Source organism: Roseovarius gaetbuli, assembly GCF_900172365.1.
Classification (GTDB): domain Bacteria; phylum Pseudomonadota; class Alphaproteobacteria; order Rhodobacterales; family Rhodobacteraceae; genus Roseovarius; species Roseovarius gaetbuli.
Genome location: NZ_FWFJ01000031.1, coordinates 1 through 42690, shown reverse-complemented (window position 1 = coordinate 42690; position 42690 = coordinate 1). Strand labels below are relative to the sequence as shown.

46 protein-coding genes and 1 pseudogene are annotated in these 42690 nt (G+C 61.2%); 36 read left to right on the top strand and 11 right to left on the bottom strand.

Annotated features, from left to right (window positions below; genetic code table 11):
* The first annotated feature begins 112 nt into the window (after window positions 1-112).
* Entirely contained in the window at window positions 113-577 is a 465-nt protein-coding gene (locus ROG8370_RS14185) for a hypothetical protein (RefSeq protein WP_085827839.1), read from the top strand.
* Between the two features lie 25 nt (window positions 578-602).
* Here the strand turns inward: ROG8370_RS14185 and ROG8370_RS14180 are convergent, their stop codons facing one another.
* Window positions 603-1883: a tyrosine-type recombinase/integrase gene (locus tag ROG8370_RS14180; protein WP_085827842.1), complete on the bottom strand. Its 1281-nt coding sequence runs from the start codon at window positions 1881-1883 to the stop codon at window positions 603-605.
* A gap of 608 nt (window positions 1884-2491) precedes the next feature.
* Between ROG8370_RS14180 and ROG8370_RS14175 the strand changes: the two genes are divergently transcribed.
* From ROG8370_RS14175 to ROG8370_RS14140, 9 genes are all read left to right on the top strand, one after another.
* Window positions 2492-2695: a helix-turn-helix domain-containing protein gene (locus ROG8370_RS14175; RefSeq protein ID WP_370738344.1), complete on the top strand. Its 204-nt coding sequence runs from the start codon at window positions 2492-2494 to the stop codon at window positions 2693-2695.
* On the top strand, window positions 2692-2958 hold the full coding sequence (locus tag ROG8370_RS14170) for a hypothetical protein (RefSeq protein WP_085827837.1): 267 nt from the start codon (window positions 2692-2694) through the stop codon (window positions 2956-2958). Before ROG8370_RS14175 ends, ROG8370_RS14170 begins: the two co-directional genes overlap by 4 nt.
* Window positions 2955-3350, top strand: a complete 396-nt coding sequence (locus tag ROG8370_RS14165) for a VRR-NUC domain-containing protein (protein WP_085827836.1) — start codon at window positions 2955-2957, stop codon at window positions 3348-3350. Before ROG8370_RS14170 ends, ROG8370_RS14165 begins: the two co-directional genes overlap by 4 nt.
* Window positions 3347-4390, top strand: coding sequence for a helix-turn-helix domain-containing protein (locus ROG8370_RS14160; RefSeq protein WP_085827835.1), 1044 nt, complete (start codon window positions 3347-3349; stop codon window positions 4388-4390). Before ROG8370_RS14165 ends, ROG8370_RS14160 begins: the two co-directional genes overlap by 4 nt.
* Complete coding sequence (locus ROG8370_RS14155; RefSeq protein WP_085827834.1) at window positions 4387-5040, top strand: hypothetical protein; 654 nt, start codon at window positions 4387-4389, stop codon at window positions 5038-5040. Before ROG8370_RS14160 ends, ROG8370_RS14155 begins: the two co-directional genes overlap by 4 nt.
* 305 nt (window positions 5041-5345) lie before the next feature.
* The gene (locus tag ROG8370_RS14150) at window positions 5346-6377 is read left to right on the top strand and encodes a DNA adenine methylase (RefSeq protein WP_085827833.1); all 1032 of its coding nucleotides are present in this window, start codon (window positions 5346-5348) and stop codon (window positions 6375-6377) included.
* A gap of 3 nt (window positions 6378-6380) precedes the next feature.
* Complete coding sequence (locus ROG8370_RS20240; protein ID WP_139838165.1) at window positions 6381-6935, top strand: hypothetical protein; 555 nt, start codon at window positions 6381-6383, stop codon at window positions 6933-6935.
* Window positions 6932-8128, top strand: a complete 1197-nt coding sequence (locus tag ROG8370_RS14145; protein ID WP_085827832.1) for an AAA family ATPase — start codon at window positions 6932-6934, stop codon at window positions 8126-8128. Before ROG8370_RS20240 ends, ROG8370_RS14145 begins: the two co-directional genes overlap by 4 nt.
* A gap of 2 nt (window positions 8129-8130) precedes the next feature.
* A complete protein-coding gene (locus tag ROG8370_RS14140) occupies window positions 8131-9417 on the top strand; it encodes a 5-methylcytosine restriction system specificity protein McrC (protein ID WP_085827831.1) in 1287 nt (428 codons plus the stop codon).
* Here the strand turns inward: ROG8370_RS14140 and ROG8370_RS14135 are convergent.
* The 3 genes and pseudogenes from ROG8370_RS14135 to ROG8370_RS21435 form a co-directional block, all read right to left on the bottom strand.
* A complete protein-coding gene (locus tag ROG8370_RS14135; protein ID WP_170925252.1) occupies window positions 9380-10504 on the bottom strand; it encodes a site-specific DNA-methyltransferase in 1125 nt (374 codons plus the stop codon). The two genes, ROG8370_RS14140 and ROG8370_RS14135, sit on opposite strands and share 38 nt — an antisense overlap.
* Window positions 10505-10851: 347 nt before the next feature.
* Window positions 10852-11061: pseudogene (locus ROG8370_RS21010) on the bottom strand (hypothetical protein); the annotation flags it as partial.
* A gap of 1064 nt (window positions 11062-12125) precedes the next feature.
* Entirely contained in the window at window positions 12126-12611 is a 486-nt protein-coding gene (locus ROG8370_RS21435; RefSeq protein WP_370738343.1) for a nucleoside deaminase, read from the bottom strand.
* 359 nt (window positions 12612-12970) lie between these two features.
* Between ROG8370_RS21435 and ROG8370_RS14120 the strand changes: the two genes are divergently transcribed.
* Together ROG8370_RS14120 and ROG8370_RS14115 are read left to right on the top strand one after the other, a co-directional pair.
* A complete protein-coding gene (locus tag ROG8370_RS14120; RefSeq protein WP_085827827.1) occupies window positions 12971-14230 on the top strand; it encodes a site-specific DNA-methyltransferase in 1260 nt (419 codons plus the stop codon).
* Between the two features lie 133 nt (window positions 14231-14363).
* Complete coding sequence (locus ROG8370_RS14115; RefSeq protein WP_139838164.1) at window positions 14364-15158, top strand: hypothetical protein; 795 nt, start codon at window positions 14364-14366, stop codon at window positions 15156-15158.
* On the opposite strand, the gene ROG8370_RS14110 is transcribed toward ROG8370_RS14115, so the two are convergent.
* Window positions 15142-15684, bottom strand: coding sequence for a DUF3489 domain-containing protein (locus tag ROG8370_RS14110; RefSeq protein ID WP_085827825.1), 543 nt, complete (start codon window positions 15682-15684; stop codon window positions 15142-15144). The two genes, ROG8370_RS14115 and ROG8370_RS14110, sit on opposite strands and share 17 nt — an antisense overlap.
* A gap of 98 nt (window positions 15685-15782) precedes the next feature.
* Complete coding sequence (locus ROG8370_RS14105) at window positions 15783-16052, bottom strand: hypothetical protein (protein WP_085827824.1); 270 nt, start codon at window positions 16050-16052, stop codon at window positions 15783-15785.
* Between the two features lie 117 nt (window positions 16053-16169).
* Here ROG8370_RS14105 and ROG8370_RS14100 point away from each other — a divergent pair, with 117 nt between their 5' ends.
* From ROG8370_RS14100 to ROG8370_RS14045, 12 genes are all read left to right on the top strand, one after another.
* Window positions 16170-16706: a hypothetical protein gene (locus ROG8370_RS14100; protein WP_085827823.1), complete on the top strand. Its 537-nt coding sequence runs from the start codon at window positions 16170-16172 to the stop codon at window positions 16704-16706.
* 78 nt (window positions 16707-16784) lie between these two features.
* A complete protein-coding gene (locus ROG8370_RS14095; protein ID WP_245827392.1) occupies window positions 16785-18698 on the top strand; it encodes a phage terminase large subunit family protein in 1914 nt (637 codons plus the stop codon).
* Between the two features lies 1 nt (window position 18699).
* Window positions 18700-18915, top strand: a complete 216-nt coding sequence (locus ROG8370_RS14090; RefSeq protein ID WP_085827821.1) for a phage head-tail joining protein — start codon at window positions 18700-18702, stop codon at window positions 18913-18915.
* Window positions 18916-18918: 3 nt separating this feature from the next.
* A complete protein-coding gene (locus ROG8370_RS14085) occupies window positions 18919-20418 on the top strand; it encodes a phage portal protein (protein ID WP_085827820.1) in 1500 nt (499 codons plus the stop codon).
* The gene (locus ROG8370_RS14080) at window positions 20418-21749 is read left to right on the top strand and encodes a S49 family peptidase (protein ID WP_170925253.1); all 1332 of its coding nucleotides are present in this window, start codon (window positions 20418-20420) and stop codon (window positions 21747-21749) included. The genes ROG8370_RS14085 and ROG8370_RS14080 overlap by 1 nt, the downstream gene beginning before the upstream one ends.
* A 37-nt stretch (window positions 21750-21786) precedes the next feature.
* Entirely contained in the window at window positions 21787-22167 is a 381-nt protein-coding gene (locus ROG8370_RS14075) for a head decoration protein (RefSeq protein WP_085827818.1), read from the top strand.
* Window positions 22168-22212: 45 nt separating this feature from the next.
* Complete coding sequence (locus tag ROG8370_RS14070) at window positions 22213-23235, top strand: major capsid protein (RefSeq protein WP_085827817.1); 1023 nt, start codon at window positions 22213-22215, stop codon at window positions 23233-23235.
* 8 nt (window positions 23236-23243) lie between these two features.
* A complete protein-coding gene (locus tag ROG8370_RS14065; RefSeq protein ID WP_085827841.1) occupies window positions 23244-23558 on the top strand; it encodes a head-tail joining protein in 315 nt (104 codons plus the stop codon).
* On the top strand, window positions 23555-24199 hold the full coding sequence (locus ROG8370_RS14060; RefSeq protein WP_085827816.1) for a DUF6441 family protein: 645 nt from the start codon (window positions 23555-23557) through the stop codon (window positions 24197-24199). The genes ROG8370_RS14065 and ROG8370_RS14060 overlap by 4 nt, the downstream gene beginning before the upstream one ends.
* Window positions 24200-24289: 90 nt before the next feature.
* Window positions 24290-24997: a MerR family transcriptional regulator gene (locus ROG8370_RS14055; RefSeq protein ID WP_085827815.1), complete on the top strand. Its 708-nt coding sequence runs from the start codon at window positions 24290-24292 to the stop codon at window positions 24995-24997.
* A gap of 5 nt (window positions 24998-25002) precedes the next feature.
* A complete protein-coding gene (locus tag ROG8370_RS14050) occupies window positions 25003-25386 on the top strand; it encodes a PIN-like domain-containing protein (protein ID WP_245827396.1) in 384 nt (127 codons plus the stop codon).
* Window positions 25387-25487: 101 nt separating this feature from the next.
* The gene (locus ROG8370_RS14045; RefSeq protein ID WP_085827813.1) at window positions 25488-25910 is read left to right on the top strand and encodes an acyl-CoA transferase; all 423 of its coding nucleotides are present in this window, start codon (window positions 25488-25490) and stop codon (window positions 25908-25910) included.
* On the opposite strand, the gene ROG8370_RS14040 is transcribed toward ROG8370_RS14045, so the two are convergent.
* On the bottom strand, window positions 25883-26275 hold the full coding sequence (locus ROG8370_RS14040; protein ID WP_170925251.1) for a bactofilin family protein: 393 nt from the start codon (window positions 26273-26275) through the stop codon (window positions 25883-25885). The genes ROG8370_RS14045 and ROG8370_RS14040 overlap by 28 nt on opposite strands.
* Window positions 26276-26348: 73 nt before the next feature.
* On the opposite strand from ROG8370_RS14040, the gene ROG8370_RS14035 reads away from it, so the two are divergent.
* From ROG8370_RS14035 to ROG8370_RS13980, 12 genes are all read left to right on the top strand, one after another.
* The gene (locus tag ROG8370_RS14035) at window positions 26349-27290 is read left to right on the top strand and encodes a phage tail tube protein (RefSeq protein WP_085827811.1); all 942 of its coding nucleotides are present in this window, start codon (window positions 26349-26351) and stop codon (window positions 27288-27290) included.
* Window positions 27290-27727 carry a hypothetical protein gene (locus ROG8370_RS14030; protein WP_085827810.1) on the top strand — a complete coding sequence of 146 codons (438 nt, stop codon included), beginning with the start codon at window positions 27290-27292 and terminating at the stop codon, window positions 27725-27727. The genes ROG8370_RS14035 and ROG8370_RS14030 overlap by 1 nt, the downstream gene beginning before the upstream one ends.
* Window positions 27728-27795: 68 nt before the next feature.
* A complete protein-coding gene (locus ROG8370_RS20615) occupies window positions 27796-27957 on the top strand; it encodes a DUF7697 family protein (RefSeq protein ID WP_170925250.1) in 162 nt (53 codons plus the stop codon).
* Complete coding sequence (locus ROG8370_RS14025; protein ID WP_085827809.1) at window positions 27950-30358, top strand: phage tail tape measure C-terminal domain-containing protein; 2409 nt, start codon at window positions 27950-27952, stop codon at window positions 30356-30358. Before ROG8370_RS20615 ends, ROG8370_RS14025 begins: the two co-directional genes overlap by 8 nt.
* The gene (locus ROG8370_RS14020) at window positions 30358-30984 is read left to right on the top strand and encodes a DUF2460 domain-containing protein (protein WP_085827808.1); all 627 of its coding nucleotides are present in this window, start codon (window positions 30358-30360) and stop codon (window positions 30982-30984) included. Before ROG8370_RS14025 ends, ROG8370_RS14020 begins: the two co-directional genes overlap by 1 nt.
* 336 nt (window positions 30985-31320) lie before the next feature.
* On the top strand, window positions 31321-32205 hold the full coding sequence (locus ROG8370_RS14010) for a phage/gene transfer agent baseplate hub protein (protein ID WP_085827806.1): 885 nt from the start codon (window positions 31321-31323) through the stop codon (window positions 32203-32205).
* Window positions 32202-32651, top strand: coding sequence for an NlpC/P60 family protein (locus tag ROG8370_RS14005; RefSeq protein ID WP_085827805.1), 450 nt, complete (start codon window positions 32202-32204; stop codon window positions 32649-32651). Before ROG8370_RS14010 ends, ROG8370_RS14005 begins: the two co-directional genes overlap by 4 nt.
* Entirely contained in the window at window positions 32651-36658 is a 4008-nt protein-coding gene (locus ROG8370_RS14000) for a baseplate multidomain protein megatron (protein WP_085827804.1), read from the top strand. Before ROG8370_RS14005 ends, ROG8370_RS14000 begins: the two co-directional genes overlap by 1 nt.
* A 10-nt stretch (window positions 36659-36668) precedes the next feature.
* On the top strand, window positions 36669-37745 hold the full coding sequence (locus ROG8370_RS13995) for a DUF2793 domain-containing protein (protein ID WP_085827803.1): 1077 nt from the start codon (window positions 36669-36671) through the stop codon (window positions 37743-37745).
* A gap of 19 nt (window positions 37746-37764) precedes the next feature.
* A complete protein-coding gene (locus tag ROG8370_RS13990; RefSeq protein ID WP_085827802.1) occupies window positions 37765-38052 on the top strand; it encodes a DUF6127 family protein in 288 nt (95 codons plus the stop codon).
* A gap of 127 nt (window positions 38053-38179) precedes the next feature.
* On the top strand, window positions 38180-38854 hold the full coding sequence (locus ROG8370_RS13985) for a YcbK family protein (RefSeq protein WP_085827801.1): 675 nt from the start codon (window positions 38180-38182) through the stop codon (window positions 38852-38854).
* A complete protein-coding gene (locus ROG8370_RS13980) occupies window positions 38851-39105 on the top strand; it encodes a hypothetical protein (RefSeq protein WP_370738342.1) in 255 nt (84 codons plus the stop codon). Before ROG8370_RS13985 ends, ROG8370_RS13980 begins: the two co-directional genes overlap by 4 nt.
* Before the next feature lie 291 nt (window positions 39106-39396).
* Here ROG8370_RS13980 and ROG8370_RS13970 read toward each other — a convergent pair whose 3' ends face one another.
* From ROG8370_RS13970 to ROG8370_RS21670, 4 genes are all read right to left on the bottom strand, one after another.
* Complete coding sequence (locus ROG8370_RS13970; RefSeq protein ID WP_085827799.1) at window positions 39397-41184, bottom strand: DUF2326 domain-containing protein; 1788 nt, start codon at window positions 41182-41184, stop codon at window positions 39397-39399.
* Complete coding sequence (locus ROG8370_RS13965) at window positions 41181-41420, bottom strand: ABC-three component system middle component 8 (RefSeq protein WP_085827798.1); 240 nt, start codon at window positions 41418-41420, stop codon at window positions 41181-41183. The genes ROG8370_RS13970 and ROG8370_RS13965 overlap by 4 nt, the downstream gene beginning before the upstream one ends.
* A complete protein-coding gene (locus ROG8370_RS13960; RefSeq protein WP_085827797.1) occupies window positions 41404-42429 on the bottom strand; it encodes an ABC-three component system protein in 1026 nt (341 codons plus the stop codon). Before ROG8370_RS13960 ends, ROG8370_RS13965 begins: the two co-directional genes overlap by 17 nt.
* Window positions 42430-42529: 100 nt before the next feature.
* A complete protein-coding gene (locus ROG8370_RS21670; protein ID WP_503128344.1) occupies window positions 42530-42679 on the bottom strand; it encodes a hypothetical protein in 150 nt (49 codons plus the stop codon).
* Window positions 42680-42690: the final 11 nt, after the last annotated feature.

Genomic DNA, 42690 nt, shown 5'->3' with positions numbered 1-42690 from the left:
TCCGCCTGCTTCAGGATCGTCATGATCTGAGCGTCGCTAAATCGTCCGTTCTTCATCGTAAATCTCCTCAGATATCTTGCCGAGAAAATTCTACTTTTGAACACCACTAATTTTGGGGGGGATTACCGCGGGCCCGGTGACCCTCTCGCCGATGGACCTGCTGCCCCTGTTTCGCCGCAGCGGCCCCGGCCCGACCGAAGGTGTCATGCAACGCATCCTGCCACCCGATGCCTCGAACTGGCTGATCATCACGGACCCGCCGGACGGCGTGCCGGTGACGGTTGCGGACATGCTGATCCGCGCTGAGGAGGTGTTCGGGTTCGAGGACGAGCACGACCTGGTCCGCAAGGCCGCCGGGGGTGCGAATGGCGGGCAGCCGTATGATTGGGCGGGCATGAACATCGCCCTGATCCGGCGCATCCACGATCAGGGCCTGCCCGCCACACAGGCCGAACTCATCGCGGAGATGCAGGACTGGTTTGCCGATCAGACAGGCGGCGCGAGGATCCCCGACAGCCGCAGCATCCGCAGGCGGATCACGCCGATCTGGCATGAGCTGCGCCGCGAAGGGACCTGACGGGCCCCGAACAACGCGGCGCGGGTCAAGCGGACTTTTGATCGTCGGATAACGCCTTGGGCGCGGCATCGGCATCATGCACGATCTTCGGGCGGGGCCGGAGCATGCTGGCCACGGCATCGACACCGGCGCGCAGGGGCGAATCCATCAGGTGCGCATAACGCTGGGTCGTCTGCATCTGGCTGTGGCCCAGCAGCTTGCCGATCATCTCCAGTGAGGCTCCGCCGCTGACCAGCAAGGAGGCGAAGGTGTGGCGCAGGTCGTGGATGCGCACCTCGGGAAGCCTGGCCTCTTTCTGCATGTGGATCCAGAAACGGCGGATTTCCTTGACCGGCTGCCCCGGCACATCACCGGGAAAAAGCCACGGATTGCCCTTTGGCACCACCAGCTGGCGCTGGCGCACAATGGCGGCCACCTCGGCCGAGATCGGGATACGATGAATCTTGCGCTGCTTGGTGGTGGTGGCGGGCTTTGACCAGCTGCCCAGCTCAAGATTGAACTGTTCAAACCGCGCCTGCCGCACCTCGCCCACGCGGCTGCCGGTCAGCAGGCACATCCGGATGATCCCCGCCGCGCGTTGATCCTCGGCCGCGTCCAGCGCCTCGGCCAGCCGCGCGATCTCGTCCTGCGAAAGGAACCGCTCGCGGGCGTTCTCAACCCTTTTCCTGAAGCCCGACGCCGGATTATCCGTGCGCCAGCCCCAGCTGATGGCAAGCGTGAACATCTTGCGCAGCACCTCACCCGTCCGGTTGGCGCGGATCGGGGTCGGTTTTGACCCTTGCAGCTTGCGCGCCCGGTTGTTGGGTTTGTCCTTGCAGGGCCGCGCCCGGCCCTTGGCGATGATATTCAGCAGTTTCGCGACATCATGCGGCGTGATCTCACTCACCAGCTTGTTGCCCCAATGGGGTGCCACGAGTTTCGTCAGCATGGATCGCTGGTCGGATGCGTTCGTTTTGGCCAGATGCGGCACATGCTCGGCCAGATAGCGATCGATCATGTCGTTGATCCTTGGGGCCTCGCGCAATTCACCCCGCGCGCCAAGCGGATCGTGGCCCGCGTCGATCTCGCGGCGCAATTCCTTTGCGCGCTCACGCGCGGCTGTCACCGTCCATTCGGGCCAGCGCCCGATGGCCATGCGGCGCTGGGCCCCGGCATAGCGATAATCGAGTGCAAACGACCGGTTGCCCGACCGCAGGACGCGGATCGAGAACCCCCGCACCTCGGTGTCGAAGATCTGATAGTCACGTCCTTTGGCGGGGATCGCCTCCCGCACCGATTTATCGTTCAATCGTAATCTGTTGACCAACTCGAGCTCCCTTTCACATGTGACACAGGCGTAGATTCGCCCCACAATCAAGCCAATCACAGGCATCGGGGTGGCGGGGAGGCGCAGGGTGGCACCGGATCGCCGCATCCGTGCCACCCGTTGTTTTGTTGGGTTTTGCGAAAATTCTGGCAAGCGCGGCCCACGCGGTAGTGGCGTGCAACAGGTCGCGCAGCGCGCATTGCCAGCAGATTCACCCGAGAATTTTGTAAATTTCCAATGAAATCAGTGGGTGGCGCGGTTTCGGCAGAGCGATGCCACCCTGCCACCCAACTGAAACCCCGCCTGTGCTGCCGAACGTCGCCCAATGCGTTCTCATGCGGTGCGAACAGGCACAACCGCCCCCGGCGCGGCGCTGGCGGGCACACCTGCCCGTCCTGCGCGTGACCTGTCCGACATGACTCCAGACGCGCAAACCCCAATAAAACAAGGGGTGGCGCGCAATGCCAATTCCAGTGCCACCCCGCGCCTTCCCGCCATCCCTTTGCGTCTGCGTCTTTTGGGTCCGGAAATCAGCCCGCTTCGGGCGATCAACGGGAGACAAGAGCATGCGAGATACCGGAACCTCAGAGCGATCCGCGCCAGGTGGCGTGTTGACCGGCTGGATCAGCCGCCTCGACCTGGCGCTTGAGCTGGATCTGACGGTGGACACGCTGCGCCGCTGGGAGGCGCGACGCTTCGGCCCGCCCTGCGTGCGCGCGGGCCGCAAGGTCTATTACCGCCGTGACGCGGTGCAGGACTGGCTGCAACAGCAGGAACTGCCGAGCCCCCGGCGCGCGGGAGGTCGGCGATGAAGCCGCACCTTTCCATTTCCAAGAACCATGCGCGGGACGCAGCGCGCGCAGACTGGATCGACGAGCGGCGGCGCGAGGCCCGCGCCGTTGTGGCCGATGTGGTCCACCATTCCGATCATCTGATCCGGCTGGCCTGCAATGTGCTCGTTCAACATGGCGAGACCGAACAGGAGCGCGAGGACGCCCGCATCCTGCTGGTGGTGGTCGATGCAAGGCATCCCGGGCGGGGCAACCACCGGCCGGATCCGGGGGTGGGGTCATGAAGCGGCGCGGGACCCCTGAGGCGGATCTGCAGCGTGCAGTGGTGCAGGCATTGCGCGTTGCCCTGCCGCGCACGGCCATTATCCATCACTGCGCCAACGAGGTGACCGAGGCTGGCCCCCGCGGCGCAAAGCGCCAGGCGATTCTCGTCGGCATGGGCGTGCATGCAGGTTTTGCCGACCTGATGGTCCTCTGCGACGGGCGCGTCCTGTTTCTTGAGCTGAAGGCCCCCAAAGGCCGACTGCGCCCAACGCAGGAGGCCTTCCGCGATGCGGTGCTTGCGCAGGGCTTCGGCTGGGCGCTGGTGCGCTCTCTGGACGACGCGCTGGGCGCACTGGCGGATCACGGGTTCACCACGCGCATTGCCAGCCCGGTTCGGAGGCCCACGCCATGAGCCATGACGCCACCAATTGGGCGATCAAGCAGCGCGGGTTGAAGCCCACCACCAAGATCGTGCTCTGGCATCTCAGCGATCGGTTCAACCCGGACTACGGCTGCTTCCCCTCACAGGCGCGGCTGGCACATGATTGTGAAGTCAGTCGGGCAACGCTGAACCGCCACCTCGACGGGCTGGAAGCACGCGGACTCATTCGTCGGATCAGAGTCATAGATCCCAAGACCGGGCAGCAGCGCCCCACCCGCTATCTGCTGGGCTGCGAGCCAGGGTTCACGCCGCGCGGGCCGGGCCAAATCGAGGGTGAGTCAACCAATCCCTTCGAGGCAGGAGAGGCTGAAACCCCGTGTCCGGATTTGAGACACGGGTCGATTGCCGAAAAGGCGCACACCTGCAAGGGCTTGTCGTCCGGAACAGGCCCAAAGCCGTGTCTCATTTCCGGACACGGGCCCGTGTCTCAATTTGACGCAAACCCGTGTCTCAAAAATGATCAATCCCGTGTCTCAAATTGCGACACTAACCTTGTAAGGGAACCTTTAAGTAAACCAGTAAAGGAGGAGGAGGACGCGGCTGCGCGAGATTCCGATTTTGATCGGTTCTTTGACAAGCTGCTCTCGGCGCTGGGCTTTGATGCCAACGCCAGCCTGCCCGCCTGGTGGCAGGGCTGGCCAGCGCGGCAGCACGTTCGCCGCTGGATTGATGATCTTGGTCTTTCCACGGATCGGATCATCAAGGTTGCGTCTGAGAGTCGGGGCGATCATCCCAACCCACCCGATGGGCCAAAGGCTCTCGACCGGTTCATGGAACGGGCAGCCCAGCGCGATGCGCAGGGCGCTGCCAATTCCGTGAAAGCCAAGCGCAGCCGCAAGGCCCAAGGCAAGCCCCGGCCCAGCCCGGATGAGCTGGCGGCCTTCTACGCGGCCAAGGTCAACTCCGACGAATACCTGCCCCCCAGCATGATCAGCGCCGCCATGTGCGGGTTGATGCTGGAACGCGGGCTGGTGACACCCGAACGCCTCCGATCGCGGGGGGTGCTATGACCCTGCCAAGACCGATCATCAATCGCAGCGGACGCACAAAACGTGCGCTGGGCGTGCAGACGGCGCTGGAATGGGCATTCCGAATCGAGAAGGCCGAACTTGAACTGCCGCCTCCCAAGGACGTGCCAGAAGAAGGCTTTGGGTTCGGCCTGGAATATGTCCTGCTGCAACGCGCGGCACTAGGCTGCAAGGTCGACGGCGGCCAGCACAAGATGGGCAGCTACACCCATCCAGATGCCGAGGTTGTCGCCGCCACCGTCGCCGGACTGCCAGACAGCCTCGGCGGCATCCGCATGGCGATCCGCGTGGCTGAACTGGCGCGCGCTGGGCTCACCCCCGACTGGATGCCCGGCGTCGTCCCGCGCTGCGTGCCGGTCGAGACCAAGCGCAATCAGCATGGCGAGCGGGCGACCACGGTGGTGGTCGGCACCGAACGCGTGCTGACCCGCGGCAAATGGCGCACAGTCGAGGTGCTGGCCTGTCCGGTCACCTGGCGGCCACATCCGGAACAGATCACATCCGCTCGTCGCGGATATGACGATTGGTGGCAGGCGCTGGACTGGGTGCGGGATGGCCTGGTGGAAGGAGAGATGTTGCGGGACGTCGAAGTGACCGGTGCGATGCCAAAGATGCAGCCGTGGCGGCGATAAGTATGGACAGGAACATCGTGCGTGACCTTTTGCTACAGGTGCGGGAAATTAGACCAGAGTACGGCCAGTCAATAGTGCGGTCCCAAACTTGGCTTGAGGGTCTCCCGCCGCTATACGTGCCGTAGAGCACAAGGACGACGTAACATCGGAAGTGGCAACTTTCGGCTTTAGTAAGCAGGAACATTGGGGTCACACGGCGTGAAACTCTGGTTCGGATAAGCATTCAAGCATGCTGGGCGAACATAGCCGAAGATTTTTAGTTTTGGGCTAGTGCAGAAGTCTGGGAAATATGGTTACTACCAGTTATGTCGTATAGATATCTTGGAAATAAAACTAAGCTGACTAGCTGGATTTGCGCCACTGTGGCGGAAAAATCAACAGCAGTAGCGCGCATTGCTGATCCAATGTGTGGCACGGGTGCCGTCGCTGAAGCGTTTGCAAGAAGTGGATATACAGTCGTTGCTTCTGATGTTTTAAAATTCCCAACATTGCATGCAAAAGCTAGGCTTCAATTTGATAGACTATACGACTTTACCATTGTTGGGCATCCTGGATATCGGAGTGCAATTAATGAGCTTAATGGACTAAGCCCAATAGAAGGTTTCTTTTGGCGGGAATATAGTGCCGATGGCGTTCCAGAAAATGGCGTCGACCCTCGCAGGTATTTTACAGGCGATAATGCGGGTAAGATTGATGCGATGCGTCAGAAAATTGCAGACTGGCGCGCAAAAGGGTTGAGTGAAGGCGCTGCTGATCTACTGCTCCATGACTTGATTTTGGCCACAAACCGCGTTGCAAACATAACTGGAACCTATGGCTATTTTAGATCGACCTGGAATCGAGAGTGCCTGCAGCCAATCCAACTAGTCCAGTCAAGTATGATACCCTGCAAAGCAGATCATGCAATCTTTAACGGACGAGCAGAAGATCTGATTGACGAAATCAACACGTGTGATGCGTGTTACCTTGATCCACCATACACTAAGCGCCAGTACGGAGGAAATTATCATATTCTCGAAACAATTGCACAAGAAGATATGCCCGTCCCTGCTGGTCAAGGTGGCTTAAGAGATTGGAAGAAGAAAGCGTCTGATTTTTGTTATCGAAGAAAAGCACCTGCTGCGTTTCAGAGCTTACTGAAGTTGATTGATGTTCCGCTGGTTTTCATTAGCTATAGCAACGACGGTCAAGTCTCACCCGAAGAGCTCCAAAGTATTCTGGACCAATTTGGCGCTGTATCGCGAAAAACAGTCCCGTTTGCTAGATTTGACAGCAATGGTCGCGGTGGAGCCAAGCAGCAGTTGGAAGAACACCTCTACATACTGGACCGGAGATAAGATTTGAGAATAGAAATTGCGGAACTTTGGTCCATGCGGATTAGTGCAGCAACTTTATACAATATTGAGCGCACGACTGATGATAATCCAGTAGGCGGTGGTGGGGCGGTATATATCCAAGTTGCCGGGGGGTTGGTCGCTGACTTGTTACAGTTTTTAAGATCAGAATATCCAAACAATGGGGAAGTGATCGAACTGGAGGTCGGAAACTTTCTGAGGCCCACAAGGCCCAAAGAAACGCTTACGTTTTCGTCAAAATCACAAGGCCGCATGCGGATAGCAAACCAAAATCGCCATCGAGCGATCCGGCTTTCAGCATGGTCACCAGAAGAAGGCTTTCCAAGCCTAGAAGCTGGCCAAAATACAGAAGATGCCCGTGCAGTACTCGAACAGATCGGGGGATTGCGCATCTTTTTGGTGAGGGGTGAAGACGGCGATGTCTGGGCTGGGTACACGGTTGGCGAGGCAAATGAAGCTCAAGCGAAACAGCCTTTTGCAGAAATAAACTGGGGTACGGCGACTTCTGGTGGCTACTGGCGGTATGAGGAGAAGAAATGACTGTTACTGCAGCACAGGCCTTAGCCGCACTAGCTGATAATAAGAACGTATTGCTATACGGTCCACCCGGTACTGGAAAGACTTGGCTCCTCTCCAATATTATCAACCTCCTCAACTCCCGACCTGCGGCTGAGGGTGGGCGTCCGGTACTGAATGTTGGAAACCCAGCTGAAGTTTTTGGAGCGGCTGGGGAAGGGGAAATTGATCTTCCTTTGCCTAAGAATATGACTTTCGATTGGGTGACCTTTCACCAAAGTTACTCCTATGAGGAATTCATTATTGGGAAGTTCCCTCTACCCAAAGAAGGTGGCGTTGTCCTACAGCCATTCTTTGGGCTGCTAATGAACGCTGCAATAAGTCTTAGTGAAGCAGGTCCAGACGCAGGACATATTATCATCATTGATGAGTTGAATCGCGCTAACGCTAGCCAAGTTTTTGGAGAGTTTATTACGCTGCTGGACTCAGATTATAGAGCAACCATAAAGGGTGTAGTTAACCCGCATGCATTGAGCATAAGACTACCAGGTATTCGCTACAAAGATGGTGTCTCAGAGCCTATTGGGCGCTTCGCCAACGACAAGTTTTATAAGCTCCCAGAAGATTGGAAATTTCCAGAAAACCTTTACATACTCGCAACAATGAACTCTGTTGATCGAGCCGCACTACCTTTAGATTCAGCACTGACGCGTCGGTTTTTTCAGTTAAAAATGGCGCCTGATTTGGTACATTTGGCGGCTCTCTTAGCTGTCGATTTGGAAGCGTTAGCAGCTAAGGCAAACGCGCTTCGTGAAGCTGATGCTGGCGGCGCGGAAGCACTTACTGCAGAAGAATGTAGTGTTCTTCTGCTTGATCGCTTAAATATCATTATTGCATCCGAGTTAGGTAAAGATTTTGAGCTTGGACATGCACTATTGGTGGATGTAGAGCGTGCATCTGCCGAGAACAAATGGGCGGCACTAGTGTCTGTTTGGGACAGTAAGATTTACCCACAACTGTCAGAGAGGTTTCTTCAAGACTCTGATACAATGCGGGATATCCTTAAGGCCACAACGCCAGATGTGGTAGGTGAGTTCATTTTTGAAAGAGGTCAGATTGGGCAAGGTCCAAAACCGAACGCCTCAATCGAGGTGAAGGATTTTTCAGCCGGATCATTAGAAGCGGCAACCGAGGTACTTAGGTATCTGGCCCTTTAGAAATGAGATTGATCGAAAACGGTAGTGCCGTCGAAGTCTCTATCTCTCTGAGTGATCTTCGCGAGCTAGACAAATTGAATTTAGCTTGGAAACAGCGCCTCAGGTTGCGTAACCTTCCAATTACGATCTCAAATCGGCGAGCTTCATCAGTGACGCTGCAAGCACGAAATGTGGCTGGTTTTGTCCGCATAGGTGAACTGCAACTGGAAATTCTTCCAAAGTTCATCGCAGACTTGACCGGAAAAGCTGGCTGGCAAACGGTTTTGTGGAATTTCTTGGCATACGGTAACGGTCTAACCTTGTCTGAAACAAGTGCTGGTCAGGCAAGTAAGGACTTGGAAATTCCGGAGTTGATGGCTGACCTTTTCCTGACATCTTTGGAAAAAGCCAGCGTGATGGGATACCCGATAGGTTATCGAAAAGAGAATTTTGTCAGTGGCTTCTTGAAGGGTCGACTTGATCCTAGGTCATATGGGAAGCTCATTCCTGTGACTGGACGCTTGAGTAACATAGCCTCAAGATTGAGCCCTAACGTCTCGGAAACACAGTTGTTGGTGTGGGCGAGCAATAAGCTTTCTGGATTGGTTAGAGAGCCAAGGCTTAAACAAGCGCTGGTACGATGGCGAGCGTCAGTACCTGGAGTCGATAGCGTTCTACCTACTCATAAAGTGGTGGGTTCAGAACGCCGTTATCCACAACTCAAGGATGCCTTGTCGATTGCCCATTTGTTAGCGACAGAAAATGGGATCGTATATGGTCAGGGCAAGATGGAATTGCCTGGTTTTTTGTGGAACTCAGATGCGCTCTTTGAGGACGTTTGCTTCCGGCTTTTTCAGGACTCTGCTCGATCCCTTGGAATAGAGTCGGAAAAGCCTCGCATCATTCTTGCAACCGGTATAAATCACGATGGTTCAAAAATTAACGCTCATACGATACCTGATATAATGTTCAAAAGAAAAGGAAAGCGGCTTCTTAGCCTAGATGCCAAGTACAAAACCCTAGCATCGACACCGAGCACGTCAGATATATACCAAGCCCTCTCCGTCGGTCGAGTAACGAGCCTAAAAGAGGTTGGCATCATTTACCCTGCAGAGGGCCGTACTGTTCAGGCGAGAGTACTTCATCCAGTTGGTGGTGGCATGCCAGAACTTGTACACGTGGTTGAAATTGGGCTTGAGGCCTTTGAAGCAAAGTCTGGAATCAATCAACTTCAACAATCTATCGCTGAGTGGTTATCCAGCACTGCTGCACTTACAGCACCAGAAAAGGCTGATTTAACGTCCACTTGAAGCGGTCAGAGACACCTCCACCGTCTCTGCCAGAGGCCACCGCCTGTAAGCGTGGAAGCGTAAATTCCTGAAATGTACGCTCTTGTCGTTCGCATAAAGCCCAGCGGCGGCCCATCTTATGAGCTACCGCGCCGGTTGTCCCAGAGCCCCCATAAATATCTAGCACAAGATCACCAGGATCAGTGCAAATATGAATTATCCTGGAAACTAACTCCTCGGGCTTTGGGGTTTCAAACGGTATGAGATCAGGAAAAAGGCTCTTTAAATGCCGCTTTGCGCTATCTGCTGTTCCCACCACGTCTCCCGGCCACCACGTGTCCGGAACGAGCCCAGGGTCAACCTCCGAAAGATATCTCTTCAGTCTGGGCATCTTGTTGCCAGCCCCAAAGTCAATCCTACCCTGGGAAATCAATTCATCAAGACGTTCGCGGGTATATCGCCAACATGTTCCGGTAGCTGGACGGACAACTCTACCCGACGGCAACGTTAAGTCGTAGAATTGTTCGGACCTGCGGCCAGGGCCAGCCTTAGCAGTTAAATCGCCGGACGCCCATGGCCCTCTAGGGTCGTCATCTTTGTTTTTATATCTATCAGTTTGGCGATCTGTAGCCGGTAACTTGTTCCGAGATTTATGCCACTCCGTTTTGTTCTTCGCATAGGCTAGGATATATTCATGAGTAGTGGAAATTGGTGTTCGGTTGTCGCGACTTACGGTCTTTTGCCAAACAGTTGTGCCGAGAAAATTTGCTTCACCGAAAATTCGGTCCAAGAATATCCGAGCCCTAGGCATTTCTGCATCGTCGATATGCATCCAAAGCGCTCCATCAGATGATAGAACATCGTGTATTTTACTACAGTGGCTGCTTATCGTCGTAGTCCACTCATCTCGGTTGAGGCTATCGTTGTAGTGGTGAAATTTCGTGCGGCGATTATATGGAGGATCAATTAGAGCTAGCCTGACCTCCACGCCTGACGAATTGATAATATCAATCGCTGCCAGAGCATCATCCTGTATCAGGATCGATTTTTTGCCGTCCCAGACAGGAAGCGGCTTGTTTGAATCCATCTTATTTGCAGTAACTGGCATGTATGATCTGCTCATTTTTTTCTTTATCAACTGCAGCGCGTATTTTTAGCCTGCGGCATGATACTGGGTTATAAATCCTTAAGCAGGTGCTTTCGCCACCATGCTTTGGTGACGAGGGAGCGTCGTCGAACCTAACCATGGACATTCCTGTCAAAAACATCAAGCTAGTACGTCAGCAATGAGATCGGCGTCCGTATGAATTTCAGCCCTCTGAAAGATGCGAAGTTGCATTTGATCACCCGTTCAACTGCGGGTAGCCAAGAAACGTCTGATCAACGCCCGAGTTCGTTCGGCTTAAGCTGATCTAGCCCAAATTTGACCGGTTTGACCATAGTTCAGGCGATTTTTCATCGCGTTTGTCTGCCGTTACCCGTTTTCCAGCAAACTCGCCCCCGTCGCGCCGTCAGTCGCCTTCGGACCAGATGGAGATTGCAAAGCACGAACGGGTTGAACAACTGCGCACTATTCTTTGCTAGGCTAAGCTACCGGGTCTTAATATAGTCGAACTGCCGCTTCAGCAGCCGAAACGGGTGCTCGACCTTGGACCTGATCTTGGCGATCCGACGGTTGATCTGAGCGTCGATAGGATGAATCGTGCCGCTCTTGGGAGCTTTGCACATGACACGCCACAACTTTGTCCAGCCCCCCACGCCATGGTTCCTCCCCGGCCCCGAATGTATGCGGGGGGGCTGAGCGCGGCATTTCGCTAGCGACAAGCGCTTTTACCGGGGAATCCAAGCGGAAGCCACTTTGCGGAAGCCAGAGGTTTAAGTATCGTCATATCAATGCCTTAGGGAATCACGATCTTGGCATGCTGGATTCTTTTGTGGAATCCACCTTTGCCATTTTTCGGAAGCCAGCAAGGAAGCCACCCGCGCCTGAGGCCACCAGACAAAATCCAGTTTTCTCCAAGACATTCGTAATCGTCTGGTCGCGGCCGCCTTCTGAGGTTGTGGATTTTTGTCTAGTCAACTTGCCACCCCACTCTTTGCGACAGCGTGACGAATGCATCATGCAGAACCGAGTGTTAACTCACAAAAACAACCGTGGCTTCACGCTGGATGTCGCACTATGGTCCAGCCTTCGATTTCAGGAGATTCGTACATGATACCCGGGCAGAAACGCGTTATTGAGTCACTTCAGACAGCCATCCGGATGGGGGCAATCAAGCCAAGAGACGGATTCGCCGACAAGGATCTCCGGACCTGGGCTGACGGAAATGATTCTGCCCTAGGATTCTTCTTCATCTACACGGACGACGTTCAGGGCTGGATTTCCAAGAAAGTTCGGATAACGGTCATGGCTACATACAGATGCCAATCGACCTTTCGCGATAAAATGTGCTTCGAGATTGCTTTATTTGTCTTGCCGGAGCTGCGGGGCCGCGGTCTGGCGCAAAAGATACTTCGTTCATCCTTGCTCGTGCTTCACGATGGAATCAGAAAAAGAACGGATGCGCCCTATTACTTGTGGTACTCCCCGAAACTCACCGACGGGGCAGGCTTGGCAATCGGGAACAAGCTTGTCTGGGATGAAGTGAGCGAGGTCCGACACACGGACGGAGAGACGTATCGGATTTGTCATAAGCTTTGTAACTAGCCGGTGCACTCTTTCGGGCACGTCATTGCGCGATTTGGTGAGCGATCATGGTTTGAGTTCGAACATGCTTCATGTGGGCTTTGGATGAGCCACGGCGGCGGATCGTCATTGACGAAGTCGAGCATGGCGGCTTTTGGCCAGAACCGAGGACCGTTCGCGCATCAAGACTCCTCGTCGGATTTGCGGGGTGACTACCGGTAACCGCAAGAAGCGTGCTCTCCTCGTAGCCGTAGAGCAACCGGCCGATGTTCGTCCAGTTTAGGGTGCCCGTGCACATCGCACAGGGCTCACCGGTCGAGACCAAGGTGCAGGTCCACAGAAACTCGGCCGGGTAGGCATTCGCCGCGCGCCGCGAAAGTTCAGTCTCCGCATTTCGTACGGTTCCGATATTGCCTTGGCGTATGAGGATGCGGTCCTCGGGACCTACTATCACAGCACTGAAGGGATGGTGACCGTGCAGGGCTGCGTCGGGGGCGACTTCGTTGGCAGTGCGGATGTGAGCACTCATCCGTTCCCGCGGCATGTCGTCGGCACTTTTCGCATTTGAGAGCGTCTTCCCCGCATATATGACTTTCTCCCATCCAGCGGTCTAGTTTCGAACATAGTATCATTTGACGGGTCAGACAAAGTGACCGCCACTCCATTTGAGCGGTGAAGAGACCTGCAGGAAGCCATTGAATCCGAGTGCATTTTTCGTTTGACAAAGCTGCCCCCCTTGACCTACCCCTAGATCATCGAAGAGTTGCGCCCGGAGGACACCCCCTCGCGGGCGCTTCTCATTCCCCCACGCTGCGGATCCCGATCCTGACGCTGGCATCGCGCCGCGCGCATCGGCTTACCCGCACTGCCCCACATGAAAGCCACCCCATGGACTTGGTCTTCGCGCCAAGCCAGATCGAGACTTGGCCTCTCGACCGGCTGCGCCCTTATGCCCGCAATGCCAAAATCCACGGCACCGATCAGGTCGCCAAGATCGCCGCCAGCATGGCCAAGTTCGGCTGGACCGTGCCCTGCATGGTGGCCGACGATGGCGAGCTGATCGCCGGGCATGGCCGGGTGTTGGCGGCGACAATGCTGGGGCTGAGGGACGTGCCGGTGATCCGCCTCGGCCACCTCGACGAGGCCGAGCGCCGGGCGTACCGGATCGCGGACAACAAGTTGACCGAGCTGGGCGAGTGGGACGAAGCCATGCTGCGCGACGAGATCGCAGGCTTGCTGGCCGAGGATTTCGACCTGTCGTTACTGGGGATCACCGACGAGGATCTGGACGCCCTGCTGCGCGATCCGGATCAGGGCGAAGGCGAGGCGGTCGAGGGTGAAGACGATATTCCCGAACCACCGGTCACGCCGGTATCGGTGGCGGGCGACCTCTGGCAGCTTGGATCACACCGGCTGATTTGCGGCGACAGCACGTCCGCCGATGTGGTCGGGCGCTTGCTGGGCGATGTTCGCCCGCTGTTGATGGTGACCGACCCGCCTTATGGCGTGGAGTATGACCCGTCCTGGCGCAACGAGGCGGGAGCGGCCAAAACGAAACGCACCGGCAAGGTGCTGAATGATGACCGTGCCGACTGGCGCGAGGCGTGGGCGCTGTTCCCCGGCGATGTCGCCTATGTCTGGCATGGTGCGCTGCATGCCGCGACCGTGGCCGAAAGCCTGGTGGCGGCGGGCTTTGCCGTCAGGTCGCAGATTATCTGGGCCAAGGACCGTCTCGTTCTCAGCCGTGGCGATTACCACTGGCAGCATGAACCCTGCTGGTATGCGGTCAAGAAGACCGGCAAGGGTCATTGGGCCGGGGATCGCAAGCAGACCACGCTCTGGCACATCTCCGGCAAGGACCAGGACGCCGCCACTGTGCACGGCACGCAAAAACCGGTCGAATGCATGCGTCGGCCGATCCTGAACAATTCCAGCCCCGGCCAGGTTGTGTTTGAACCGTTCATGGGATCCGGCACTACGCTGATTGCGGCGGAAACCACCGGGCGCGTGTGTTTCGGGATCGAATTGAACCCGGCTTACGTCGATGTGGCCATCGAGCGCTGGCAGCAGTTCACCGGCACCAATGCCGTTCAGGCGGATACAGGTGAGACCTTTGTTGACCTGAAGGCGAAGAGGTTGGTGGCATGAATGCGCCTATCCTGCGGGGCCGCCTCAAAGATTGGCCGCTTTAGACAAGAATTTTGGACGGTTGCACAGCAGAGGTACGAGTAATAACATTCGGAATTGCCGGGCTTTTTCTGTCTTGGCCAAAAGGATAACCGTGAAAAAGATCGTACTTATCGTTCTCGCCGTTTTAGCAGTGAGCTTTACTGCCGCTTTCGCTGTTGCAACGGCTCCACCCGACTCGGTGCTTTGCATAGGACCTTGCAAGGGAGAGGCAGAGCGGAAGTTTGGGTTCTTATACAGCTACTTCATGGATGTTGCGACGACATGTGGAGAGGCAGATGCATCTCGGGGCATACTCGAAGAACTGAATCCTGACTTGGCTAGAACCGTAGATGAAAAGAACGCCAAGTTCGCTTTGCTCGCCGCAAAAGAAAGGGATAGAACCTTGACCGTTCAAGAGCGAGCCGAGTACGAGAAAGACCCGTGGCGGGTTAAGCCAAATCAGGGAAGTCTGCTTTACCAGCATTTGTTCAGCGAAGCCGCTGAGACACCCGAATTGCCTTTAGTGGTGACACCTTGCAGTAGAAACGGGTTTCACCTCGGACAATCAGGTTACGACAGTTACTGCGAAGGCTTCACACACTTAAGTGTGGGCTACCGTGCCGATCCGGGCTCGTTGCGTTTGTCCCCAAACTTCTTGTCTATCTCGGAAGCGAATAACGCGCTTTTTGACCGTTTGAGACGCGCGGGAAAGCTATCTGGGCGCATGAAAGAACTGCACGAGATTGCAGTACAAGACGACATATCCCGCGAAGCGGCAAAAAAAGCGGTAGCCACGTCCCCTGCGTTAGACATTGCTCCAGACGAAGTGGATGACGCAATAGCAGCCAAATTCAGCGAATTGCGTTGCCAATTATGGTTAACTCGAATGATTACCCCGCTGGAGTGATCCGATACACGCGCCCGCGCTCATCCTCCTTCACTGAGGTCACGACCAGCCCCAGCTTCTTTTTGACCACCCCGGAAATCGTGCCCCTCGCAGTATGTGCCTGCCAGTCGGTCGCCTCAACAATCTCGGCCATGGAAGCACCCTCGGGGCGCTGGAGCAGCGCGATCAGCATCGCCTGTTTGGTCCCCGCGCGCTGGGTTGGCGGTTTGAGCGCGGGCGGTTGGGCCGCATGTGTGCGGATCGCAGCCATGGTCTTTACCACCACTGGCTCGACCCCGATGGCCAGCAGGCCTGCGTCGGTGACCACCAGCGTGGTGCCGTGACCATCGCCGGTCTCGCGCCAGAGCGGCTCGCCCTTGCGGGTTTTGGCGTCGACCTCTTCAAGCCAGCCGCGCCCGATCATCATGCTGACGACCTTTTGCGCGGCGGCACCGTGCAGCCCTGCGGGCAATGGCATCGCGAGGTTGTCGGGGCGCTGGGCCCCGGCGCTGAGGATGATGGTTTGGGTTTCAGTGAGTTTGGGCATGTGTCCCTCCGGTTTGCGAGGGTCGACCCGTTGCCCGCCCTTCTACCGGGTGAAGCCCGCCGTCAAGGCGGGCTGCGCGGCGTGCTGGGCGGAAGGTGTCATTCGCCGTATTCGCCCTCGCCAAAGGCGCTGTCGGTGATGCGCTTCAAGAGGCTGGCGTAATGCTCGAGCGTGCCGACGTTGCCCCAGTTGACCTCGCCGGGGTGGGTCTCAAAATGATCGTCGCTGTGAGCCTGCAGGCGGGCGAGCATGGTGTCGATCTCGGCCTTCTTCGCGATGAACGCGTTCAGGGCGGCTGCGCGGTTGCGCGCGGCCTTCTCGGCGCGCAGCTGGTGGCGGGGCGTGGTGATCGGGTTGAGGCGTGTCATGGCGTGGTTCCTTGGGGTGAGTTGCATCGTTTTCGTGCAATAAGATTCGCTCGTTCGCGAAATGTAATCAACTGAATACCAAGCAATATCATTGCTTTATATGGGACGTACGTCACCATGGAAGGACTGTCTGAGCGCGAGTATTCCGCCCATTCCGGCCTGTCGCGCGGGGCGGTCCAGAAGGCGCGCAAAGCCGGTCGGCTGGTGGTCTACAAGGACGGGTCGATCAACGCCGCCGCGTCGGACGTGCGCCGGGCCGACATGACCGACCCTGACCAGCACCGGCGCAGCACCGGCGGCGATGCCAGCTTCTCGGGCCCCGCGGACAGCTCGTCCTACCTGAAAGCCCGCACCGCGCTGACCGTCTATCAGGCACAGGAACGCCAGCTGGCGATCCAAAAGAAAAAGGGCACGCTGGTTGACCGGGCGCGCGCCGAAACGCTGGTGTTTCGTCTGGCACGTCAGGAACGCGATGTCTGGGTCACATGGCCCAGCAGAGTGGCGGCGCTGATGGCGGCTGAAGTGGCCATGGAGGTGGAAAAGCAATCCGGCTCACCGGTGATGATCGAGGCCGCGATCCTGCAGAGGGTGCTGGAAACCCATGTCACAGCGCAACTCGACGCCCTTGCCGATCTCAAGGTCTCGCTTGGATGAGGCGATCATGACCTGACCGCAGACCTCGATCTCGCCTTTGACGGGGCCGAGGATATCCTGCGGACCTGGCGTCGCGGCATGCGCCCGGATCCGGACCTCACCGTGTCGGAATGGGCAGATCAGCACCGCAAACTGTCCTCGCGGGCCAGCGCCGAACCCGGGCAATATCGCACCGCGCGGACGCCATACCTGCGCGAGATCATGGATGTGCTGTCGCCCCGCCACCCGGCGCAACGGATCAGCTTCATGAAGGCCGCGCAGGTGGGCGCGACAGAGGCGGGCAACAACTGGGTCGGCTTCGTCATACACCACGCGCCGGGTCCGATGCTGGCGGTGCTGCCGACGGTGGAGATGGCGAAACGCACCTCGCGCGGGCGGATCGACCCTTTGATCGCCGAAAGCCCGGCCCTGCGCGAACGGGTCAACCCGGCCCGGTCGCGCGACGCGGGCAACTCAATGCTGTCAAAGGAATTCCCCGGCGGCATCCTGGTGCTGACCGGCGCGAACTCGGCCACCGGCCTGCGGTCCATGCCCGCGCGGTACATCTTTCTGGATGAGGTCGACGCCTATCCGGCCTCCGCCGACGAGGAAGGCGACCCGGTCACCTTGGCCGAGGCGCGGACGACGACCTTCTCGCACCGGCGCAAGGTGTTCATGGTCTCGACCCCCACGATCCGGGGATTGTCGCGCATTGAAAGGGAGTTCGAGGCCAGCGATCAGCGCCGGTACTTTGTGCCCTGCCCACATTGCGGGGCGATGCAATGGCTGCAGTTTGAGCGGCTGCGCTGGGAAAAGGGACGGCCCGATACCGCCGCCTATCATTGTCAGGGCTGCGAGAAGCCTATCGCAGAGCACCACAAAACGCAGATGCTGGAGCGTGGGGAATGGCGGGCGACGGCTGTGTCCGCCGACCCGCATTCCATCGGCTTCCACCTCTCGGCGCTCTATTCGCCGCTGGGCTGGAAAAGCTGGCAGCAGATCGCGCGGGACTGGCTGGCGGCGCAAGGCTCAGAGGAAATGCTGCGCGCCGCGCGCAACACCCTGCTGGGCGAGACATGGGTCGAAAGTGGCGATGCGCCGGAATGGCAGCGGCTCGCGGAGCGGCGCGAGGCTTACGCTGGCGCGCAGATCCCCGTCGGTGGTCTGTTCCTGACCGCTGGCGTTGATGTGCAGAAGGACCGGATCGAGATCGATGTCTGGGCCTGGGGCCGCGGTTTGGAAAGCTGGCTGGTCGACCACATCGTCATTGCCGGTGGTCCGGATGATCCGGCCTGCTGGGACAAGCTGACGGCCCTGCTCGGTCGGACGTGGGTCTGCGCCAATGGGGCGGTTATGGTGATCGGCAAGCTGGCGATCGACACCGGTTACGAGTCCGCCGCCGTTTATGCATGGGCGCGGGCGCAGGGGTTCGATCAGGTCGCCCCCGTCAAGGGCCTCGAGGGCTTCAACCGCGCCACGCCGGTATCGGGCCCGACCTTCGTCGACGCCACTATCGGCGGCAAACGTCTGCGCCGGGGCGCGCGGCTCTGGTCCGTGGCCACGGCGACGTTCAAGACCGAGACTTATCGCTACCTGCGGCTGGAGCGGCCGAGCGACGAGGATCGGTCACTGGGAGTTCTGGACGCCCCCGGCACCGTGCATCTGCCCGACTGGATCGACACCGAGTGGCTCAAGCAGCTGGTGGCAGAACAGCTCGTCACGGTGCGCAACAAGCGCGGCTATGCCCACCCAGAATGGCAGAAGATGCGTGAGAGGAACGAGGCTCTGGACACCCGCGTCTACGCCCGCGCCGCCGCATGGATCATGGGCGCAGATCGCTGGGACGAGGCCACATGGCGGCGGCTGGAAGCGCAGGCCGGGGTCGAAACCCTCCCGGCACCTCAGCAGGCGGCACCGACCGAACAAGCCGCGCCCGCTGCGCCAAAGGCCGGAACACCAACGACGCCACGGCGCAAACGCCGGGCTTACACACCGAACTTCATGAGGGATTGAGATGGATCTGGAACGGATGCGCGCGCTGCTGGCCGCACTGCAAGAGGCCCGCTACGCGGGCGTCCGCTCGGTGAGCTATGACGGCAAGAGCATCACCTATGGCTCGGATGCCGAACTTGCGAATGCCATTGCCGATCTGGAAACCCGGATCGCCACCGCCACTACCGGCACCCCGCGTCGCAGGCGCTGGGGCACCGTCGCCACGAAGGGCCTGTGATCCATGGCGTTTGAGGCCTTCCGCCAGCGCATCGGCAGCATCATCGGGGGCTTCGATGCGGCACAGGCCCATCGTCGCCTGCGCGGATTCCGCGCCAGCCGCGCCCATGTGAACACGCTGATTGCGGCCTCGGGCGACACGATCACCGCCCGGGCCCGCTGGCTGGTCAGGAACAATGGCTATGCGGCGAACGCGGTGGAAAGCTTCGCCAGCAATGTCGTCGGCGATGGCATCAAGCCTTCGTCGACCATTACGGATGCTGCAAAGAAGGAAGAGTTGCAGGCGCTGTGGCTCGCCTGGACCGATGATGCCGACGCCGAGGGTCTGACCGACTTCTACGGGCTGCAGCGCCGGGCGGCGCGTGAGGTGTTCCTCTCGGGCGAGGTGTTCATCCGAATTCGGTCGCGCCGGGCCGAGGATGGTCTGACCGTGCCCCTGCAATTGCAGATGCTGCCTGCCGAGATGCTGCCGCTCGACATGAACCGCACCCTGCCCGGCGCCGGGCTGATCCGGCAGGGCATCGAGTTCGACGGCATCGGTCGACGCGTGGCCTATCACTTCCTGCGCCGCCACCCCGGCGATCTGACCGATCCCGGCCTTGCGGGCGACACTGTCCGTGTGCCCGCCGCAGATGTGATCCATGTCCTCGATCCGGTTGAAGCCGGGCAGTTGCGCGGCGTGTCTCGCTTTGCGGCCGCCATCGTCAAGCTGTTCACCCTCGACCTTTACGACGACGCCGAGCTGGAGCGGAAGAAGATCGCTGCAATGTTCGCAATGTTCATCACCTCGCCCGCGCCAGAAACGCCGCTGGAACCCACCGAGGAGGATCTGGAGGTCGAACCCGGCCAAGTGGTGCGGCTCGATCCCGGTGAGGATGTCTCGACCCCGGCGACCCCTGACTCGGGCGGCACCTACGAGCCGTTTCAATACCGCACCCTGCTGCAGATCGCAGCCGCGCTGGGCATTCCCTACGGTTATCTGACCGGGGACACGGCCAAGGGCAACTTCTCCAACACGCGGATCTCGCTGATCGAATTCCGCCGCCGCATCTCTGCCTGGCAGCATGGCGTGCTGGTGTTCCAGCTTTGTCGCGCCGTCTGGGTGCGCTGGATGGACACCGCTGTGCTGTCCGGCGCGCTGGATCTGCCCGGCTATGACAGCCAGCGGCGGCAGTATCAGGCCTGCGCATGGTTGCCGACCAAATGGGACTGGATTGATCCGATGAAGGACGCCTCGGCCGAGATCCTGCAGATCGAAGCGGGCCTGAAATCCCGCACCCAAGCCCTGTCTGAGCGCGGCTATGACGCCGAGCAGGTCGACCGCGAGATCGCCGCTGAGCGCAAACGCGAGCTGGCGCTGGGCCTCGACTTCCGGCGTCCGGGATCCCCGGCGCAGGGGCCGGATGGGGCCAAGGGCAGTGATGATCAGCAGGAAGACGACCGGGAAGGCGCAGCGTCCGACGACACTGACGACGAAAAACCCGACGCCAAGGAGGGCGAATGATGAACCACGCCCAGATCGCCCAGCGCGCATTCAACACCCCGTTGATGGTCGACCCGGCCAAGGCGCTGGCATTCCTGTCGGGGTTAGGGCCGCGCATCACCGGGCAGGACATCACCTTCCAGGGCCTTGAGGTGGACGCTTCGGATCAAGCCGCGGCATTTCTTCCCGCTCGAGCTTCCCTCTTTGGGAACGACCTCGCCCAGCGCCACCAGCAGGGCGGCAGCCAGCCCTTCACCACGATTGACGGCATTGCCGTTATCGAAATCGCGGGCACACTTGTGCACCGCGGCGCCTGGATCGGGCAATCCTCCGGTCTGACGTCTTATGAAGGGATTGCCGCGCAGCTGCAGGCGGCCCTCACGGACTCCAGCGTGCGTGGCATCGCGCTGGACATCGACAGCTTCGGCGGGGAGGTCGCGGGAGCCTTCGATCTGGCAGATCGGATCCGGGCGGCGCGGGCGCAGAAGCCGGTCCAAGCTTTCGTGGCAGAACATGCGCTGTCCGCAGGTTACGTTCTGGCCTCCCAGGCCGACCGCATCATCCTGCCCCGCACGGGTGCCGTCGGCAGCATTGGCGTCGTAGGGTTGCACACGGATATGAGCGGCGCGCTCGACCAGAAGGGCATCGCGGTCACGCTGATCCATGCCGGTTCGCACAAGATCGACGCGAACCCGTATCAGCCTCTGCCCGAGGCCATACACGACCAGATGCAGCGTGAGCTGGAGGTGGCCCGCTTTCTCTTCGCAGAAACCGTCGCGGCAGGTCGTGGAGATCGCCTGTCCGATGCCGCAGCTCTGGCCACCGAAGCCGCCGTGTTCCGCGGGGCCGATGCGCTCAAAGCAGGTCTGGCTGACGAAATCGCCGATCCCGTCACCGCCTTCCACGCCTTCGCCGCCACGCCACGCGGCTCCAATCCCACCAGTAGAAAGGGTCCACAGATGACCACCACGTCCACTGACACCCCAAACCCGGATTCAGTCACTGTCGCACCCGCGGCTCCGGTCGCTGCGAGCACGCCCGAACCGCCCATTGCAGAAACTGCGGTGACGCCCGACGCCACCGCGATGACCGCCGAGGCCATTCGCGCCGAGGCCGCCGAAGTGGCGCAGGTCTGTGCGCAGGCGGCCCGGCTCGGTGTGACCATCGACGCGTCCGACGCAGTCACGCGTGGCATCAAACCCGAGGCTCTGCGCGCCCGCGTGCTGGCCGACCTTGCTGCCCGCGGCGATGCTGCTGGCATCGTCGCCACCGCCCCAGCGGCAGCCGCCGCCGCGAAAGACAGCCCGATCATCGCGGCCGCCAAGAAAACCGCGACTGACGCCAAGCGCTGACCTCGCACCCAAACTCCCAACATATGGAGACTGACCAATGCCCGTCCTGACGGAACAGCCCAGCATGGGCGATGTCCTCAAATATGAGGTCAATCCGAACTACACCCGCGAAGTGGTCACGCTGCTGCAAGGCATGCCTTATCCGGTCGGCTCGGTGCTCGGCCAGATCACCGCCAGCGGTAAGTACAAGCTGGCGACCGCTACTGGCACCGATGGTGCGCAAACAGCAACCGCCGTGCTGCTCTATGCCGTCGACGCCACACTGGCGGATGCCACCGGCATCGTCGTCGCCCGTGGCCCCTCGATCGTCTCGCGCGCGGGCCTCGCCTATGACGGATCCGTCGATGACGGCACCAAGATCACCGCCAAGATCGCCCAACTTGCTGCCGTCGGCATCATCGCCCGCGACGGCGTCTGACGCCCCGCGTCGCCACCCATTCCCCTCATTCCCCCGGAGCACCCCATGACCCTTGTCCGCAATCCCTTTGACGCTGGCGGCTATTCGCTGGCCGAGATGACGCAGGCCATCAACATCCTGCCCAACCTCTACACCCGCCTTGGCCAGATCGGCCTCTTCCGCTTCGAAGGCGTCAGCCAGCGGTCGGTGATCATCGAGCAATACGAGGGTGTGCTGAACCTGCTGCCCTCGGTGCCGCTGGGCGGTCCAGCCACGGTCGGCACCCGCGAAGGCCGATCGATGCGGTCCTTCGCCCTGCCGTGGATCCCGCATGATGATGTCATCCTGCCCGGCGACATTCAGGGCCAACCGAGCTTGGGCGTCTTTGATGGCGCAGACCCGCTGGTCGAGGTGATGAACCGCAAGCTGCAGCTGATGCGCCGCAAGCACGCCCAAACCCGCGAATACATGGAGATGAACGCGCTGCGCGGCATCGTGAAGGATGGGGCTGGTACCGCGCTCTACAACTACTTCACCGAATTCGGCATCGCGCAAATCTCCGTGGATTTCCTGCTGGGCACCGCAGGCACCAACGTGCAGGGCAAGGTGCGGGAGGTCTTGCGCGCCATTGAGGACAATCTGCTGGGCGAGAGCATGACGGACGTGCATGCCCTCGTCAGCCGCGAATTCTTCGACAAGCTGATCGCGCACCCCAAAACCGAAGAGGCCTACAAGTTCTACGCCGCCACCGGCGCGCAGCCCCTGCGCCAGGATGTGCGGCGCAACTTCCCCTTCGCAGGCATCGTGTTCGAGGAATATAACGGCAGCGCCACGCTGTCGGGCGGAACTTCCGAGCGGTTCATTCCCGCGACGGAAGGCATCGCCTTCCCCTTGGGCACGATGGACACCTTCACCACCTATGGCGGCCCCGCCAACCTGCTGGAGGCAGCAAACACCCTCGGCCTGCCCCTCTACGCCCGCCAACACCTCGACGAAAAGGGCCGCTGGATCGACCTTATGACCGAAGCCTCGATCCTGCCGGTCAACAAGCGGCCACGCATCGCGATCCGTATCCACACCTCGAACTGATGCAGCCAATGCCCGTCTTTGCCGCCGCCATGGACCGGATCTTCGCCACCCCGTCCATGGGGGCGGCGGCTGTCTGGATCTCCGCCACCACCTCGCAAGAGCGCCCGATCCGCGTGATCCGCCGCGCGCCGGATCGCATCACCGAGTTCGGGGCTGCCCGTTTTGTCAGCGACACCATGATGGTGGATGTGCGTCTGTCTGACCTGTCCGATCCGCGCTCCGGCGATCTGATCGTGATCGGCACCGATAGCTTTATCATCCAGGGCGAGCCAATCCGCGACCGGGAACGGTTGATCTGGACGCTGGACCTGGGGCCATCATGAAGTTGAAACTCGACATCCGCCCCGACATCGCGGCCCTGATGCAGGCTGAAATTGCCGCTGGCGAAAAGGCGGTGTCCGCCGCGATGCGCGAGGCGGGCACCTCCCTGAAATCCGCCTGGCGCGCGCAAATCACCGACGCGGGGCTTGGCACGCGCCTTGGCAACAGCATCCGTCTCGCCAGCTTCCCGAAATCCGGCGACAGCCTGAATGCGGCGGCACTGGTCTGGTCAAAGGCCCCGGTGATCATCGGCGCGCATGACACGGGGCCGCTGATCCGATCAAGAGACGGGTTCTGGCTGGCGATCCCGACCCCGGCGGCCGGAAAGTCCCGGCGCGGTGGCCGGATCACACCGGGCGAATGGGAGCGCCGCACGGGGTTGCGCCTGCGGTTCGTCTATCGCCGCCGGGGGCCGAGCTTGCTGGTCGCCGAAGGGCGGCTGAACACCAAAGGCCGCGCGGTGGCCTCCAGATCAAAGACAGGCCGCGGGCTGACCACCGTGCCGATCTTCCTGCTGGTGCCGCAGGTCAAGCTGCGCAAGCGGTTGGATCTGGCGCGGGATGCCGAGCGGGCGGCGGATGGCGTGCCGGGGCTGATCGTGGCGAAATGGGTTGCCGCTGGTCGACAAGGGCAACTTTCTTAGCCGTGTTTTGGCTTCCGGTTCAGTCAGCAGAACCTCCCGATCCCATCATTCCAGTTGCTTTCGGCGACAGCCGCGTTACAAACTGAAACCATGAACCAACACACGCCCATCCACGAGTTCGTTGGGGTTGGCCTATATTCTGTGGCCGATGCTGCGAAGCTCCTGAAGGCACCTCCGCGGAACTTGCGGCGGTGGTTGGATGGATACGACTACAAAAGCAAGAAGAATGACGAAGTTCGGCATGTCCCTCCGCTTTGGAGGCCTGATATTCCGAAGATCGACGACGACATCGAGATAAGCTTTCGCGATCTGATCGAGCTTCGTTTCGTGCGAGCCTTTCTTGAAAAGGGAATCGGACTGAAGGCTGTTCGTAATTGCATGGACTATGCTCAACAGTGCATCCAAACGGATAGACCTTTTTCATCCGGTCGTTTCCGGACCGATGGGCGGACAATTTTCTTGGAGAGCCTAGAGGCCGCAGGCGAGCCCCAATTGCTTGACCTCAAGGAGAAACAGTATGTTTTCAAGCAAGTAGTTGAACAAAGCTTCAAGGATCTGGATCTGGAAGGCGATATCGTCACGCGCTGGCGGCCATTTCGTGGCAAGGACAGTATCGTTATCGACCCGACCCGGTCTTTCGGCCAACCTGTAGCATCAGCGTCTGGCGTGCCGACGATTGTGCTGGCAGAGGCCGTCAAGGCAGAAGGTTCCCTAAGTCGTGTAGCAGCTATGTATGAAGTCCAAAAATCAGTGGTTCAAGACGCCGTCAGATTTCACGAGGGGCTGATGGCCGCTTGAAGGTGATGGTGGATGAAAACCTGCCTCCGGCCATGGCGAAAGCGCTCGCAGCCCTTTTCGCTGGTAAGCACGAGGTCGTCCACCTGAGGGAGAAGTTTGGGGCCGCCGTGAAAGATATAGAGTGGATCGGAACCTTGAATGCCGAGGGGCACTGGGTAATCATTTCAGCTGACCGCCGGATCGCTAGGAACAAGGCCGAGCAGCAGGCCTTCAAGAGTTCAAAGTTGGTAGGCTTCTTTCTTGCATCTAGCCTTCAGAAGGCCAAGCTGACCAAGCAGATGGAACGCCTTATGGCGCTATGGGAAACCGTAGAAAAGCAGGCTGAACTGGTCGGGGGCGGTGCCATGTTCGAAATCCCGATGAAAAGCAGCAAACTCAACCAGATTTGACATGCAGGTCCTCCTGACCGGTTGTGTATCATTCTTGGCTCCGCGAAGTCATCACATGACTAAGTTCAGCGCGGGCAAACGTCCAAAAACATAGTGAACCCATGCCCACCACCCGCGAAACCATCCTCGCCGCGCTGCACGCGCGGCTGCAGCCGCTTCCCGCCCTTGTTCTGCGTGACGAAGTGCTGCCCGAGCGGATCCCGCCTTCAGGGCTGATCATCCTGCGCGACGGCCAGCCGGGTGAGCCCGAGGTAACGCTGTCGCCGCCGCGCTACCACTATCAGCACCGGGCCGAACTGGAAGTTGTCGTTCAGGCCCCGAATGATCGCGCCACGGCTTTCGACACACTGATTGCCGCCATCGGCACGGCGCTGGAGTCCGACCGTACCCTCGGCGGGCTCTGTGACTGGGTCGAGGCGGAGGCGCCGCAGCCGGCCGATCTGCCCGTCGAGGGCGCAGCCGGTCTGAAGGCCGCGGTCATCCCGGTGGTCCTGCACTATTCCACAGACGATCCTCTGGCCTGATCAACCGGCTTTGCGCCCCCGGAATAGGGTCGGCGCCTGCACACGCCCTCAACCTGCGCGCCAGTCTCGATGCTGAGGCTCTCATAGGTGACATCGCCGGTCACCCGCGCGCTTGCGTGCAACGCCACCTTGCCGCCGATGATTTGGCCTTGGAATCGCCCCTTTATGGCGACGCTGGCGGCATGGAGCTCGCCGTCAACCTCGCCTGCCTGCTCGATGACGATTGCGGACGCATCCACGCGCCCCTTGACGTAACCGGGCAGTTCGACCGTGCCTGGAAAGGAAAGCTCGCCCGTGATGCGCGAGCCTGCGCCAAGATGTGAGCGACTATTGGTCCCGGCGGCGGGATAAGTTTCGTCCGTCATACCAGTCTGCCTTTTTCGAGTTTCGGCCCTCTCGGAGCTCATCCGTTTCAACATGCATACAGGAGAATTCAACATGGCACGAGCCCAAGGGGCACGGGCGCAGATGGCGCTCGGATTCGAGACTACGTATGGAACGCCGCCAGCTGGCGGCTTCACCAGGATGCCGTTTGCCAGCACCTCGCTCGGATCAGAACAGCCGCTGCTGAACAGCGAACTGCTTGGCTATGGCCGCGATCCCTTGGCCCCGATCAAGGACGCGGTAACGGCGGATGGCGATGTGGTGGTGCCGATCGATGCTGAGGCCTTCGGCTTCTGGCTGAAGGCGGCCTTCGGTGATCCCACGACCACGGGCGCTGCGGCACCCTGGACCCATGAGTTCCAGTCCGGATCGTGGGTCCTGCCCAGCATGTCGATCGAGACCGGCATGCCCGAGGTGCCGCGCTTTGCGATGTATTCCGGCTGCGTGCTGGATCAGCTGTCCTGGCAGGTGCAGCGCTCGGGCCTGCTGACCGCCACCGCCCGGCTGGTGGCACAGGGCGAGACCATCGCCGCCGCCACCGCCGCCGGAACACCCGCCGAACTGGCCCTGCAACGGTTCGGTCATTTCAACGGCGCAATTACGCGGAATGGGACCGCCCTTGGCAATGTCGTCTCGGCCGAGATCACCTATGCCAACAACCTCGACCGGATCGAGACCATCCGCTCGGACGGCAGGATCGACGGGGCCGACCCGTCCATCGCAGCACTCACAGGGCGGATCGAGGTCCGCTTTGCCGACAGCACGCTGGTGACACAGGCGATCAACGGCGATCCGGCCGAGATCACTTTCGCCTATGTCCTGCCATCAGGCGAGGGCTTCAGCTTCACCGTGCACGCCGTCTACCTGCCGCGCCCCCGGATCGAGATTTCCGGGCCGCAGGGCGTGCAGGCGACCTTCGACTGGCAGGCGGCGCGCGACAGCATCGTGGGCCGGATGTGCACCGCAACCCTGATCAACGATATCGAGGCCTACTGATGATCCGACTGAACCTGACCGCCGCCCCTGAATGGCTGGAGCTTGCCCCCGGCCTGCGCCTGCAGGTCGCCCCGCTGACCACCGCCCTGATGGTGTCTGCCCGCGCCGATGCTGCCCTCGAGGCCTTGCCCGAAGATGCCAGCCAGGAAGAGCTGGCGCTGGTCATGGCCAAGTCCGTGGCCCGTCGCGCCGTTCTGGATTGGGAGGGCGTGGGTGATGCAATGGGCACAATTGTGCACGTGTCACCGGACGGCATCGACGCCCTTCTGGAAATCTGGCCGGTCTTTGAGGCGTTCCAGACCCAATACGTCGCGCGCGGCCTGCTGCTGGACGCGGAAAAAAACGCCTCCGCGCCCTCGCCGACTGGTCCTTCGGCGGGGGCGACAACTATTGCGCGGCCTGCGAAGGACGCTGCGCCGACTGCCCAGCCAGACTGAACCAGCCCCAAACGCAGGATGGATGGCAGCTCTGGGATCTGGTCGGTCGCCTTGGTGGTCAGCTGCGCGTGATCCCCGGCGCGGTGCTGGGCTGGGACATGGGCGCGGCCTTGGCCCTCGCCCGCGCGCTGGGCGTGAACCCCCTCATCGCAGCTGAACTGCTGCCCGAGATCGAGGCGGTGATGGTGCGCAAACTCAACGAACAGATGGAAGGACACCGCGATGGCTGAAAAACGCGTATCCGTCCGCCTCGTGGCGGAAGGCGGCCGCCAGGTCCGTGCGGAGCTGGAAGGTGTGGGCGAAGCCGGGGCGCGCGGTTTCGGGCGGCTGTCGCGCGAGATGGACCTCGCCAATGCACGCGTTGCCGCCTTTGCCCGCCGCGCGCGGGTGGCGGCCGCCGCCGCAACAGTGGCCCTGGCCGCCGCTGGTGCCGCGATGATCAGGTCCGGGCTACAAACGGTCGATGCGCAGGCCAAGCTGGCGCAATCGCTTGGCACAACGGTTGCCTCAATCCAGACACTGGAGCGCGCGGGCGCGTTGGCGGGCGTGTCGATGTCCGGGATCGATCAGGCGACCAAGGATCTGACGCGCCGCCTCAGCCAGGCGGCCGCCGGGACTGGCCCCGCGGCAGACGCGTTGGACCGGCTCGGGCTTTCCGCCTCTGACCTGATCGCCTTGCCGCTGGACCAGCGTGTCGGGGCGATCAACGCCGCCATCGAAAGCTTCGTGCCTGCGGCTGAGCGCGCCGCCGTTGCGGGGCAGCTCTTCGGCGAGGAAGGCTCCATCGCCATGTCGCGCATCGACACTGCGACGCTGCGCCAGGCAACCGAGGACGTGCTTGCCTTCGGGGTGGTGGTTTCGGAAGCTGACGCTGACCAGATCGAGCGTACCAATGATGCGATTTCGCGGCTGGGACTGATCTGGCGCGGCGTCTCGAACCAGCTGGCCGTCGCAGCCGCCCCGGCGCTGGAGGCCGTGGCCAATGCGATGGCAGCGATTGCAAGCCGCACCGGCCCGCTCGGGATCGCCATAAGCGCGCTCTTCGACAATATCGGCCGTCTGATCAGCATCGCCGCAACCTTTGCGACCCTGCTGGCCGGGCGCTGGGTGGCCGGGCTGGCCGCTGCGGCGCTCTCGGTACGAGGTCTGGCCACGGCCCTGGTCGTCCTGCGCGGGGCGTTGATCCGGACGGGGCTCGGCGCGCTGATTGTCGGCGCGGGCGAGCTGGTGTTCCAGTTCACCCGGCTGGTTTCCGGCGCAGGCGGGTTCGGTGCGGCCATGGGGCTTTTGAAGGATGTGGCGGTCGAGGTCTGGGAGCGCCTCGGGATGGCCGCGTCTGCGGCGGGCGCTGCGGCCACGGCAGTGTTTCTTGATCTCAAATCGGACGCCGCGTCAGCCATGCAGAGCGCCATCGAAAGCGTCGTCGGTTTTGGCAACACCGCCGCCAACACCTTTGAGGGGGCGTTTGAGGCGATCAAGGCGATCTGGGGTCTCTTGCCCGCCGCCATTGGCGATCTGGCGTTTCAGGCGGCGAACAGCCTGATCGAGGGGGTCGAGGCGATGCTCAATGGCGTGGTGGCCCGGATCAACGGCTTCATCGACAGCGTCAACACCGGGCTCGAGGCGCTGGGCTCTGCGCGCCGCATCACGCTTCTGGGCGATCTGGATCTGGGCAGCATCGAGAACCGCTTTGCCGGGGCAGCGACACAGGCCGCAACAGCGGCGAAGGACGCCTTCGAGCGGGCCTTTGCGGACAACCCGCTGGCGGTGCCCGACGTGGGGCTGAACGATATTGCCAAAGAGGCGCTGGCCTCGGCCAGCATCTTCCGCACGGCGGCGACCGATCTGGCGGCCGGTGCGCGCGCCCCGCTGGCCAGCTGGCAGGCGTTGAAGGATGCCGTCGCCGGTGCGGGTGCGCAGGGCGAGACGGAACTCGATGCGGCCAGGGATGCCGCCAACCGGTTTGACGAAGCGATCACCGAGGCTGGGCGTAATTCCGGTGGCGCGGGAGCCGCGGCAGCCAATGGCGCGGAAGTGGCCAAGGTCGGCTGGGAGGCGGCCGTTTCCACCCTGGCCGACTATGCCGCCAAGGCCCGCGACATTGGCGGCGATATCGGCCAGAGCCTGGTCGGGGCCTTCCAGAGCGCCGAGAACGCGGTGGGCAATTTTGTGAAGACCGGCAAGCTCGACTTCGGCGATCTGGTCAGTTCGATGATTGCCGATCTGGCGAACCTCGCGGCGCGGCGCTTCATCCTCGGGCCGATCGCCAATGCGCTCTCCGATGCACTTGGCGGTGCGGGCGGTTTGTTCGCCAACATTCTTCATGCAGGTGGCGTGGTCGGATCGCCAGGCCCGGGCCGGATGGTCCCGGCGCTGGCCTTTGCCAATGCCCCGCGCATGCGCTCGGGTGGTTTTGCGGGACTGCGACCGGACGAGGTTCCGGCGATTCTGCAACGCGGCGAACGGGTGTTGTCGCGCCGCGAGGCCGCTGGTTATGGCCAAGGGCAGTCCTCCACGCCCGCCGTCAACGTGACCATCATGGCCCGCGACGCCGAAAGCTTCCGGCAATCGCGTACGCAGGTGGCAAGTGACATTGCCCGCGCCGTGTCACTCGGCCAGAGGGGGCTCTGATGGCCTTCCATGAGGTGCGCTTCCCCGACACCATCAGCCGTGGCGCGCGCGGTGGGCCTGAACGGCGCACCCAGATCGTGGAACTGGCGAGTGGCGACGAGGAACGCAATGCCAGCTGGGCCAACAGCCGCCGCCGCTATGATGTGGCCTACGGCATCCGCCGCGCCGATGATCTGGCGGCGGTCGTGGCGTTCTTCGAGGCCCGCAACGGTCGACTGCACGGGTTTCGCTACAAGGACTGGGCCGACTACAAGTCCAGCCTGCCCTCACAGGCGATCAGCGCAACGGATCAGCTGATCGGCATCGGGGACGGCGCAGGTAACAGCTTTGGTCTGGTGAAGCACTACAGCTCCGGCGCGCAGAGCTGGAGCCGCGCCATCGCCAAACCTGTCGCAGACAGTGTGCGGATCGCCCTGGACGGTGTCGAGCAGATGTCGGGCTGGAGCGTCGGTATCACCACCGGCGTTGTCAGCTTTGACACAGCGCCACCCCCTGACATCGAAATCACCGCCGGTTTCGCCTTCGATGTGCCGGTGCGGTTTGACACCGACATCCTCGACGTCACCCTCGATGTCGAACGGCTCGGATCGATCACCTCCATCCCGCTCATCGAGATCCGGCGGTAAGGGCACGGCCTGGGGCAAGCGCGGGCTGCGGGCTACGCATGTAAAAACAGAGCGGTCGCTACCCGGTCCGGGGGCCGGGCTTACGGATCAGCGGGACAACAAACCCGTCTTCCGGAGGCGTGGCCCGTTTCAACGCCTCCAGAAACGCCTCACGCGTCACAACATCAATGACCACCCTGGTGCAATCCTCAGGCGTCACTGAAGCTGCCTCGCTATCGGCTTCAGCGTCGGAGCCAGTATCCCTGGGATCATCCTGCGTCATCATCACAACCCTCTCCAGCAACTCGGATCTCCAGCCAGGTTGGCTCTTCGTTCCCTACATATCAAGGTCATTCCATGAAAGCCCTCTCTCCCGGCCTGCAGGCCCATCTCGACGCGGGCACCACCACGCTGGCCTGGTGCTGGCGGATTTCCCGGGCCGACGGGGTGACGCTGGGGTTCACCGATCATGATCGCGCGCTCAGTTTCGATGGCACCGATTTTGAACCCGAAAGCGGCTTTGCCGCCTCGGAGATCCGCGCAGGCTCTGATCTGGCCGTCGATGCACAGGATGCGGAGGGCGTGCTGAGCTCGGATCGCATCACCGAGACCGACATCCTCGACGGGCGCTGGGACAATGCGCAGGTCGAGCTCTGGCGGGTGAACTGGACGGATACCAGCCAGCGTGTCCTCCTGCGGCGCGGTGCGGTGGGCCAGATCCGGCGCGGCCGCATGGCCTTTGTCGCCGAAGTGCGCAGCCTTGCGCACCTCCTCGGCCAGACCGTCGGGCGGACGTTTCAGGCGGGATGCGATGCGGAACTTGGCGATGCGCGCTGCGGCGTCGATCTGGAGAACGCGGTCTACAAGGGGACCGGCATTGTAACGGAGCGCCTGCGCGACCGGGCCTTCCGGGCCTCGGGTCTGGCCGCGTTCGAAACGGGCTGGTTTGCCTTTGGCACACTCACCTGGACCAGCGGGGCCAATGCCGGGCGCATCACTGAAGTGCTGGCGCATGAGTTGACCGGCAGCAGCGCGACCCTGACCCTGCTGGAAGCGCCGATCCGTGCCTTTGCACCAGGCGACAGCTTTGTCGCGCGCGCAGGCTGCGACAAGCGGATCAAGACCTGCGCGGCAAAGTTCGCCAATGTCGTCAATTTCCGGGGCTTTCCCCACATCCCCGGCCAGGATGCCGTGCTGCGTTATGCCAGCCAGAATGCGGGCCATGCGGGAGATGTGCTGTGACCCGGGCTCAAACCGTCGCCGATCCCGCCCATGTCATCGCCATAGCCCGCAGCTGGCTGGGCACGCCCTATCATGATCAGGCCAGCCTCTGCGGGGTCGGCTGCGATTGTCTGGGTCTTGCACGCGGCGTCTGGCGCGAGGTGGTGGGCCCCGAGCCCTTTCCCATGCCGCCCTACAGCCGCGACTGGGGTGAGACCGGTGCCCGCGAGGTGCTGGCCGAGGGGGCGCGCCGCATGATGGTGGAATGCCCGCCCGCCGACGCGCCACCCGGTGCGCTGGTGCTCTTTCGGATGATGCCCCGTGCCATTGCCAAGCATGTCGGGATCCTGACCGGGCCCCAAAGCTTCATCCATGCCTGTGAGCGCCTTGGCGTTGTCGAGGAGGGTTTGACGCCCAGCTGGCGGCGGCGCATCGCCTTCGCCTTTCTCTTTCCGGAGGCCCGTTGATGGCAACCCTCGTTCTCGGCGCTGTCGGCACCGCCATTGGTGGCTCGATCGGCGGCGCGGTCCTTGGTGTGAGCGCCGCCAGCATCGGCGGCTTTGTCGGCTCCTCCATTGGCGGCGTGCTCGACAACTGGATCGTGTCCTCGCTGGCGCCCGCGCAACGCATCGAGGGCGCGCGGCTCGACAGCCTGACGGTTACGTCGGCCACCGAAGGCGCGGTGATCCCGCGCCTCTTTGGCCGGATGCGGATCGGCGGCAACATCATCTGGGCCACGGATTTCCGCGAGGAGACCAAAACCAGCCGCCAGGGCGGCGGCAAGGGCAGCGGGCCCAAGGTCACCACCACCGAGTTTCTCTACTTTGCCTCCTTTGCCGTGGCGCTCTCAGAAGGCGAAGTGACAGGCATTGGGCGCATCTGGGCTGATGGCAAGCCGATGGATCTCTCAGGTGTCACCTGGCGCTGGTATCCCGGTGATGAGGCGCAGGAGCCCGATCCATTCATCGCCGCCAAAATGGGAGCGGCAAATACCCCCGCCTACCGGGGTACCGCCTATGTGGTTTTCGAGGAACTGGCGCTCTCCGCCTTTGGCAACCGCCTGCCGCAGCTCTCCTTCGAGGTCTTCCGCCCCCTGGGCGATCCCGACACGGCCGAGGGGCTGGTGCGCGCCGTCACGATGATCCCCGCCTCGGGCGAGTTCAGCTATGCCACCCAGCCGGTGCGCAAATCCACCGGTCCGGGCGGGGCAACCGGCGCCGATAACGTCAATGCGCTCTCGGACACCGCTGATATCACCGTGGCGCTCGACCGGCTTCAAGCCTCGGTCCCGGGCATCGAGAGCGTCAGCCTCGTGGTGGCCTGGTTCGGCGATGACCTGCGGGCCGGGCACTGCAGGATCCGTCCCGGCGTCGAGCTGCCCGCCAAGATCACCTCACCCGCCGCCTGGTCGGTCAATGGTGTCAGCCGCGCCAACGCCCTCCTCGTGAGCCGGGACAGTGACGACCGTCCGGCCTTTGGCGGCACACCGGCGGATTTTGCGGTGCTGCAGGCGATCCGGGAGATAAAGGCGCGCGGGCTGCGCGTGACCTTTTATCCCTTCCTGCTGATGGATGTGCCGCACGGCAACACCCTGCCAGACCCCTATTCGGATGATGCCACCGAGGCAGGTCAGCCCGCCTTCCCCTGGCGCGGCCGGATCACCGCCTCTCCGGCTGCAGGTTTCGCGGGAACCGTGGATAAGACCGTCACAGCTGCCACGCAGGTCGCGGCCCTCTTCGGCGCGGCAACGCCCGCCAGTTTCAGCCTCTCCGGCGACTCTGTCAGCTGGGCCGGACCCCTGGACGACTGGGGCCTGCGCCGGATGGTGCTGCATTATGCGCATCTCTGCGCGGTGGCGGGCGGCGTTGATGCCTTCCTGATCGGCTCGGAAATGCCCGGCCTGACCACGATCCGCTCTGGCCCGTCCACCTATCCCGCCGTGCAGGCGTTTCGCGATCTGGCGGGCGACGTGCGCAGCATTCTCGGGGCAGACACCGCGATCAGCTACGCGGCCGACTGGTCGGAGTATTTCGGGCATCATCCCACCGACGGGTCTGGCGACGTGTTTTTTCACCTCGATGCGCTCTGGGCGGATGCCAGTATCGATTTCATCGGCATCGACAATTACATGCCGCTCTCGGATTGGCGAGACGGGTTTGAGCATGCGGACGCCGCCCTTGCTCCCGCGATCTACGACCGAGCCTATCTGCAGAGCAACATCGCGGGCGGCGAAGGGTTTGAGTGGTTCTATGCCAGCCCGGCCGATCGCGCGGCCCAGACCCGCACGCCGATTACCGATGGTGAGGCGGGGAGCGCCACTGGTCCGAGCGACCCGCCGAACGCCAGCAAGCCGTGGGTCTTCCGGCCCAAGGATCTGCGGGCCTGGTGGTCGAACGCGCATTACAACCGCCCCGGCGGGGTGGAAAGTGGCACGGCCACCGCATGGATCCCGCAGTCCAAGCCGATCCGGTTCACCGAACTGGGATGTCCCGCCATTGATCGGGGCACCAACCAGCCCAATGTGTTCTTTGACCCGAAGTCCTCGGAAAGCGAGACGCCGCATTTCTCGCGCGGCTGGCGCGATGATGCGATCCAGCGGGCGTATCTCGAAGCCACATATCTCTGGTGGGGCGTCCCGGCCAACAACCCGACCTCCCCCGTCTACGGCGCACCGATGGTGCATCTGCACGACTGCGCTGCCTGGACCTGGGATGCGCGGCCCTATCCGTTCTTTCCCGAACTGACCAATATCTGGACCGATGGCCCGAACTGGCGCCTGGGCCACTGGCTGACGGGTCGGCTCGGGGCCGTGTCGCTGGCGGCATTGGTGCGCCATCTCTGCCTGCGGGCCGGGATGCCCGCGGCGCAGATCGACGTCACCGGTCTCTGGGGGGCTGTCGAGGGCTATGTCATCACCGCGCTGGAGGCCCCGCGCGCCTCGATCTCAAGCCTCGCACGGCAGTTCGGCTTTGACGCGGTGGAAAGCGAGGGCCGCATCAAGTTCCGGATGCGCGGCCAGAGTGCCAGCACAACGCTCACGCCCGACGGCATGGTCGCGCCATCCTCCGCAGAGAGCGATGTGATGGAGCTCACCCGCGCGCAGGAGTCCGAGCTGCCGCAGGCCCTCAAATGGCAGGTGGCCCGCGCCGACGAGGGTTATGACGCCGTCCAGGTCGAAGCCCGGCGTATTACAGTGGACACCGCTCGCATCGCCTCCGAGGCTTTCCCGATAGCCGTCCCGCCCGAGGAGGCCGAACGCCGCTGCCGCCGCGCCCTGATGGAAGCCTGGGTGGGGCGGGAAGGCGCCGCGTTCCGCCTGCCGCCCTCCCAGCTGGCACTGGATCCCGGAGATGTCGTTCTCCTCGCGCATGATGGCCGCCTGACCGAGATGCGGCTGGTCTCGATTGCGGACTCAGGAGTACGCAGCATCGACGCCGTGCGCCAGGACCGCGCCGTCTATGATCTGCCGCCCGGGCAGGCCCGCCCGGCCTCGCTCTCGGTGCCCCCTGTGTTCGGCACCCCCGACATCATGATGCTCGATCTGCCGCAGCTGCGCGACGACCAACCTGTGCACCGACCTCTGATTGCAGCCCATGCTAAACCATGGCCGGGCGAGCTGGCGGTCTTCCGCAGTGCGTCGGCGGACGGGTTTGCGCTGCTCACCACATTTGGCACCCGCGCCAGCATCGGGGTGCTGGCCTCGGATTTCTTTGCCGGGCCGGTGTCGCGCTTCGATCACGGCAATGCGCTGCTGGTCGATCTCTTTTCGGGCACGCTGGAGAGCGTCACCGATCTCGCCCTCTTTGGCGGGGCCAATGCGCTGGCGGTGGAGACAGGTCCGGGGCTCTGGGAGATTGTCCAGGCGGGCGCGGCGGAGCTCGTCGCAGCGGGGCGCTATCGCCTGACCCGGTTGCTGCGCGGTCAGCGGGGTACGGAAGGCGCCATCCTTGGTGTCGTGCCAACTGGCGCGCGGGTGGTGGTGGTGGATGCGACATTGGCATCGCTGCCGATCAGCGAGGCTGATCTGGGCTTGCCATGGAACTGGCGCATCGGCCCGGCCTCAAAGCCCGTCAGCGACGAGACCTACGCTGCGGTGAGTTTCACGCCCGGAGGTGCCGGGTTGCGCCCCTTCTCCGTCGCCCATGTCGCGCAGCCCTGGCGCTTTGCCCGCAGCCCCGGCGATCTGACGATCCGCTGGATGCGGCGGTCACGGTCGCTGGTCGCCGATACCTGGGGCGCGGGGGATGTGCCTCTGGCCGAAGAGACCGAGGCCTATGAGGTCGAGATCCTTGACGGCGCGGCGGTCAAGCGAACGCTGAGTACCCCCACGACCAGCGCCCTCTACACCGTCCTCCAGCAGACCGCCGATTGGGGTGCACCCCTCGGTCCCGGCCAGACCCTCATCATTCGCATCTTCCAGCTCTCCGCGCTCTTCGGGCGTGGGGCAGCACGAACTGTTACCCTCTCCTTCTGAAAGCCCTCCCATGTCCGACGCCACGACCAATCTGCTGCTGCCCTATATCCTGGCCGCACAGGCCCAGAAACATGTCACCCATAACGAGGCGCTGCGGCTCATCGACGGGCTGGTACAGCTGTCGGTGATCGACCGTGATCTGACCGCGCCACCCGGTTCTCCCGCGGATGGGGATCGCTACATCGTGGGCTCAGGTGCCACCGGCGACTGGGCCGGGTGGGATCTCAACGTGGCCCTCTGGACCGACGGGGTCTGGATGCGGCTTCCACCCCGCACCGGCTGGCGGGTCTGGGTCGAGGATGAGAGCCTGCTGCTGGTCCATGACGGTGCCGGATGGATCGGCACGACCCCGGCGGCGCTGCAGAACCTCGCCCTGCTCGGGTTCGGCACGATGGCCGATGCCGCCAACCCGTTCTCGGCAAAGCTGAACGCAGCACTCTGGACGGCAAAGACCCTGGCCGAGGGCGGCACCGGCGATCTTTTCTACACCCTGAACAAGGAGGCTGCGGGCGATGATCTCGGGCTGACATTGCAGACCGGGTTCGTGACCAAGGCGCTCCTTGGGCTCTTTGGTTCGGACAGGCTCCGCCTCGCGGTCTCCGCCGATGGCAGCACCTTCTTCGATGGCCTCATCGTCGACAACGCCACCGGCATTGTCGATCAGCCGCAACTGCCCCGCTTCAAGGTCTGGACCAACTTCGACAATTATGTGGGGGTCGGGGTCTGGACGAAGATCGGCCTCAACATGGCCGACGCCAATGATCAGAGCGTGTTCGACGCCGCCACCAATCTCTTCACAGCACCCGCAACCGGCACCTATCTCTTTGGGGCCACGTTGCTCTACAAGATCAACGCCAGCGCCACGGCCCGGATGCGCGGGCGGCTGGTGCTGAACGGCAGCACCGAGATCCGTGGCTCCTTCGGCGAGATCAGCGGTGGCCACGTATCGCTCGCCACCGCCCTCTGGCTGCAGACCATGGTGCCGCTGACCGCAGGCGATACCGTCGAGTTGCAGGGGTCTTTCCGGATCGCGGACGGGTTTTTCGCCGCCGATCACACGTCCTTCTGGGGCTGCAAGGTCGGCTGAGCCGCGCGAGGAGAATCCGATGACACCACCCCGTTCCGAGGGCTTCGTGCGCATGCCCGATGCCGAGTTCGAGGCGATCCTGGCGCGTGCTGCCGAGAAAGGCGCGAAGCGCGCCCTCGCCGATGTCGGCCTCGATGGCAACGAGGCCGCGCTCGATATCCGTGACCTGCGATCCTTGCTCGATTGCATCAGGCTGGTGCGCCGCACCGCCATGCAGACCGCCGTCCGCATGATCACCACGGGCGTGATGCTGGCGCTGCTGGCGGGCATCGCGATCAAGCTGAAGCTCTTCGGCGGCGGTCCGTAGCCGCAGCACCCCCCATAACTGAACCTGACAACCCACCCGCCCCCGGCGGGCATTGCCCGCCAGAACGCAAAATCTGCGCGGCCTTGGCCCGCGCGGGGGCGGGTTTTGCATCTCTGGAGGAATCCCCATGCCGACAATGACCTATGCCCATTATCGCGATGTCCCCGAAAGCGTCTGGCGCTGGCCCAGCTTTTCTCCGGAGGAGATTGCCTCGCGTGATGCCGGTGCGATCAGGATCAACACGGAGGCCATGGACAAGCTGCAATCCCTGCGCAACCGCCTCGGCAAGCCGCTGATCGTCCGCTCCGCGTACCGCAGCCCGGCGCATAACCGCGCTGTCGGCGGTGCGCCCGCCTCCAAACACATGCAGGGCACGGCGTTTGATATCGCCATGTCGAACCACGACCCCACCGCCTTCGAGGCGGCTGCCCAGGCGGTGGGGTTCCTCGGCTTCGGGTATTATCCGCGTTCGGGCTTCATGCATATCGACCTCGGGCCCGCGCGCAGCTGGGGGGATCCTTTCCCGCCCCGTGCGACACCCTTCGTGCCGGAAGTTGCGCCTGCCCGCGAGGTCCTGGCCGACAGCCGCACTTTGAAGGGCAGTGGCGCAGCCGGGGTGGCCACGGTCGGTGCCGCCGGGGTTGAGCTGGCGCAGGATGTCCTGGCCGAGACCCAATCCGCCATCCTGCCGCTGGTGCCTTATCTCGACACCCTGCGCTGGGTTTTCATCGCCCTCGCCCTCCTTGGAATCGCGGTCGCCATCCATGCCCGGATCGATGACTGGAAACGGGGGCAGCGGTGACGGGCTGGATCACGGCAATCCTTGCCAGCGGCCCGGCGCGCAGGGCGCTGGGCCTCATGCTGGCAACCCTCACAGTCGTCCTGTTCCTGCTCAACCTCCGCCGCGCCGGGGAACACGCCGGGCGGCTGGCCGAGCGCCTTTCAACATCGGAGAAAGCCCATGAAATACAACGCCAGATGCTTCTTGCGGCCAGCCGCCGCCCCGCTGATCGCGATGCTCTTGCTGACCGGCTGCGCGACGGCAGGTTCTGAAGCGAAGGCTCCGTGTCCTCCCGTGGTTGAATACAGTGCCGCCGATCAGACCCGCGCCGCCGATGAGGTGGAAGCGCTGCCGGAGAGCGCAATCATCCTCCGAATGCTGATCGATTATGCCGTCTTGCGCGATCAAGCGCGGGCCTGCAGGTGAAAAAGCTGCGCGGAGAAGAATGTGCCCACTGAAGCCGGAACCATAGAAGTGATCGACGCGGTCGGCGGACTCCGGGCATTCGCTGCCGGTGCGATGTGCATTGATGAAAACAGCAAAAGCCGCCATTCAAACAAATTCTACCATCCATCAAAATGAAACAGTCGACCCTGTGCACCATCGTCATGCAGACGTACGATGATGTCTTCCTCATCGAGGCCACCATCACCATCACTTGGCAGATCAAAATCCATGACGGTAATGATCGATTGGATGCCCAGATCAGTGTACGATCTCACAGACTCAAGGAGGTTCATTTTGGGCCGAGGATCCAACAATTCAAAAATTCCATCATGAAAAACAAATCGCGGAAATGCCCCCTCTAGGTGCGCGCGAACAATTGCTAGGTCAAAGGCCACGCAAAGCAGTTTCTTGAACGACGTTCCGTCTGCTTCGCTTGTGGACAACTCGTTCCCATCGACAAAATCGGTCCGAAACTCCAAATTGCCTTCGCCGTTCAGGCTGACGGACAAAATGGCATCGCGCCCTAAAACGTCCTTCAACTGGCCGCTGAAATATTCCCGGATTCTATACAAGAGACTGGTGTGATCTTGTCTTGCCTCCTTGAGAGCCCCTTCTGCAAGGCTTTGCGTCTTCGCGTAATCTGCTTTTGCTTCGCGCAGTTCGCGTTGTTTATCCTGAATATCAGACAATGTGTTGTGTTGACGCTTTAGCAGTCCAATTTCCGCGGCGGCCTTGGCAACTTCGGCTGACAGCGTGCGATATTTATCAAAAACGTCCTCACTGCGCAGGTATTCCAAATTCTTGCGCCGTCTCGCGTTCAAAACCTTTAGTTCCGCAGCGATACGAGCGATCTCAGCCTTTGTTGAGGCGAGTTCTTCGCGAATGTAGTCGACTCGTTCTTCTGTGATGGCTTTGTTGAACGCGATCAGCTGCTCAAAATCTGTTTTTACTTGATCTGGAAAGTTGACGCCTGCCTCCTCGAAAAGCGTTTTCGCCTTTTCTGGATCGAAAGTGATCTTGTCGGCAACCAAACCTCGTTCCAACTCTGCTATGGAATGAGACAAGCTGTATCGTTCTTGGTTTAGAGCCGCGATTTGAGAGTCGATTTGATCAACGATTGCTGTCGTTTTTCTGGCATCGAAACCCTCAAAATCAAATTCATCCAGCTCGTTCTGCATCCGGGTGACGTCCGCTTCCCGCAACTGGATCAGCGCGTCGACTTTTGCTGGCTCTGTTTCACTGCCCTTGGCATCCTTTTCGGCGCTCGCGAGCAACGCGGCTTTTACATCAATTTCTGCCTTTAGCTCGTACCGGTTGGTGAAGATCGAAGCATCGAGGCCGAGGATCCGCGCAAGGATCGGCTTCCAGTCTTTGTCGACACCGGCGTGGCGTTGGAGTTTGAAAACATCGTCATAATCTGCCTGTGTGCGCAGGAAATACCCAATGGCATTTCGGAACTTCCAAGGATCAATGTCTCGTAAATCCAAGTATCCGTCCAAAAGGGACTTGGCCTTGGCAAATGGCAGTTCGAAATGGGACCAGTCGTCGTCCGCCAAACTGGTGAGGTCTGGTTGAGTGGCAGGAGCCAGAGAGAAGCTCACTTTAGATGCATTCTCAACGGCCCGCCGTATGGTTAGGAAAGAACCATCAAGAAGCTCAAGCTCCAAGAAAAAGACAAATTCGGCAAAGAGGTCTTTACGTTTCTTGAGAAAATGCTCATTGGAGACGCCGCCCAAGAGGCAGAAATCGATGACGCGGGCGAGCGTCGATTTGCCCAGGTTGTGAGAGCTTTTGGACTTGTTTTCAGGGAGCCGTATTTCGGCCAACACCACATTCAATCCGTCGTTAAACAGGATTGGAGTGAAATAATGGTCAAGGTTGCTGTAGAGCCTACGCAGCCTCATGATTGCACCAGATACTCAAAGCGGTCAGCCTTCGGCAGATATCGGATCAGCCCAAGCATGAAGAGGAGGTTTAAGGCCGGCAGAAACAGCGTCTTTGCGTTCTTCGTGCGCTTTTCAACAAGGATAACCAGATCAGCATAAGTCTCGGTGCGCTTCGTTTTGAGTCGTTCCAAGATCACCGTCGCCACGCTCATGACTGTGAGATCGGGGTGGGCGTGCTTAGACGGTCTGATCATCTTTGTCCCTCCCGATGTCACAGTTCCAATACATGTAATACAGCATAGCGCGGGTCAGTCTCTTGTTCGACCTCAGAATGCCGGATCTGCCAATCAGAAGGTCGAGCAGATAGTTGAAGACATCGTCGAATGTATCATAGTCGGTTCGTTTGGCGATGATCTTCAGATTGAACTCTTCAACAGCCTCCTGGTACGAGGCTTTGAAGTTTTCGTTGATTGGGTCGGCCAAGAACCTGCGGATGTCAGCTGTAAGCTCCAAGTACCTCTTACGCAAAAGGGCCTCGAAGTCCGGTGTCATGTTGTTGAGGCGATTTTTCTCAACCAGAGTGGTGCGTGGGGTGGGGGTGCTGCGATCTTCATCCGAGGTCACAATCTGGACAGCTTCGCGAAAACCCTCGATCGTGTCGGCGAGGTCATCGGGGCGAACGATGAGCGGCGATTGCAGTGGGTTGATCGACAGCGAAGCATGCGCGTCGGGAAAGAGCTCTAGCCAATCATCGAGTTGCTGCGTCCCTGCAAGTGCTATGTTTTCTATCGACAGTCCGGTCATATCTGAAATCAGTTCGACGAGTTTTGGCTCGGCGACGCCCGACAGCTTTCGGTTGGAAACCAACAGATAGTTTTGTGCTTCTCCGCTCTGATAGAGGGCTTTGATCTTCGGGATTTCGTCACAGATAATTCCGGTGAGGTTACCGATGTTGCACACTGCCGGGTCGCTAAATGACGCGTCAATCCCATTTGTGTGTTTGGCCTGAATGATGGTGCAACCTGTCCAAGGAGCGGCTGCCGATGGGTAGAGATCAGCGGTGCCCTTGAATTTCGCATCTCGGCCGCCGTCGATGCCCGCCGCAAAACCCATCAGACCTGCACCAAACAGTCTTTGGCCGATGGCGACCACGATTTTTTCGAACTGGTCGTCGCTCAGATCAAAGTATTGAAACATGTCGATTTGGGCCTCGGCTCTTTTGTTACTTATAGCGATGCTACTGGAGCCAACAACATCAAACACCGAAATGCTGCGCGCCCCACAAATGTCAGCAAAGCGAGCTGCACCTGCAGCGCTGATCGACCGCGGTTAGTGGCGGGTTTGGGCCGAGTGCGTAGGTGCTCTACTGAACAGAAACGGGCCGCAGCATGTCGTCTGTGTTGAGCTTCATCGCGCTCCGCCAGAGCGGTGTCTTGAACACGTGATGGACGTGCTTGCCCTCGCGCTCCTCGCGGGTCTCGACAAGCAGTCCTGCCCATTCAAGTGGGCGCAGGACGCAGGACG

Bases quoted from the DNA above. Each gene is read 5' to 3' on its own strand.
- ROG8370_RS14170 (WP_085827837.1), top strand. From the start codon at position 2,692: ATGAAGCCGCACCTTTCCATTTCCAAGAACCATGCGCGGGACGCAGCG.
- ROG8370_RS14165 (WP_085827836.1), top strand. From the start codon at position 2,955: ATGAAGCGGCGCGGGACCCCTGAGGCGGATCTGCAGCGTGCAGTGGTG.
- ROG8370_RS14160 (WP_085827835.1), top strand. From the start codon at position 3,347: ATGAGCCATGACGCCACCAATTGGGCGATCAAGCAGCGCGGGTTGAAG.
- ROG8370_RS14155 (WP_085827834.1), top strand. From the start codon at position 4,387: ATGACCCTGCCAAGACCGATCATCAATCGCAGCGGACGCACAAAACGT.
- ROG8370_RS14150 (WP_085827833.1), top strand. From the start codon at position 5,346: ATGTCGTATAGATATCTTGGAAATAAAACTAAGCTGACTAGCTGGATT.
- ROG8370_RS14145 (WP_085827832.1), top strand. From the start codon at position 6,932: ATGACTGTTACTGCAGCACAGGCCTTAGCCGCACTAGCTGATAATAAG.
- ROG8370_RS14140 (WP_085827831.1), top strand. From the start codon at position 8,131: ATGAGATTGATCGAAAACGGTAGTGCCGTCGAAGTCTCTATCTCTCTG.
- ROG8370_RS14135 (WP_170925252.1), bottom strand. From the start codon at position 10,504: ATGCCAGTTACTGCAAATAAGATGGATTCAAACAAGCCGCTTCCTGTC.
- ROG8370_RS21435 (WP_370738343.1), bottom strand. From the start codon at position 12,611: ATGAGTGCTCACATCCGCACTGCCAACGAAGTCGCCCCCGACGCAGCC.
- ROG8370_RS14120 (WP_085827827.1), top strand. From the start codon at position 12,971: ATGGACTTGGTCTTCGCGCCAAGCCAGATCGAGACTTGGCCTCTCGAC.
- ROG8370_RS14110 (WP_085827825.1), bottom strand. From the start codon at position 15,684: ATGCCCAAACTCACTGAAACCCAAACCATCATCCTCAGCGCCGGGGCC.
- ROG8370_RS14105 (WP_085827824.1), bottom strand. From the start codon at position 16,052: ATGACACGCCTCAACCCGATCACCACGCCCCGCCACCAGCTGCGCGCC.
- ROG8370_RS14100 (WP_085827823.1), top strand. From the start codon at position 16,170: ATGGAAGGACTGTCTGAGCGCGAGTATTCCGCCCATTCCGGCCTGTCG.
- ROG8370_RS14095 (WP_245827392.1), top strand. From the start codon at position 16,785: ATGCGCCCGGATCCGGACCTCACCGTGTCGGAATGGGCAGATCAGCAC.
- ROG8370_RS14090 (WP_085827821.1), top strand. From the start codon at position 18,700: ATGGATCTGGAACGGATGCGCGCGCTGCTGGCCGCACTGCAAGAGGCC.
- ROG8370_RS14085 (WP_085827820.1), top strand. From the start codon at position 18,919: ATGGCGTTTGAGGCCTTCCGCCAGCGCATCGGCAGCATCATCGGGGGC.
- ROG8370_RS14080 (WP_170925253.1), top strand. From the start codon at position 20,418: ATGAACCACGCCCAGATCGCCCAGCGCGCATTCAACACCCCGTTGATG.
- ROG8370_RS14075 (WP_085827818.1), top strand. From the start codon at position 21,787: ATGCCCGTCCTGACGGAACAGCCCAGCATGGGCGATGTCCTCAAATAT.
- ROG8370_RS14070 (WP_085827817.1), top strand. From the start codon at position 22,213: ATGACCCTTGTCCGCAATCCCTTTGACGCTGGCGGCTATTCGCTGGCC.
- ROG8370_RS14065 (WP_085827841.1), top strand. From the start codon at position 23,244: ATGCCCGTCTTTGCCGCCGCCATGGACCGGATCTTCGCCACCCCGTCC.
- ROG8370_RS14060 (WP_085827816.1), top strand. From the start codon at position 23,555: ATGAAGTTGAAACTCGACATCCGCCCCGACATCGCGGCCCTGATGCAG.
- ROG8370_RS14055 (WP_085827815.1), top strand. From the start codon at position 24,290: ATGAACCAACACACGCCCATCCACGAGTTCGTTGGGGTTGGCCTATAT.
- ROG8370_RS14050 (WP_245827396.1), top strand. From the start codon at position 25,003: ATGGTGGATGAAAACCTGCCTCCGGCCATGGCGAAAGCGCTCGCAGCC.
- ROG8370_RS14045 (WP_085827813.1), top strand. From the start codon at position 25,488: ATGCCCACCACCCGCGAAACCATCCTCGCCGCGCTGCACGCGCGGCTG.
- ROG8370_RS14040 (WP_170925251.1), bottom strand. From the start codon at position 26,275: ATGACGGACGAAACTTATCCCGCCGCCGGGACCAATAGTCGCTCACAT.
- ROG8370_RS14035 (WP_085827811.1), top strand. From the start codon at position 26,349: ATGGCACGAGCCCAAGGGGCACGGGCGCAGATGGCGCTCGGATTCGAG.
- ROG8370_RS14030 (WP_085827810.1), top strand. From the start codon at position 27,290: ATGATCCGACTGAACCTGACCGCCGCCCCTGAATGGCTGGAGCTTGCC.
- ROG8370_RS14025 (WP_085827809.1), top strand. From the start codon at position 27,950: ATGGCTGAAAAACGCGTATCCGTCCGCCTCGTGGCGGAAGGCGGCCGC.
- ROG8370_RS14020 (WP_085827808.1), top strand. From the start codon at position 30,358: ATGGCCTTCCATGAGGTGCGCTTCCCCGACACCATCAGCCGTGGCGCG.
- ROG8370_RS14010 (WP_085827806.1), top strand. From the start codon at position 31,321: ATGAAAGCCCTCTCTCCCGGCCTGCAGGCCCATCTCGACGCGGGCACC.
- ROG8370_RS14000 (WP_085827804.1), top strand. From the start codon at position 32,651: ATGGCAACCCTCGTTCTCGGCGCTGTCGGCACCGCCATTGGTGGCTCG.
- ROG8370_RS13995 (WP_085827803.1), top strand. From the start codon at position 36,669: ATGTCCGACGCCACGACCAATCTGCTGCTGCCCTATATCCTGGCCGCA.
- ROG8370_RS13990 (WP_085827802.1), top strand. From the start codon at position 37,765: ATGACACCACCCCGTTCCGAGGGCTTCGTGCGCATGCCCGATGCCGAG.
- ROG8370_RS13985 (WP_085827801.1), top strand. From the start codon at position 38,180: ATGCCGACAATGACCTATGCCCATTATCGCGATGTCCCCGAAAGCGTC.
- ROG8370_RS13970 (WP_085827799.1), bottom strand. From the start codon at position 41,184: ATGAGGCTGCGTAGGCTCTACAGCAACCTTGACCATTATTTCACTCCA.
- ROG8370_RS13965 (WP_085827798.1), bottom strand. From the start codon at position 41,420: ATGATCAGACCGTCTAAGCACGCCCACCCCGATCTCACAGTCATGAGC.